This is a genomic window from Xanthomonas sp. 3058 (assembly GCF_014199765.1).
Classification (GTDB): Bacteria; Pseudomonadota; Gammaproteobacteria; order Xanthomonadales; family Xanthomonadaceae; genus Xanthomonas; species Xanthomonas campestris_B.
This window is the reverse complement of the sequence record NZ_JACHOF010000004.1, coordinates 115,343-173,013: the sequence shown is the minus strand read 5'-3', so window position 1 is coordinate 173,013 and position 57,671 is coordinate 115,343. Positions and strand designations below refer to the sequence as shown.

Sequence of the window (57,671 nt, the reverse complement as noted above, 5' to 3'; positions counted from 1 at the left end):
GGCGTGCTGCAGTTCGACGTGGTGGCCTACCGGCTCAAGGACGAATACGGCGTGGATGCGATCTTCGAGCCGGTGAGCGTCACCACCGCGCGCTGGGTGCATTGCGACAACGCCAAGAAGCTGGAAGAGTTCCGCGAGAAAAATGCCGGCAATCTGGGCATCGATGCAGCCGGCCAACTGGTCTATCTGGCACCGACCCGGGTGAATCTGCAGCTGGCGCAGGAACGCGCACCGGACGTGCGCTTCTCGGCCACGCGCGAACATGCGCATGCCAAGGCAATCGATTGACCGCCACTTGAACCACCACGCGAGAACGCAACTGCCGGCGATGCGAATCGCTCGCAGTTGCGGTACCTTTTTGCCATGAACGCAGACGCTCCCCCCTCCACTGACCTGCGCGACGAAATCGCCAGTGCCGTGACGCACGGCCTGGGTGCAATCGCTGCATTGGCCGGCGGCTCGGTGTTGATCACCCTGGCGGCCATCTATGGCGATGGCTGGCAATTGGCCACCTCCATCGTCTTCAGCGCCACCCTGATCCTGCTCTACGTCGCCTCCACGCTATTCCATGCCATCCCGCATCCGGGCGCGAAGGCGCGCCTGCAGGTGCTCGATCACTGCGCGATCTATCTGTTGATCGCCGGCACCTACACGCCGTTTACGCTGATCAATCTGCGCGGTCCCTGGGGCTGGGGATTGTTTGCCGCCATCTGGACGATTGCCGCAGCCGGGGTGGTCTTCAAACTGTTTTTTACCGGCCGCTTTCGATTGCTGTCGACGGTGCTGTATCTGGCGATGGGCTGGCTGATCATCGTGGCGATCCAGCCGTTGCTGCGCTCTGTCGATACCTGGTCTCTTTGTTGGCTGCTGGCCGGCGGGCTCTTCTACACCCTGGGCACGTATTTCTACCAGCGCGACACCCAACGCTATTTTCATGCGATCTGGCATCTGTTCGTGCTCGCCGGCAGTGCCTGTCACTTCGTTGCGGTGACCGAGCAGGTCGTGTGAGCTGAGGTGCGCTGTGCGGTGCGTTCGCACCCTGTGCACGAGGGATCGCCAACCATCGCTCGTGTGAACAACATGATCGACTCAGCTACTGCACCGCCCGCCCGCGCACCGCGTCGTCGACGCTGGCTGATCGGACTTGGCATTCTCGTCGCCATCGTGGTGATTTTCTTGCTGGTGTTCGACTGGAACTGGCTGCGCGGTCCGGTCGAACGCATGGTCAGCGCCAAGACCGGGCGCGAATTCCATCTTGGCCACCTGGATGTGACGTTGGGCCGCACCACCACGGTCCGTGGCAATCGGCTCAGCTTGGCAAACGCGCCGTGGTCCAAGCGCGGCCCGATGGCCGAGTTGAATTCCGCCGAGATCGATGTCGAGTTGTGGCCGTTGCTGCGCGGCAATGTGCGCTTGCCGGAAATTCGTCTGGATCATCCGAAGGTCCTGCTGGAAGCGGGTGACGACACGCACCCTGGCAACTGGGTGTTCGATCAGGACGATGGCGACGGCACGATGCCGCGTCTTGGCCGGCTGCTGGTGAACAACGGGCGCCTGCAGTACATCGATGCCGCCAACCGCTCGGACGTGGACCTGGCCGTCAACAGCCTGGCCCCGCCAAGCAGCGACCAGCGTGCCGCGCCGATCGGTATCGATGGCAAGGGCCGCTGGAAAGGCTATCCCTTCACGCTGAAGGGCAATACCGCCTCACCGCTGGAGTTGAGCCAGAGCGAACATCCCTTCCGCATCGACCTGCGCGCCAGTGCAGGCGCTACCCGCACGCACGTGCGCGGCACCTTGACCAACCCCTTCCAGTTCCAGGTCTTCGATCTGCAGATGGCGCTCAGCGGCCAGGACATGCAGGACCTGTATCCGTTGACCGGCGTGGCCATGCCGTCGACGCCGCCGTACAAGCTCGACGGACATCTGCGCCGCAACGGCAAGATCTGGCGCTACGAAAAGTTCACCGGCACCGCTGGGGACAGCGACCTGGCCGGCACTGCCGAGGTGGACCTGCGCAACAAGCGCCCGTTCCTGCGTGCGGACCTGGCATCAAAGCGCCTGGATTTCGACGACCTGGCAGGGTTCGTCGGCGCGCCACCGAAGACCGGCGCAAACGAATCGGCAAATGCCGAGCAGAAAAAACAGGCTGCAAAACTCGCTGCGAGCGCGCGCGTGCTGCCCACCACACCTTACGACTTGTCCAAGCTGCGCGCGATGGATGCACAGGTACGCTGGCGCGCGCAGCGCATCAATGCACCATCGTGGCCACTGGACGACATGGATGCCTCGCTGACATTGAAAGACGGCCTGTTGCAACTGGATCCGCTCAACTTCGGCGTTGCCGGCGGCGATATCCGTTCCACCATCCGCATGGACGCGCGCAATCAGGTCATCACCACCCAGCTCAAGGCCGGTATTCGTGGCATCCGGCTGGACCAGCTGTTTCCCGACAAAGCGCTCGCACAACAAGCCTCGGGCGCAATCGGCGGCGCATTGGATCTGCGCGGACGCGGCAATTCGATCGCCGCGATGCTCGGCACCGCCGACGGCACGATCGGCGTCGGCATGGGCCGCGGTCATGTCGGCAACCTCATCATGGAGTTGGCCGGTCTGGATATCGCCGAGTCGTTGAAATACCTGTTCGTGGCCGATCGGCAGATTCCGGTGCGCTGCATGTTTGGCGATTTCGGGGTCAAGGATGGGCTGATGCAGTCGCGCGCACTGGCCTTCGACACCACCGACACCATCATCGTCGGCGAGGGCTCCATCAGCCTGAAGAACGAGACCCTGGACCTGTTGCTGCGCCCGCGCCCGAAGGACCACAGCATTCTCAGCTTGCGTTCGCCATTACGCGTTGGCGGAACCTTCAAGGACCCGTCCTTCCACCCCGACTACAAGGCGCTCGGCATCCGTGGCGCGATTGCGATCGGCCTGGGCCTGATCGCTCCGCCCGCCGCCTTGCTGGCGACCTTCGAAATGGGCCCGGGCAAGGATAGCGATTGCGGAGGCAAGTACGCCAAGTGAGGCCGGCGCGGCGGCCTCAGCTGGCGATGTAGCGCTGCAGTTGATCGATATCGCGCTGCTGGTTCTCGATCACCGCCTTGACCAGATCGCCGATGGAAATGACGCCCTGCACCCGGCCATTTTCCATCACCGGCAAATGCCGGAAGCGCCCATCGGTCATCAATTGCATGCAGCGCTCCACGGTATCGGAGGGCGACACTGTCACCACCTCGGCGCTCATGATCTCGGCGACGCTGGTGGTCGAAGAGGCGCGATCGCGCAGCACCACCTTGCGCGCGTAATCGCGCTCGGAGACGATGCCGACCAAACGTGGCCCGTCCATGACCAGCACCGCACCGATGCCCTTTTCGGCCATCAAACGGACGACTTCGATCACCGCGGCGTCGGCCGCAACCGCAAATACCTCAACCTGTTTGGTCCCCAACAGCTGTCGTACGGTCTGCATGGCCCGCTCCGCGCTTGGTCTGGTGATCGCAGACTACTCCCACTGCGCCACGGTGGGTATCGACCAGATACAGCGGGCGCTGCTTGGCTTCGTCATACAACCTGCCCAGATACTCGCCGATCAACCCCAGGGCAATCAGCTGGATACCGCCCAGAAACAGGATCACCGACATCATGGTCGGCCAACCCGCGACCGGGTCGCCGATCAGCGCCGCCTTGATCACCACCCAGGCACCGAACAGCAACGCCACCACTGCGGTGAACAACCCCAGATACGTCGCCACGCGCAGCGGCACCGTGGAAAAACTGGTGATGCCATCCAGCGCCAGGTTCCATAGCCGCCAAGCCGTGAACTTGCTGCCCCCGGACAGGCGCGGCGCACGCCGGTACGGCACGGCGACCTGGCGAAACCCGACCCAACCGAACAGCCCCTTCATAAAGCGGTGGCGCTCACGTAACTGCTGCAGCGCCTGCACCACGCGCGGCGACAACAACCGGAAATCGCCGCTATCGGCTGGAATCGGCGTACGCGACAGCTGTCCGATGACCCGATAGAACACGTGCGCAGAACCGCGCTTCATCCAGCTTTCGCCCTCACGAAACACCCGCGTGCCAAAGATGTTGTCGTAGCCGGCACGCCACAATGCGACGAACTCGGGAATCAGCTCGGGCGGATCCTGCCCGTCGGCATCGAGCAGCATCACCGCACCCGGCAGCACGTGATCCAGGCCTGCAGAAATGGCCACCTCCTTGCCGAAATTGCGCGACAGCCGCACGGCGCTCACCTGCGCATCGTCATCGGCAAGTGCCTGCAACAGCGCCCAGGTGCCATCGATACTGCCATCGTCCACATACAACACGTGCGTCTGCAATCCACTGAGCTGCGCCAATACTGCACACAGACGCGGATGCAGCAGCGGAATGCTGGTTTCTTCGTTATAGGCCGCAATGACCACCGTGAGGCGCTCTGCGGCAGCCAGCGATGGCACCAGGTCGGGCGCGTGCACGCTCACGGCGCCTGCAGATACGCAGCGCCGCCCAACTGGCGGGCCTGGCGCTGAATCCACGCGGCGCGCCGCTGCACGTATGCGCCCGGCCGGCGTGCGTCATAGCGCCGTGGCGAAGGCAACACCGCCGCCAGACGCGCTGATTCGCCCGGCGATAACCCTGCCGCATCCTTGCCCCAGAACTGCCGGGCAGCGGCTTGCGCGCCATACACCCCATCGCCGAATTCGGCCACGTTGAGATACATCTCCAGGATCCGCTGCTTTGGCCACAGCCACTCGATCAGTACCGTGTACCAGGCCTCCAGGCCCTTGCGCACCCAACTGCGGCCCTGCCACAGGAACACATTCTTGGCGACCTGCTGGCTGATCGTGCTGGCTCCACGCACCCGCCCGCCACGGGCGTTGTGATCGCGCGCCTTCTCGATGGCCTGCAGATCGAAGCCGTGATGCAGCGGAAACTGCTGATCTTCCGCAGCCACCACCGAAATCGGCAGGCTGGCGGCGATCTTGTCGTAATCGCGCCATTGCTGGTGCAGCGAAAAGCTCCAGTCGCCTTCGCCCCAGGCTTCCAGGTAGCGTGCCACCATCATGCTGCTGATCGGCGGATCGACCACCCGCAACACCAGCACCTGCAACACGCTCGCAGCCGCGAACAGCAGCGGTGCCGCCAATATCCAGGGCAGCCAACGCCTGCGCCGCGGTGGCGCCACCTGCTTGCCATCCAATGCAACCGTCCCCATTGTTCGCTACGACCTTTCATCCCGATGCCTGCCGCATTATCCGGCAACCGGCGTCCCTTACGTCCGATGTTTCCATGACCGATCACGATCAGCTTTCCCGTTTCCTGTTGCCCGCCGCTGGCGTGCGCGGTGTCCATGTGCGCCTGACCCAGGCCTGGCACGACATCCAGGGGGCCGCCGACTACCCGCCGGCCGCACGCCAGTTGCTCGGCGAGGCGGCGGTGGCTGCGGCCCTGTTCACCGGCCACACCAAGGTCGATGGGCGTCTGTCGGTCCAATTGCGCGGCAACCAGACGCTGCGCACCCTGTTCGCCGAATGCACCGCCGCCGGCACCTTGCGCGGCATCGTGCAGCTGGCCGACGGCACCGACGCCCCGACCGACCTGCGCGAGCTCGGCGACGCCGCCCTGCTGGCGATCACCATCGAGAATCCCGGCCTGGACCCGCGCGAACCGCAGCGCTACCAGAGCCTGGTCGGCATGCAGTCCCCGGATCTGGCCGAAGCCTTCGAGACCTATTTCCACCAGTCCGAACAGTTGCCGACCCGCCTGCTGCTGGCCGCAGGCCCCGACCAGGCAGCCGGCCTACTGCTGCAGAAGCTGCCTGGCGACGAAGGCGACAACGACGGCTGGACCCGCATCGGTGCCCTGTTCGACACCCTGGGAGCACCGGAACTGCTCTCGGTCGCCGGGAACGACCTGCTGCACCGGTTGTTCCACGAAGAAGACCCTCAGCTGCTCGGCGACAGGCCGCTCAGCTTTGGCTGCTCCTGCTCGCGCGAACGGGTCGCCTCGATGTTGCAGTCCCTGGGCGAGGACGAGGCCCGGGCCGCCGCCGAGGCCACCGGCGAGGTCGAGGTGCGCTGCGAGTTCTGTGGGCGTGAGTATCACTTCCCATTGACTGAACTGGAGGTACTTTTCAGCGCCCCCCAGTCGTTGCAAGAAGCGCCGGAAAGGTTGCAATAGATAGGATTTCGGGCATTTTGGGGGAGCGGGGACGCTTGTTAAATAATCATAAACACCCTAGCATCTGCCTTGCCCGCTCTCGGGAACTTAACAACTGCCCCCTGGGTCTGACTCTGGTATGCGACACCTACTGCGCCTCCCGCTTGCTCTGATGGTTGCCCTTGCGGCAACTGCGGGCGTGCGCGCGCAGACGGCATCGCAGCAACTGCGCGAGAGCACGATCCTGCCGGTGTGGAACAAGGGCAGCGGCAAGGTAGAGGCGTTCCTGTATCTGGAGCCCACGGGCGAACAAAAGGCCGGGGCACGCTGGCACTTTGGACGGAACTCGCTGGATGCTGCCTTCGGCCTGACGTCGGGCGACTCGCTCGGCCTGCTCTGCAACAGCAGCCGTGGCACCAACATCAGCGGCCTTGCCAGCCATTGCCTGCTCGCAGGAATCGGCGATGACGAAGAAGACAGCGCCGCTGCCTCGCGCCGTGTCTCGGCCACGGTGGGTTTTAACCGTGGCGGCGCCCGCGCTGGAGTCACCGCCGGCGCTGGCCGCGATACCCTGCCGGCCTGGTTGGTGGGCGGCGGCAAGGCCCCGCTGACCCGCGTCGAGCAGAACGACCTGACCGTGTTCGGCCAGAAGAATATCGGCCGCGAAGGCTTTGTCTCGATCGGCGGCACTTACGCCCGCGCACGCCTGGTGCCGCTGGCCGATGTCTCGCCGGCGATCGCCGACCAGTGGGACAGCAAGACCCTCAGCGTCGGTGGCGGCTACGGCGCTTTCAGCGCAAACGTCATTGGCCGGGTCGTTGACGTTCCCGGCCAACCCGAAAAATGGGAAGGCCTGGGGCTGGGCCTGACCTGGCGGACTCCCTGGAGCGGCCAGTTGACGGTCGGCGCCGAGAACGTGATCTCGCGCGGCAAGAACCCGTTTGCCCCGAACAACGAAAGCAACAGCGATGGAACGGTTCCATACGTCAGGTACGAACAGGACCTGTAACTCGCTGAAATGACGAGGTTCTTTAGACGCCACCGGCTTCCAGCCGGTGGCGTTTTTCGTTGTAGGGCTCGCTTAGCACACCGCTCTTCACAGGTTTCTTCTTTTTCATTAACGGGACTTTAATTTCCTGCGCAACGCATATACCATCGGTTCACCCTGACGTTTTGGATCCGCTTCTTTCGGACCCCCCGACAGGCAAACAACCCTTGGCAGTACCCAAGATCACTTGGAGAGAGAGCTAATGAATTGCAAGTCCAACAAGCTGCGCGATGCAGTTGTCCTCGCGCTTGTCGTGGGCGTGGGCGGTACTGGTACCGCCATCGCTCAGGAAGCCGGCACCACCAACCTCGACAAGATCGAAGTGACCGGTTCGCGCATTAAGCGCGCCGACGTCGAGACATCGCAGCCGGTCTTCAGCATGAGCCGTCAACAGATCGAATCGCAGGGTTTGACCTCGATCGGCGACGTGATCCAGAACATCAGCTCCGGTGGTTCGGCGTTCAATACCAACGTCAACAATGGCGGCAACGGCGAAACGCGTGTCAACCTGCGAAACCTCGGTTCCAACCGCACCCTGGTGCTGGTCAATGGTCGTCGTTGGGTCGGCGGTACGGGCCTGGGCGGCGCTGTCGACCTCAACACGATTCCGACTGCTGCCGTCGAGCGCATCGAAGTCCTGAAGGACGGCGCCTCCACGATCTACGGCTCCGACGCCATCTCCGGCGTGGTCAACATCATCCTGCGCCAGAACTTCGATGGCGCCGAAGCGAATGCGTACTACGGTCAATACGACAAGGGCGACGGCAGCCGCGAGTCCTACGACTTCACCATCGGCTCGACCGGCGATCGTTGGCACGCCACCCTCGGCGTCGGTTACGTGAAGGAAGAGCCCGTAATGGCGGGCAATCGCGAAATTTCGTCGGTCCCGGTCTTCGGCGCAGTTCCACGCACCGGCAATAGCACAACGATTCCGGGTGGACGTTTTGGCATATTCGGGTCGACTGGCCCGGATCCGACTACTGGTGAACCTACCTTCGGTGCGACACGTTTCAATGGCACGCCTGGGTTCTCCATCACCAACAACGGTGGCACCACCTCGCGCAACTACACTGCGGCTGATAGCTACAACTTTGCGCCAGCCAACTATTTGGTGACCCCGCAGGAGCGCAAATCGGTGTTTGCCGACGCCGGGCTATCGATCACCGACAACGTGCGCTTCAAGACCACAGTGACCTACAACGAGCGCGAGTCGAGCCAGCTCTTGGCACCGATGCCGGTCGTGCTGGGTCGCTCCGCGCCTGGCACTAACGGCGCAGATATCGTTATTTCGGCCAATAACATCTATAACAACACCGGCCGCGATATCGACTACATCCAGTATCGTGCAGAAGAGACTGGCGGCCGCATCTTCACCCAGAACGTCAAGACGTTTGGGTTCAGCGGCGCATTCGAAGGTGATTTCGAAGTTGGCCAGCGCTTCTTCAACTGGGAAGCCGGTATGTTTTACGGCGAGAACGACCAGACTGATCGCACCACCGGCCTGTTCAATATTTCCGCACTGCGTAACGCGCTTGGCCCGTCGTTCGTCGACGCTGGCGGTGTAGCACGCTGCGGTACCGCAGCCAGCACGATCGACGGCTGCGTGCCGATGAATATGCTGAGCGGTCCGGGTTCGTTGACCCCGGAAATGCTGAGCTACGCCGGTTTCAATGCGCATGACCTGTACGGATATGAGCAGAAGACCTACTTCGGCAACATCGGCGGCGAATTGTTCGATCTGCAGGGAGGCGCGTTCGCATTCTCCTTCGGCGCTGAACACCGCGAAGAGTCGGGCTTTGACGATCCGGACGCACTGATCAACTCTGGCGACACCACCGGCAACGCGCGTACCGCCACCAACGGCGGCTACAAGCTGGACGAAGCCTACCTCGAACTCGCCGTGCCGCTGCTGGCCGACCTGCCGGGCGCACAGTTGCTCGACTTCAGCCTGGCGACGCGTTATTCGGATTACAGCAACTTCGGCGATACCACCAACAGCAAGTTCGGTTTCCGCTGGAAGCCGATCACTGACCTGATGATCCGCGGTAACTGGTCGCAGGGCTTCCGTGCGCCGTCGATCAGCGAACTGTTCCAGGGTGTGAGCGATACCTTCGAAGACGTGCGCGATCCCTGTGCTGGCTCATTCAGCGATGGCTCCGTCAACGGAACGCGTCCAGGTTCATGCGGTGCGGTCCCGGCCTATGCTCAGGCCAACCCGCAGGTGCGTACCGCCACCGGCGGCAACCCGAACCTGCAGCCGGAAACCTCGATATCCAAGACCTTAGGCTTCGTGTATAGCCCGAGCTGGGTGACTGGTCTGGATATCTCGTTGGACTGGTGGAATATCGAGATCGAAGACGCGATCGACACCCAGACCGTGCAGGAGACTTTGAACAGCTGCTATTTGGCGGGTATCGCCAATGCTTGCTCGCTGATTCAGCGCGAACCCACTGGTGAAGTTTCGAATCTGCTGGCAGTGCCGAACAACATTGCGAAAATCGAGGCTGAAGGCTACGACCTGACCGTAGGCTATCGTTTGCCGGACACCGCGTGGGGCAGCTTCAGTGTGGTGTGGGACTCGACCTACATGAGCAAGTTTGTGGTTGAGAAGCCGCTGCAGGATCCCGAAACCCGCGTTGGTTTGTATCGTGGCGGCTCTGCACAGGACAACAACTGGCGCATCCGCTCCAACATGATGCTCAATTGGGAGTTGGGCGATGTCGGCGGCTCGGCATCCATGCGCTACTACAGCTCGCAGGTCGAAAACTGCACCGGCGCCAATGTCGCCACCCCGGCGAATGTGGCTCTGCTGTGCTCGGATCCGAATCGGGTAACCAGTGCTGGTGCGGCTCCTCGCAACCATGTTCCCAGCGTGACCTACACCGATCTGGCCGCGTACTGGAAGGCCCCGTGGAACGCACGCGTCACCGTCGGCGTGAATAATGCCTTCGACCGCGATCCGCCGCAGGCAGCTACGGCATTTGCCAATAGCTTTGACCCGCAGTACGAAATCCCGGGTCGCTTCTACTACATGCGTTACACCCAGAAGTTCTGATATTCGTCCCCTTAAGTAATACGCAAATAAAAAAACCGCGACTCGAAAGAGTCGCGGTTTTTGTTTGCTAAACGATCAAACCTCAGCCGATGTGGGATACCTGCAAACCTACCCAGGAATCAACGTCTGAATCACATGCTCCACGTAGGCTTCGAAGTCTTCGCGGGCCTGCTTGGGTTGCTGCAGTTGCAGCGAAAGTTGCAGGAAGCCAACGTAGGCGGCGTAGGCCAGGCGGGCGCGGTGTTGGGCGTCGGTGCGGGTCAGGCCGGCCTGGCGAAATGAGGCAATCAAATAATCGAGGCGGCGTTGCGAGACACGGTCGATGACCGGGCGCACGGCTGGGTGATCGAGCGCCTTGAGCAGTTCGCTGTAGATCACGTGCGGCTTGACCTCATGCGCCACCAGTTGGAACAAGGCGCGTAGACGGGCGCTGGGATCGGGCACGTCTTCCAGGCTGCCGAAGACTTCCTTCTGCTCGAAGATCTCCCAACGTTCCAGAGCGGCCTGCAGCAGCGCATCGCGCGAGGGGAAATGCCAGTAGAAACTGCCTTTGGTGACGCCCAGACGGCGCGCCAGCGGTTCGACCGCAACGGCGCCGACGCCTTGTTCGGCGATCAGATCCAGCGCGGCCTGTGCCCAGTCGTCCGCGCTGAGGCGGTTGCCGCGACCGGAACTGGCGCGGGGCGTGGTGACGCTGGAGTCGGTAGTGTCGTTCATGGAACGATTTAACCATACGCTTGAGGCAGTTGCAGTACGCATTACCCAACGTAGGCACAATCGCCGCGATCGCGCGCCTTAACCATCCATACCACTGAGTATTGACAGCGGTCGCCGCACATCCATACCATTAGGTATGGTCACCTCTCGCTCTAGCCTCGCCCAGACTGTATCCGTGACCAGTGTTCGCGCTGGCGACGCTGTACTTGCGGTGTCGGTGCGTGGCGAAGACAACGCGCCGACGGTCGTGTTCGCGCATGGGTTGGGACAGACGCACCTGGCGTGGGAAACCACGGCGGCGATGCTGGCGGAGGCGGGCTATCACGCGTTGTCCTACGACGCACGCGGGCACGGGGATTCAAGCGTCAATGCCCTGGATCTGCCCTACTCGCCCATGCAATTCACCGATGACCTGATCGTCTTGGCGGGCGAGCAAGCCGAGCCGCCAGTGCTGGTCGCCGCGTCGATGGGCGGTTTGTTCGGCCTGCTCGCAGAAGCGCGCTGGCCTGGCCTGTTTCGCGCGATCGTGCTGGTCGATATCACCCCGCGTTGGGATACCGCTGGCGTGGAGCGGATCCTGCGCTTCATGACCGCGCACCCGGATGGATTCGCGTCGCTGGATGTCGCTGCCGACGCCATTGCCGCTTACCTGCCGCATCGGCCGCGCAAGACGCCCAGTCAATTGCAGGGACTGCTGCGGCAACGCACCGACGGCCGTTGGCTCTGGCATTGGGACCCGCGCCTGGTCGACGAACTGGCGGGACAGGATCCCCACACGCAGCAGCAGGCATTGCTGGACGCCGCCGCGCAGGTGCGCTGCCCGATGCTGTTGATCAGCGGCGGGCGCAGCGATCTTGTGACGCCGGCAAACATCACCGAATTCCTGTCGATCGCCCCGCATGCGCAGCACGTGCACCTGCACGAGGCCACGCACATGCTGGCAGGCGACGACAACACCACCTTTACCGCCACCGTGTTGCATTATCTGGACGCACTGCCCTCGGTTGGCACCATCGCAGCGTCCAACATCACCGAGCATGTCACTGGAGCAAGACCATGAGCATCGTTGCACCGTTCCTCCTCGTCATCCTGGCGGCGGGCATCGCTGCCTATCACCGTATGCGCCTTGCCACCTGGGTTGCACTGAGCGCCTGCGTGCTGGTGGCCTGCTGGCTGCTGGGTGCCAACCTCACCGCAACCATCGTCGCCGCCACGCTGGTGGTGCTGGTGTCCGCACCGGTGCTGTTGCCGTTCCTGCGCAAGCCGCTGCTGACCACGCCGTTGATGAGCTTCTTCCGCAAGGTGCTGCCGCCGCTGTCGCAGACCGAGCGCATCGCGCTGGAAACCGGGTCGGTGGGGTTTGAAGGCGAACTGTTCACCGGCGACCCGGACTGGCAGAAGCTGCTCAACTATCCCAAGCCGCAACTGACCGCCGAAGAGCAGGCGTTCCTGGACGGCCCGGTCGAAGAGCTGTGCAAGATGGTCAACGACTGGGAAATCACCCATGTCCACGCCGATCTGCCGCCCGAATTATGGGACTACATCAAGAAGAACAAGTTCTTCGGCATGATCATTCCCAAGCAGTACGGCGGCCTGGGTTTCAGCGCGCTGGCGCATCACAAGGTGATCCAGAAGCTGTCCTCGATCTCCAGCGTGGTCAGCTCCACCGTCGGTGTGCCGAACTCGCTCGGGCCGGGTGAACTGCTGCTGCATTACGGCACGCCGGAACAGAAAGACTATTACCTGCCGCGCCTGGCGGTCGGTGCCGAGGTGCCGTGTTTCGGTCTGACCGGCCCGTTCGCCGGCTCGGATGCGACCTCGATCCCGGACTACGGCATCGTCTGCAAGGGCGAGTGGAATGGCGCCAACGTGCTCGGCGTCAAGCTGACCTTCGACAAGCGCTATATCACCCTGGCACCGGTCGCCTCGCTGATCGGCCTGGCGTTTCGCGCCTACGATCCGGATGGCCTGATCGGCGACAAGAAGGACATCGGCATCACCCTGGCGCTGCTGCCGCGCGAGACCCCCGGCGTGGAAATCGGCCGTCGCCATTTCCCGCTCAATTCGCCGTTCCAGAACGGCCCGATCCATGGCGAGGAAGTGTTCATCCCGCTGAGCCAGTTGATTGGCGGCGTGGAAATGGTCGGCAAGGGCTGGAACATGCTTAACGAGTGCCTGGCGGTGGGCCGTTCGATCACCCTGCCTTCTACCGCCAGCGGCGGCGGCAAGTACGCTGCGGTGGTGACTGGTGCGTATGCACGCATCCGCAAGCAGTTCGGTCTGTCGATCGGCCGTTTCGAAGGCGTGGAAGAAGCGCTCGCGCGCATCGGTGGCAAGGCCTACGCGATCAGCGCGTTGTCGCAGGCCACCGCTGCGGCGGTGGATCGCGGCGATGTGCCGTCGGTGCCATCGGCGATCGCCAAGTATCACTGCACCACCATGGGCCGCGAAGTGGTCAGCGACATGATGGATGTGATCGGCGGCAAGGGCATCATCCTGGGGCCACGCAATTTCGCCGGCCGTGCCTGGCAGGCTGCGCCGATCGGCGTGACCGTGGAAGGCGCCAACATCATGACCCGCAGCCTGCTGATCTTCGGCCAGGGCGCGATCCTGTGCCATCCGTGGGTGATGAAGGAAATGAAGGCGGCGCAGGATCCGGATACGCGTCGTGGCCTGGAAGAGTTCGACCAGAGCCTGTTCGGGCATATCCGCTTCGGCATTTCCAACGCGGTGCGTTCGTTCTGGTTCGGTCTGACCGGTGCGCGCATCGGTGCGGCGCCGGGCGATGCGTACACGCGTCGCTTCTTCCGCAAGCTGGATCGGTATTCGGCCAACCTGGCGCTGATGGCCGACGTGTCGATGCTGATGCTCGGCGGCAAGCTCAAGTTCAAGGAATCGCTGTCCGGCCGTCTGGGCGATGTGCTGAGCCACATCTACCTGACCAGCGCGATGCTCAAGCGCTATCACGACGAGGGCGCGCCAGCGACCGACCAGCCGCTGCTGGCCTGGGCGTTCCACGACAGCGTGCACAAGATCGAAACCGCGCTTTCCGCGGCGCTGCGCAACTTCCCGATCCGGCCGGTGGGCTGGTTGATGTGGGTGCTGATCTTCCCGCTGGGCCGTCGTGCCGAAGCGCCGGGCGACCGCCTGGGGCACCGCGTGGCATCGATCCTGATGACACCGAGCGAAGCGCGCGACCGCCTGGCCCAGGGCGTGTTCCTGACCCCGTGCGCCAACAATCCGGGCGGACGTATCGCCAGCTATCTGGCCAAGGCCGTGCTGGCCGAGCCGGTGGAGCGCAAGTTCCTCAAGGCACTCAAGACCAAGGGCATCGAGGCACTGGATTTCACTGCGCAGCTGGACGAGGCCGTGGCCGAAGGCGTGATCACCATCGACGAGCGCAAGCAACTGGAAGAGTTGCGCGAGATCATGATGGACACCATCACCGTGGACGACTTCGATCCGCACGAGCTGCGTGCGGCGAGCTTCTACGACAAGCCACAGGCCCAGCAGCCGCGCGAAGCGGCCTGAGCAAGCGACACACCTCGCGTCAGGTCATCACGCAAACGGCGAGCTTCGGCTCGCCGTTTGCGTTGGCGTACATGCTGTCGCGGCGCGCATGCTTGCCGAGTGTGTGGGCCGGCGCTCCGACCAGCACGCTTGCAGTCAGCTGCAGAGCCACGCCGGAGATTGCCTGCAGGCATCAAGACGGCTGCAGCAATGGCCACCAGCTGGTATCGATCAACGCGGCAACCACACCAGCGCCAGCGCGATCAACGCCGGCAGCGCCTGCACGAAGAAGATGCGTCGGTTGACGCTGTAGGCGCCATAGCAACCGGCCACCACCACGCAGCCCAGGAAGAAACTCAGCACGTCGCTGCGTGCAGCCAATGCGCCCCAGAACAGGCCAGCAGCCAGGAAGCCGTTGTACAGGCCCTGGTTGGCCGCCAATACGCGCGTGGCTTGCGCCTTCTCCAGGGTATTGCGGAAGGTCTTCAGACCCACTGGGCGCGTCCACAACACCATTTCCAACACCAGGATGTAGACATGCAGCAACGCGACAAACAGGCCGGCGACGATGGCGAACAGGGACATGGCAGATTGATCGAGCGAATGTGGCGGCCAGCATAGCCGCGATTGCGGTCGCCCTGTTCGGAGCGGCGTGCACATCGCCGCACCGCGCTCAGACGCGCGGACACGATGCACATGATCGCGCGCGAATGAACACCGGCAGATGGGCGCACTCGCTCGACGGCGTGCGCGGTGATCGGTCAATTGCGCGGATCGGGCGCCTGCCCGGACGTATCGACACCACGCTCGGCTGGCAGCCTGCGTGCTTGGCGCAGCAAGCCGACTGCGCCCACGGTCATCCCTGCCCCCGCCAGCAGCCCGATGCCGAATACCGCGCCGGAGCCGAATGCGGACACCAGTTTGTATACCCACACAAAGCTCAGGTCGCTACCGCGATAGACCACGGTATCGATCGCCGCACCTGCCTTGTAGCGCCATTGGCGGTCCACACGCGTGTACAGCGTTTCGCGCGCGGGTTTGGCCAGTGCGAACTCGCTGGATCGCGTGATCACCTGCACGATCGCCACCATCATCGGGAGCGGCGACGCAGCCAGCACGGCATAACCCAGCGTGATCGCCACGCCGGGAATCAGCAGCGCCGGCGCGATGCCGAACCGCGACAACAGCGCGCGTGTCACCAACAACTGCAATACCAGGGTCAATGCGTTGACTGCCAGATCGATGCTCGCGTAGTACGCGGTGCTGGCCGCCACATCCGTGTACAACCGCCGCACCAGCGCCGCCTGTTCGTTGTAGAGCAGCGTGCCGACACCCACGCCGAACACCATCGTCACTGCCAGCCAGCGCAGCAGCGGCTCGCGCACGATCAACTTGAGCCCGCCCAGCACATCGCCGCCCATCGGCACTTCGCCGGAATCCTGCTGCCGCTCCTGCTCGCGTGCCACCGCCCACCACCGCAAGCGCAGCAGGCACACCACGCACAACCCCAGGAAGGCGGCCGAGACCAGCATCAGGTGCGCAATGCCGATGCGCTCCACCAGGGTACGGGTGAGCATCGGCCCGAGGAATGCGCCCAGCGTGCCGGCCGCACCGATATAACCGTAATACCTGCGCGCCTCGGCATTGCTGAAGACATCGGCCATGAAGCTCCAGAACACCGCCACGGCGAACAGATTGAACACGGAAATCCACAGGAAGAACGCCATGCCGCGTCCGGGCATGCCACTGTCGAACAGCACATAGAACAGCAGCAGGGTCGCAATGAAGAAACCGTACACCACCGGCAGGAACACGCGCCGCGGATAGCGGCTGACCAGCGCACCGTAGACCGGCTGCAGCAACAACATGATCAGGAAGGTGCAGGTAAACAGCACCTGCAGGGTGAACTCCTTGAGCGGCATGCCGTGCGCGGCGAAGAACGCGATCATGCCGGCAGGAAAGATCGCTTCCACATCGGCCGAAGCGCCCATCGTCTCGCGCACCGGACGCAGCACGTAATAGCCGCTGAGCAGGCAGAAGAAATACAGGAACGACCACGCCAGCGGCGGCGAGCTGCGCAACGCCGCGCTCAAACGGCCAGCCGCCGAGCGCGGCGCAGATGGGCTGTTCATCGGGGAAAGTTCGCTCGCATCGACGGGCGTGACAGCAAGGACATGACGGCGGCGGCACCCGCTAAACAAGCGCGCAAGTTAGCCGATGCCGTGCTGCATCACCAGCCGCCACGGGCAGGACACCGCCGGCCGGCCTAGGTATCGATACGGCACGCTGCTTGCAGCTGCATCCGCACGGGCTCCGGGCTACGTTGGAAAGGCGCTGCGCAGGCCGATTTATGAACCTAAAATCATCAATAGGATCAATACGATGCCCATTCATCTTCCGGCAGTTTGTGCTATTGCGAAGCACGGCGCTAGAATCGCCGATGGCAGTGGAACAGGCGGCACACATATGACACAAATGCGCAGTCGACGGTTCCGTCCGTTGGCCATCGGGCTGCTCGGGGCGTTACTGCCCCTGGCCCTCTCTTCCACCGCGCAGACACCCGCGCCGACTGCCTCTGCGTTGCAGCCGGCCAGCGTCACACAGTCGCCCACTGCTCCGCTGCAATACCGCGCATCGCTGCCGGCCAGCCAGGTGTTGGCGCCAGCCGCTGGCTTCGATGTCGCGGCATTCGAATCGATGGCCAACCAACTGACCTACGGCAATCGCGTGCCCGGCATGGCGATGGCGATCGTGCAGGGCGGCAAGGTGCTCAGCGCACGCGGTTATGGCGTCACCGACGTCAATCATCCGCAGCCGGTCGATGGCCACACCGTGTTCCGGCTGGCCTCGCTGTCCAAGGCCTTCGCCGGCACCATGGCGGGGCTGTTGGTCAACGATGGCGTGCTGCGCTGGGACAGCAAGGTGGTCGACTATGTGCCGGGCTTCCAGCTCAGCGACAACGTCGCCACCCGTCAGCTCACCGTCGCCGAGGTGCTCAGCCACCGCGTCGGGCTGACCCGCAATGCCTACGACCGCGATATCGAATCCAACGTCGATTACTACTCGCTCAGCCACAAGCTGGCCGCCGCGCCGCTGCGCTGCGCACCGGGCGACTGCTATGCGTATCAGAACGTCGCCTTCAGCCTGGTGGGCGATGTGGTGTTTGCCGCGTCGGGCAGCTTCTACGAGCAGTCGGTCGAACGCCGCATCTTCAAGCCGCTGGGCATGAACGATGCGAGCATGGGGCTGGCCGGCATCCAGGCCAGTCCGCATTGGGCGCGTCCGCACGTGCGCAGCCGCAATGGCTGGGTATCGCTGACGCCCAAGCCGACCTACTACCGTCTTGCCCCCGCAGCAGGCGTCAATGCCAGCGCCAGCGACATGGCGCAGTGGTTGCTGGCACACACCGGCCACCGCACCGACGTATTGCCTGCGCCGCTGCTGGCGACGCTGCATGCGCCACTGATCTCCACCCCGGGCGAAATGCGCTCGGGCTGGCGCCACGAGCGCGTGGATGCGGCCAGCTACGCGCTGGGCTGGCGTGTGTTCGATTACGCGGGCCATCAGGTGGTCTTCCATGCCGGCGCCGTCCAGGGTTATCGCGGTCTGGTCGCATTGCTGCCCGAGCGCGATCTGGGCATCGCAATCCTGTGGAACGGCGAAAGCGGCCTGCCCTCCGGCATGATGCCGACCATCCTGGATCGTGCACTTGGTCTGCCGACCAAGCGTTGGCTGGATATCGATGTGGATGGCGACTTCGGTAGCGAGAACATGCTGGCGGAGCGCCCCGATCCCGCCGGCAAGGGCGCCTCGTCCGGCAAGTCGGTGGCATCGCCACGCTGACGTGGCGACAGCAGCGCCTGATATCGGTGCGGACACAACCAAAGGCGGCCTCGGCCGCCTTTGGTGTTTTCGGCATCTGCCAGTTGCCGATGAACTGGCAGGGCCGTGAGGCGACCGTCGCCGCATGCGGGGAGACTCGCACCGTCATGGCATGCCGCTAGCGTCAGCGCATCAGAGCGCCTGTGGAGACGAACGGCCGCTGATTGGCCACCTCATCCCAGACCACGTGCGGCAACATGCATGCTCGCTGCGACGCCGTCGCGATATTCGGGCCGATTCCAGTGAGGTCGGCGACCGTCGGCAACGGGTGCGGCCGCTGCCGTCGCTGCATGGCTGGCTGCTTGAGCAGACGATCGGCCCATTGTTGGGCCGGGAGGACCATGGGCACGCTGCGGGGAATCGGTCGTGTGCACGCGCGAAGCGGGGGCGCTGCAGATATGGCGACGTCGGCACTTGACCGCAGCTGGCGTCGGTCTGTCCGTCACGCGCAGCCTGGCATGCGTGAATCGATCGGGATGGATGGCGACACCGCCAGGCACAACAAGACCGCTGCCGCGCTCACACCATCTGCGGATCGGTCGCGTGGGAGGCCATGGCGAACACCGGCTGATTGCAGCTTGCGCACATACCCGGCACGCGCACGGTTGCGATGCGCTGCCACTTCCCGCCGCGCTCGGCGGCATGGCCAGCCTGAAAACAGCTAGGTGCCAGCCCAATAAAAAAGCTCCCTCCCCGCTGGGCGTCGGGGAGAGAGCTCGATGTTTACGGCGATCGGGTATTACAGATCAGATCAGCGGTGCCGGAGTTGCGGGCAGCGCGACCGGAGCGGCCTTCTTCTTGCGAACGGCCGGCTTCTTCTTGGCGACCTTCTTCGCAGCAGGCTTCTTGGCAGCAGTCTTCTTGGTGGCGGACTTCTTGGTCGCCTTCTTCGCCACTGCCTTCTTGGCAGTCTTCTTCACTGCCTTCTTGGCGGCCGTCTTCTTGGTCGCCTTCTTTGCAGTCTTCTTCACGGCCTTCTTGGCGGCCGTCTTCTTGGTCGCTTTCTTAGCAGTCTTTTTCACTGCTTTCTTGGCGGCTGCCTTCTTCACTGCCTTCTTCGCAGTCTTCTTGACGGCCTTCTTGGCAGCAGCCTTCTTCACTGCCTTCTTGGCGGTCGCCTTCTTTGCGACCTTCTTGACGGCCTTCTTGGCGGCAGTCTTCTTCACTGCCTTCTTGGCGGTGGGTTTCTTTTTCGCAGCTTTTTTAGTGGCCATGTAATTGGCTCCTCGTCAGTGAACTATGGAGTTGAAACGCCCAGTTGAACCAAACCCCGCAACGGCGTGCCGTCGTCGGGAACCGTCCGCAGGGAATGCGCGACGGGACGGATACAGAAACACCCGCATCGAACGGCGACACGGGTGCGTGATCGAAAGGACGACTGCTTTCTTGGAGAGAAGCGAACCCGACTCCACCGCTGATGGCGCTTCGGTGGACATCCGGAACAAGCTTGTCGGCTTGATGTCGATTCTGCTCACTCTCTTTCGCAGCAATGTCTGCTGGGCGAAACCTAATCACGCTTTTTTTTACTGTCAACACTCTTTTGCAATTTTTTTTTGGCCGGGCATCGCGATGTGGTGTATCCAAGCGCGCCAAGCGTGCCGCACGCTGCCTCACCCAAGCGAGCAAAGCGTGCGCGCGCATAACAGCACTTTCAAAAAACCACTTCTTTTGCGCTGTTTTTCTTCTTCGATACAAATACACCCGGCATCGGCGACCACGATGGCGCGTTGAGCTATCGGCGCGACCGGCAGGATCCGCCGCCTGTCCGCCAGCTGAAAATTTTTTATCCAACAACGTTGCTTGAGGCAGCGCACGAGCGGAAATGCGCAAACTTATTGCGTCGTTTGATCGCCATGCGTGCGTCCGCACGCACCATCGCAGGCATGCGTTGCGCCTTGTGCTGGACGATCGGTGCGTACGGCGGCGGCAGAATCTTTCACCGCGCGCACGCTCGAACGTCACCAACGACTCACGTCAGAAATCCGACGCACCCGCATGCGCGCGGCTTCGACAGGACGCAATCGCGGACATGGCGAACAGCCAACCGCCATTCGTCGCCGACCGCATCGATGCGCGCAGACCAACAACACACGCCTCTGGATCGAGCCGTCGGCATGGTGTCCGCCATCACACCGGACCGAGGCCACGGCACTGCCACCGGAACCGCACCCAAAAAAATGGCCGCTCTCAGGAGCGGCCATCGGGACGTGCGAACGGTGCTGCGACGTCAGTGCGACTCGTCTTCCAGCAGCTCGGCGTAGTCGTCCGGCGACAGCAGGTCGTTGAGCTCTTCCTTGTCGTCGAGTTCGACCACGAAGATCCAGCCGTCGCCGTAGGCGTCTTCGTTGATGGTTTCCGGCTTGTCGCTGAGTGCGCTGTTGACCTCGACGACGGTGCCGCTGACCGGGCTGTAGACGTCGGAGGCGGCTTTGACCGACTCCACGACCGCAGCGCCGTTACCGACCTGCACGGTGTCGCCGACGCCCGGCAGTTCGACGTAGACCAGGTCGCCCAGCAGGCCCTGCGCGTGGTCGGAGATACCGACGGTGACGCGGCCGTTGCTTTCGACGCGGGCCCACTCGTGGGATTTGAGAAACTTGAGGTCGCCAGGGATCTCGCTCATGGGTGTGCTCCGGGAAGCTAGGGGTTGAGGACAGGTGGCTAGTTTAGACCGCGCGACAAGGCAGGTACACGTGCGTCGGTCCGTGTTGGTTCGCAGGGTGTTGCGCGCTGCAGGCCGACTAAGGCCGACAGCGCCTGACGCATCAACCGAGCACGCCGGCCTGCGCCTGACCATCGCGCACGAACGGGAACTTCACCGCGCGCAGCGGCACCTGCTTGCCGCGGATGTCCACGCGCAGATCGTCGATGCTGCCAGCCGGCACGCGCGCGAACGCGATCGCCTTGCCGAGCGTGGGCGAGAACGTGCCGGACAGGATCTCGCCCTCGCCGCTGGCGGTGAGCACGGTCTGGCCATGCCGCAGCACGCCCTTCTCATCCATCACCACACCGATCAATTGGCGCGGTGCGCCCTGCGCCTGTTGCGACTCGAGCACGGCGCGACCGATGAAGTCGCGGCCTTCGTCCAGGGCGATCGTCCAGGCCAGCGCTGCTTCGTAAGGACTGACCGTGTCGTCCATGTCCTGACCGTAGAGATTCATGCCGGCCTCCAGCCGCAAGGTATCGCGCGCGCCCAGACCGGCCGGCTTGACGCCTTGCGCGAGCAGCGCGTTCCAGAACGCCACCGCCGCGTCTTGCGGCAGCACGATCTCGAAACCGTCTTCGCCGGTGTAACCGGTGCGCGCGAGAAACAGCTCCACGCCATCGCGCGAGCGCGTCTGCAGGGCGGCGAAACGGCCGAGCTTGCTGGCCGCCGCGGTATCGGCCGAATCCACCAGTTCGATGACCTTGGCGCGTGCATTGGGGCCTTGCACCGCGATCATCGCGAAGTCGCTACGCTCTTCCACGCGCACCTCGAAGCGTGCGGCCTGCTCGCCGATCCACTGCAGATCCTTTTCGCGGGTAGCGGCATTGACGACCAGACGGAAGAAGTCCTCGGCCATGAAGTAGACGATGAGGTCGTCGATCACCCCGCCCTGCGGGTTGAGCATGCAGGTGTACAGCGCCTTGCCGGAGACCTTGAGCTTGTCCACCGAATTGGCCAGCAGGTAGCGCAGGAACTCGCGCACGCGTGGGCCGTGCAGATCGACCACGGTCATGTGGCTGACGTCGAACATGCCGGCGTCGCGACGCACCTGGTGGTGTTCGTCGAGTTGCGAGCCGTAGTGGATCGGCATGTCCCAGCCGCCGAAGTCGACCATCTTGGCGCCGAGCGCGCGATGGGTGTCGTTGAGGATGGTCTTCTGGGTCATGGGCGCCGGTCCGAGGAAAGAGGACCATTATCGCTGCCCGGCCGCGCTTGGGGAAAACGGCGTTGGCGATGCGCTATCGCAGCGACGGCGGCTGGATGTCGCTGCAGCATGCCGCGCCGCGCTGCAACATCGATTCCCGACAGGGCAGCGCACCCTGCCCTGCTCGCTCAATCGACTGCCTGCACCTGCAAGGTCATGCCATCGACACCGACGATGCGTACCGGCGCGCCGGCCGGAAGATCCGGGCCGCTGACCACCCAGAACGCGTCGTCGACCTTGGCGCGACCACGACCAGCGTGGATCGGCTGGTCGAGCACCACACAACGGCCGATCAACTGCTCGGCGCGTCGGTTGAGCAGCGGGCGATCGCTTTGCCGACCCTTGCCGCGAAACCAGCTGCGATACCCCTGCACCGACAAGAAACTGAGCAGCACGAAGGCGACGATCTGCAGCAGCAGCGTCATGCCCGGCAGCGCGAGAACCAGCACGCACACCGCCGCCGCGGCAATGCCCATCCATAGCAGGAACGCGCCGGGCACCAGCGTCTCGGCAGCAATCAATACCAATGCCAGCACCGCCCAGACCACCACGTCCCAGCGCATGGCTCAGTCTCCCACGCGCGGCGGCATCGGCGGCACCCGCACAGTGCTTGCGTCGGGTTTGTTCAATGCTTCCTTGGCCAACTCGGCGATACCGGCGATCGAGCCGATGATGCCGCTGGATTCCATCGGCATCAGCACGAACTTCTGGTTGGGCGCAGTGGCCAGCGCCTTGAACGCCTCCACATATTTCTGTGCGACGAAGTAGTTGATCGCCTGCACGCTGCCGTTGGCGATCGCATCGGAGACCACCTGGGTGGCCTTGGCTTCGGCCTCGGCCAGACGCTCGCGCGCTTCGGCATCGCGGAACGCGGCTTCCTTGCGGCCTTCGGCTTCGAGCACCGCTGCCTGCTTCTCGCCTTCGGCGCGCAAGATTTCCGACTGGCGCGAACCTTCGGCTTCGAGGATCTGCGCGCGCTTTTCGCGCTCGGCCTTCATCTGCCGCGCCATCGAGTCGATCAGGTCGCGCGGCGGCTGGATATCGCGGATCTCGATGCGGGTGACCTTGATGCCCCAGGGATTGGTGGCCTGATCGACCACGCTGAGCAGCTGCGCATTGATGGTTTCGCGCTGACTCAGCGATTCGTCCAGATCCATCGACCCGATCACGGTACGAATGTTGGTCTGCACCAGCGCGATCGAGGCGATCTCCAGGTTGGAGACCTCATACGCGGCCTTGGCGGCATCGAGCACCTGGAAGAACACCACGCCGTCCACGCGCACTACGGCGTTGTCCTTGGTGATGACGTCCTGGCTGGGCACGTCGAGCACCTGCTCCATCATGTTGATCTTGCGCCCCACCCCATAGACCACCGGCACCAGAAAGTGCAGGCCCGGACTCATGGTGTGGGTATAGCGGCCGAAGCGCTCCACCGTCCACTGAAATCCCTGCGGCACCATGCGCACGGTCTTGAACAACACGATGACGCCAGCGACCAGAACGGCGATGGCCAGAAAAGAAGTCGGAAACATATGCAGCCCCTTGCAAGTGACGAGTCGGTCCTTGCCTTGAGTATGCCCTAGCGCCACCTGTACCCATATCGTGAGCTACGCATGCGGCGAGGCGGCTCACCTGTTCGGGCACTTGGTCTTGGTTGGGCATCCCACCGGCACCGATCAGGCAGCTGCGGTTTGCGAAGCACATGCGTTGGTGTGCGAGTGCGCGCTCAGGCGCTACGCGGCGAAAACAGGATGATCGCCATGCCGAGCAGGCAACAGCTGGCACCCAGCAGATCCCAGCGCGTGGGCGTGACCCGGTCCACCCACCACAACCACAGCAAGGCGCTGGCGACATAGACGCCGCCATAGGCCGCATACACCCGCCCGCTGGCATCCGGATGCAGGCTCAACAACCACACGAAGATCGCCAGGCTAAGCGCCGTGGGCAGCAGCAGCCACGCGCTGCCGCCTTTGCGCAGCCATAGATAAGGAAGGTAGCAACCCACCAGCTCGGCGATCGCGGTGGCCGCGAACAACGCCAGCGTGGTCGGCGCGGAATTCATTCGCGGTCTTGCCGGTCAGAGTGCGCGCGGTGCAGACCTGGCCTGTCGCCACCTTGCTCACCGATGCCTGACATCTGCGTGACAGGCTGACCGCTGTCGAGCGCCGCCGGATCACCGTCACGCTCGTCGCGCTTGACCTGCTGCCACAGCGCTTCCTGTTCGTGCAGGGACAGCGCCGTCAACGACGTGCCAGCGGCGTGCGCCTGCGCTTCCATCGCACGGAAGCGGCGTTCGAATTTCAGATTGGCGTGGCGCAGTGCAGCACCGACATCGACCTTGGCATGCCGCGCCAGATTGGCGCAGACGAACAACACATCGCCGAGTTCGTCCTCCAGCCGGGCCTGGTTGTCGGCGACCGGCCCGCGTGCGAATTCCACCCGCAGCTCTTCGATTTCTTCCTGCAGCTTTTCCAGCACCGGTGCCGGGCCCGGCCAGTCGAAGCCGACCCGCGCCGCGCGCGCTTGCAGTTTGGTGGAGCGCTGCCATTCGGGCAGGCCGCGTGCGATGCCGGCAAGCGCGGAGTCGTCCTGATGGCCGGCGGCGCGGCGTTCGTCGCGCTTGATCTGCTCCCAGTTGACGCTCACCGCCTGCGCGTCGTCGGCCCGTTGCGCGGCGAACACATGCGGATGGCGGCGCACCAGCTTGTCGCTGAGCGTGGCCACCACGTCGGCGAACCCGAAGGCTCCCTGCTCGGCCGCCATCTGCGCATGGAACACCACCTGCAACAGCAGGTCGCCCAACTCGTCGCGCAGGCCTGGCAGGTCGTTGCGATCGATCGCGTCGGCAACTTCGTAGGCTTCTTCGATGGTGTACGGCGCGATGCTGGCGAAGGTCTGCGCCACGTCCCACGGGCAGCCGTGTTGGGGATCGCGCAGGCGCGCCATCAGTTGCAGCAGGTGCTGGATATCGCCGGTCGGCGGGGTCTGAACCATGAAGTTTTTCCTGGAACGTGGCGTGTCGTTGCGTGCGTGCCTGGGCGATGCAGGCGTGCCTGGCACGGCCATGCGCATCGGGATCCTGCGGTAGGCGGCGCACGTGCCGGAGTGTACCGTTCACGCCATCGGGATTCGCGCACCGCCAGGTCCGAGCGAGCGGCCCGCACGCGCCTGCCGGTCGCTCACACCAGCCAGGTACGCCACGGCAGGTTCGGGTCGCCCAATGCGATGAAGTCGCCGTTGAGCAAGGTATCCCGACGGTTGTAGCGGAACGGCTTGCCGGAATCGCCTGCCAGCAGCATGCCGCCTGCGGCATGCAACACGCACTGACCGGCTGCGGTGTCCCATTCGGAGGTCGGACCGAAGCGCGGGTACACGTCCAGGTCGCCTTCGGCGATGCGGCAGAACTTTAACGACGACCCCTGCGCGACGACGTCGATCTCGCCCATGCGCTCCAGCGCGGCGGCCGTGCGCGCATCGCGGTGCGAACGGCTGGCCGCGACCCGCAGCGGGCTGGTGGCAGGCGTGCGCGTGTGCAGCATTTCGTCGCGGTCGCCGTCGCGGCGATAGGCGTTTTCGCCACGTGCCGCATACCAGACTCGACCATCGACCGGCGCCTGCACCACGCCCAGTACCGGCGCGCCCATATGGATGAGTGCGATGTTGACGCTGAACTCGCCATTGCGCTTGACGAACTCGCGGGTGCCATCGAGGGGGTCCACCAGCCAGTAGCTGGTCCAGTACTGGCGCTCTTCCCAGGCAATGTGTGCGGATTCTTCCGACAGCACCGGCACGTCGGGCGTGACCCGGCGCAACGCCTCGACGATGACACGATTGGCGGCCAGGTCGGCCTGGGTCAGCGGGCTGGCATCGTCCTTGATCTCCACCGCGAAGTCCTGCGCATACACGTCCATGATCGCCGCGCCTGCGTCGCGGGCGATCGCGATCACGGTTTCGCGCAACTCCATCGGAATGCGGATCATGGATTGCGCTCCAGCCACTCGCGCGCAATGAACAAGGCGGCCAGCGAGCGGCCTTCGGAAAAATCATCGCGCAGCATCAACTCGTCCAGGCGCGCGATCGGCCAGGGCACCACCTCCATCTCTTCCGGCTCGTCGCCCACCAGGCGTTCGGGATAGAGGTCGCGCGCCAGCACCAACCAGGATTGATGACTCATATAAGTAGGAGCGAGCGTCATCGCGCGCAGCACCTGGACCTGGCGCGCGCCGTAGCCGGCTTCTTCCTTGAGTTCGCGGTCGGCCGCCTGTTCGGGCGTCTCGCCCGCATCGATGCGGCCCTTGACCAGACCCAGCTCGTAGCGATGCACGCCGGCGGCGTACTCGCGCACCAGCAACACGGTCTGCGCATCGAGCATCGGCACCACCACCACCGCGCCGTGGCCCTGGCTGAGTTGACGTTCGTACACGCGGCGCTGCCCGTTGGAAAATTCCAGATCCAGCTGCTGGCGACGGAACGGCCCGTCACCCAGATCGGTGATCTTGTGGATGGTCGGCAGGCGCGGACTCATGCGCAGCACGCAGCGGCGGAGCCGGCCGATAGAATAGGCAGATGCATCGACATGTTCATGAGCCCGAAATCCTAGCAGACCCGGCAGCCTCTCAAGCTGACGGACATTGGCGGCAACGCGATCTTGAGGTGCTTTGGCATCCCTGCACGCAGATGCGCGAGCACCCGCACACACTCCCGCTGGTGCCGATCGCGCGTGGCGACGGCGCGTGGCTGATCGGCTACGACGGTCGCCACTATCTGGATGCGGTCAGCAGTTGGTGGACCAACCTGTTCGGCCACACCGAACCGCGCATCGGCGCGGCCATCGCGCGCCAGGCCGGCGAACTGGAGCAGGTGATGCTGGCTGGCTTCACGCATGCGCCGGCCGTGCAACTGGCCGAGCGTCTGTTGGCGATCGCGCCGCGCCAGGCCGGCCGCGCGCCGTTGTCGAAGGTGTTCTATGCCGACAACGGCTCGGCCGGGGTGGAAGTGGCGTTGAAGATGGCCTTCCATTATTTCCACAACCGCGGCGAGCACCGCCGCACGCGTTTCATCGCGCTGGAAAACGGTTACCACGGTGAGACCATCGGCGCGCTGTCGGTTGGCGACATTCCGCTGTACCGCCGCGTGTATGCGCCGCTGTTGCTGGAATCGACCTTTGCGCCGTCGCCCGATGCCTACCTGGCCGAGCCCGGACAGAGCGCCGAAGAATACGCACTGCAGGCAGCCGATGCGCTGCAGGCATTGTTCGAACAATCGCCCGGCGAAATCTGCGCGTTGATCCTGGAGCCACGTGTGCAATGCGCCGGCGGCATGCGCATGTATCACCCGGCCTATCTGCGCCGCGCGCGCGACGTGTGCGATGCGCATGGCGCATTTTTGATCGCCGACGAGATCGCCACCGGTTTCGGCCGCACCGGCACCTTGCTCGCCTGCGAACAGGCTGGCGTCATGCCCGACCTGCTGTGCCTGTCCAAGGGGCTGACCGGCGGTTTCCTGCCGTTGTCGGCGGTGCTGGCCACGCAGCAGCTGTACGATGCGTTTCTGGACGATTCGCGCGAACGTGCGTTTTTGCATTCGCATAGCTATACCGGCAATCCGCTGGCGTGTGCGGCGGCGCTGGCCACCCTGCAGATCTTCGCCGACGACGATGTGATCGCGCGCAACCAGCACACTGCTGCGCGCATGAGCGCGCTCGCTGCGCAGATCGGCGAACACCCGGCCGTGGCGGACGTACGCCAGGCCGGCATGATCGTGGCCTTCGAACTCACCCAGGGTGGCGACAAACGCACGCCGTTCCCGGCGGCGGCGCGGGTCGGTTTGAAGGCCTATCGCGCTGCATTGGACAAGGGCGTGGTGCTGCGCCCGCTCGGCGATGTGCTGTACTGGATGCCGCCGTATTGCGTGGACGAGGCGCAGCTTGCGCTCCTGGCGGCGACCACCCGCCATGCCATCGAGGAGGCCGTTGCATGCGCCTGACCCGTTCCCATGTGGCGCAAGCACTGCAGTGCGATCAGGAAGTGCTGCTGCCCGAAGAGTCGGCCAATCACCTGTTGCGGGTGCTGCGGCTGCGCGAGGGCGATGCCTGCATCCTGTTCAATGGCGATGGCAGCGATTACCACGCACGCATCACCCTGGCCGGCAAACGCGAGGCACGCGCACTGGTGGAACGCGCCGAGCCGCTATGCAACGAATCGCCACTGCGCATCACCCTGATCCAGGGCATCGCACGCGGCGAGAAGATGGATCTGATCCTGCAGAAAGCGACCGAGCTGGGGGTTGCAGCCATCGTGCCTGTCAACGCCGAGCGGACCGAGGTCAAGCTCGACCCTGCGCGCATGGAAAAGCGCGTTGCGCATTGGCGTAGCGTGGTGGTGTCGGCCTGCGAGCAATCCGGACGCGCATGCGTACCCACGGTTGCCGCGCCAGCGGGCCTGCAGGACGCGGCACAGGCAAGCGATCCAAAGGCGCTACGGCTGACCCTGGACCCGCACGGCGAGCATCGCCTGGGCACGTTGCCCGCAGGCACTCAGCAGCATCTGACGGTGGCGATCGGGCCGGAGGGCGGTTGGTCGCCGCGCGATCGCGCGATCCTCGCCGAGGCCGGCTTCAGCGGCCTGCAATTGGGGCCGCGGATCTTGCGAACCGAAACCGCCGGGCTGGCCGCGATCGCAGCGTTACAGGCGCGGTTCGGAGATTTATAAGCGCGGTGCGGTGGACATGCGCAGTGCATGGAACGGCGCGCTCCTGACACGGCGTCATGGGCAATCGCCAATGGATGCGCGCGGCGTCGGGCACCGCCATGGCTGATCTGCCCCGCCTTGCGCTGCATCGCTGCATCCACCATGCACGCCTGGCAGTCGCGCATGTGCGTGCCGCCCAGGCACCGCAGCGCGGCAACTGGCGCGACGGCCGTGATCGCTGACCCGCCGTCGCACGTCGCACCTGTCAGCATCGCGACGGGCTAAGGAGTCGATCGGTTCGACGCAGCGGGCCTGACGGCCCGGCGTGATGCGCAAGCGCTCAGCGGCCGTGCTGCAAAAACCAGCTGGCTGCGCCGATCACGCCGAGCTGGCCGTGCTCGACGATGCTGACCGGCACCTGCTCCAGCGCGGGCCGTAATGCGCCCTTGTCGAGCAGCCGCGCAGCGAAGTCGCTTTGCTCGGCAACGAAGGCGGCAATCTGCGGCAGGAAGCCACCGGCCAGATACACACCGCTGCGCACGCCGTAGAGCAGGATCATGTCGCCGACCACGCTGCCCATGAAACCGCAGAACGCCTGCAACGCATCGCGCGCCAGCACGTCATTGCCAGCCAGTGCCGCAGCGGTGACATCGGCCGGGCCGGCATGCACCGCCGTCTCGCCACGCAGGGCCGCCAGCGCGGTGTACAGATTCAACAAGCCGGGCCCGGACAGCAGATGCTCGGTGGCCACGTGCGTGCGCGTGCGGCGTAGCTCCTGCAGCAGCGCCACTTCCAGATCGTTGCCTGCGGCTAGCGCGGCGTGGCCCGCTTCGGTCGGCAGCACCGCCGGATGGGCGCCATTGGGAATCCACAACGCTGCCCCCAGTCCGGTGCCGGGACCAAGCACCAGCGCCGGGCCCGGCGCACCCTGCGCAGGTCCGGACAACTGCATGACCTGATTGTCGGTCATGTAATTGGCCGCATGCGCCACCGCTTCAAAATCGTTGACCAGATGCAACGCCTGCATGCCGAGCTGGCGGCGGATCTGCTCGGGCGCCAGCACCCAGGGCAAATTGGCGGTGATCACGCTGCCGTCCTCCAGCGCGTAACCAGCGCTGGCGATGACGCCGCGCTTGACCGGTGCGCAACCAAGCTCGGCGAAGAACGCAGCCATGATCTCGGCCAGACCCGGATAATCGGCGCACCGGTACTTGCGGTAATCAAGCACAGTCACCGGTTTGCGTGGATCGACGCTTTCGCACACCAACGCAAGGCGCACATGCGTCCCTCCCACGTCTGCGGCAACGAAGGTTTCGGGGCGCGGAAAGGCCACCGCTTCCATTGGACTGCTTGCGCTCACGCATTCTCCTGATCTGTGGCGGCGGCTGGCGTCGTGTTCCGTTTCCGACGAACGGCAGCGGATAGACAACGTTGTCAGTAATCGCCTTGTAACGCAACCGTGGCGATCCCGCTTTATACAGAACGAAAGCAACCGCGGCATCTGTTGAAATTTGCCACGCATTACGAAGATTTCCGCACAAACCCTGTTCGCGCCACGCCATTTTTGGCAATTCACCATAGAAAATGCCGATCACGCCAGTCAGGCTCGGTTGAGCCGCTGTTTTAACTGCGCAGGCCCAACGCAGCCCACCCAGGGAATGCTGCATTGCAGCGCAATCGCAGGCGGTTCAGAGATCTGTGACCATGTGTTGACAACGCTGTCAGCGCTACGCGAGACTCGATCCCGATCGGGGTTCTGGCAGGAGGGGCCATGGACCGTTCGGCACTCAAAGAACGGGCTTACCCTCACCTGTCGATTCCAGATTCGCGAGTCCTGCGTCGCCAGACGTGCGTCTCGCTGAAGTCGCATTCGCACCACCGCTTCACCATACGGGGGACACCTCCTCTACCACGCGAATCGCCTGGAACCTGCGTCGGACGCAGTGCACCAATGCGGTCCCCGCGATCGGTCAGGGCGTGTTGTTTTGCCGGCCACGCCGAGCGCGTGACGCCTCTTCAAGGCGACGCACTCACAGCACTAACCAATGAGGTTTAGCCATGCACAGCCGCACCACGACGTTAGCACTCTGCATCACCGCCGCTCTGTACTGCTCCGGCTCTGCCATGGCTGCCGGGCAAGAACAGCAGGCCACTCCGAGCGCGCCCTCGGCCACCACCGAGCTGGACACGATCACCGTCACCGGTTATCGCGCATCGCTGGAAAAGAGCCAGGCGGTCAAGCGCTCGGCCAACTCGATCGTCGATGCGATCAGCGCCGAAGACATCGGCAAGTTCCCGGACATCAATGCGGCCGAATCGCTGTCGCACCTGCCGGGCATCAGCGTCGACCGCCAGTTCGGCGAAGGCGAAAAAGTCAGCATCAACGGCACCGACCCGGCGTTGAACCGCGTCCTGCTCAACGGCCAGACCATCGCCTCGGGCGACTGGGGCGGCAACCCGACCGACACCAGCGGCCGTACCTTCAACTACACCCTGCTTTCGCCGGAAATCATCGGCCTGATGGAGGTCTACAAGACCCCTGAAGCGCGCATCGATGAAGGCTCGATCGGCGGCACCGTGATCGTGCACACCCGCAAGCCGCTGGACCTGCCGAAGAACACCGTGCGTGGTTCGGTGGGCTATAACTACAACGACCGTTCGGAAGAAGGCAATCCGCGCGGTTCGGCGCTGTGGAGCTGGAAGAACGACGACGAAACCTTCGGCGCGTTGATCTCCGCCACGCACGACAAGCAGGATCTGGCGCGCGCCGGTATCGAATACTTCGGCTACACCACCGGCGCCGGCATTCCGCCGACGGCGACCATCACCGGCGACGGCAGCGATGTGGCCACCGCACGCGTGCCGGCCGGTATCAGCAGCGCGTTCTTCCAGCAGACCCGCGAGCGCAGCGGCCTGCAGGGTGCGTTGCAGTGGAAGCCCAACGAGCAGAACGAGTTCAACCTGACCGGTCTGTACATCAAGGGCAAGTACAACAACTTCAGCCAGGCGCGTTATGTGTGCCCGGCCTGTAACGACGACCGCCAGAAGATCACCCAGGCCAATGTGCAGAACGGCGTGGTGACCTCGGCCACGGTGAGCGATGGCGCAGCCGGTCAGCCGTATGCGCAGCTGGATGCCAACTACCGCGAGAGCACCGTCACCACCAAGAGCCTGAACCTGCGTCACGACTGGTCGGGCGAGAAGTGGGTGTTCACCACCCAGGCCGGCTACACCGAGGCCACCGGCGGCAAGAACCCCGAATACCTGATGAAGTACCTGATGCAGGACGGCGGCTACAACTACGCGTTCGATGGCCGCAACACGTCGGTCAATTACGACAACGGCGGCGCTTCCAACTGGGCACTGCCGGGCAACCCCGCCGGTCTGGCGCCGGGCCAGGAAGGCAATATCCCAGGCACCACCACCGGCATCATGCAGGCCGGCGGTATCGCCTACCAGAAGAGCAAGGACGACGAAAAGTACTTCCAGTGGGACGCGGCGCGCGACCTGGAGTGGGGCCCGTTCACCAAGCTGCAGTTCGGCTACAAGTACATCAACCACAACAACGGCGTCGATGCACGCGGCAACCGCATCAACACCACCGACCCGGTGTCGCTCACGCAGTTCAACCCAGGCACCACGCCCAGCAGCCTGTACGACGGCCTTGGCGCCAGCGGCGATCTGACCACCTGGCCGACCGCCAACCTGGGCGCCGTGCGCAGCTATCTGCTGTCGCAGCCGCAGGGCCCGTACCGCACCGATTTCGGCGCGTCGTTCGACGTCAAGGAAATCACCCAGAACGTCTATACGCAGTTGAACTTCGAGTCGGGTCAATGGCGCGGTAACGTCGGCGTGCGCTTGATCGACACCACCGACAAGTCGCAGTTCTGGCAGAGCAATGACGGCGGCACCAGCTTCCAGCGCGTGGCCGAAACCAACGACTACCGCAAGGCATTGCCGAGCTTCAACATCGCCTACGACATCACCGATGACACCGTGCTGCGCTTCTCGGCCGCCAAGGTCATCGCACGTCCGCGTTACGCCGACCTTGCAGGTACGTTCACCGTCAACAGCGGTAACGGCAACCTGACCGCCAACGGCGGCAACCCGGACCTGAAGCCGTACGAATCCACCAACTACGATCTGGCGGCCGAGTGGTATTTCGCCCCGTCCAGCATGCTGTCCGGTGAAGTGTTCTACCGCGACATCAGCTCCTACATCGTCAACACCACGGTCACCCAGCAGCTGAATCCGGCACCGCCGGCCATTGCTGGCCTGTACCAGGTGACCACGCCGGTCAACGTGTCCGATGCCAAGGTCAAGGGTGTGTCGGTCAACTATCAGCAATCGTTGGGACTGGGCTTCGGCGTGCAAGCCAACTACACGTTCGCCGAATCCGACTCCAGCTCCGGCCTGAACCTGCCTTACCTGTCGCGTGATACCTACAACGTGATCCCGTACTGGGAACACGGCGACTGGATGGTGCGTGTGAACTACAGCTACCGTTCCAAGTACTTCACCCAGATCGGCCGTCTGGCATCGAAGGATTTCGCAGATGCCTACAAGCAGCTGGATCTGACCGCCTCGTACCAGATCACCGACTACATGGGCATCACCTTCGGCGCGACCAACCTGCTGGATTCCAGCTACCGGGTCTTCAGCAATACGCGCGATACCCCCACGGCGTTCTACAAGAACGGCCGCGGCTATCAAGCCCAGCTCAACTTCAAGTTCTGATGTAGCACCGGCGCGCCACCGACCCTCCACGGTGGCGCGCTTTTTTGAGCGGTGCGTTGCATGCAGCGCACCGCTTGATGTCGTACCAAGGAGTGGTACTGGCCACGCCCCTTCGCGGTTGAGGGAGCATGGCCAGGCCCGCTTTTGCCATCCACGTGCCGGCTGCGCTGCAACCGGCATGTCTCGCTTGTAAGGAGTGCAGTTCCCATGACGACCGATAGCCGCCTTGCGGCTCCATCCCGCCGCCACGCCGGAGCTGCACCCAGAACGCGAATGCTCGCGCTCGGTCTGTTGCTCGCGCTACCTGCTGCCACGCTCAGCGCGCAATCGCCCACCGCGCCGACCGCCACCACGCTCAGCCCCGAACAGATCGACCAGCAGTGGCTCAGTGCCACCGCCAAGTACGCACCCGAGCGCGAGCGCCTGGTGCACGAAGCCGAACAAGGTGCGCGCAAGGGCCCGTTCCGCCCCGACTGGGCCGCGCTGAAGGCCTATCAATCACCGGCGTGGTACGACAACGCCAAGTTCGGCATCTTCATCCATTGGGGCGTGTTCTCGGTGCCGGCGTTCGGCAGCGAGTGGTATTCGCGCAACATGTATCTGCAAGGCTCCAAGGAATTTGCCCATCACGTGGCGACCTATGGCCCGCAGGCGACCAGCGGCTACAAGGATCTGATTCCCAAGTTCACCGCGCCCAAGTTCGACCCGACGGGCTGGGCCAAGTTGTTCCGCGACTCCGGCGCGCGCTATGTGGTGCCGGTGGCCGAGCATCACGACGGGTTTGCACTCTACGACTCCAAGCTGTCGGACTGGACCGCGATGAAGATGGGGCCCAAGCGCGACCTGCTGGGCGAGTTGTCCAAGGCGATCCGCGCGCAGGGCCTGCACTTCGGTTTGTCCTCGCACCGCGCCGAGCACAACTGGTTCTTCGACGGCGGGCGCACCTTCGATTCGGACGTCAACGACCCGCGCTATGCAGCGCTGTACGGCCCGGCCCAGGTGCGCCTGCCCGGCAAGGACGATGCCGACGTCACCAACGACTGGACGCCGGTCTCGCAGGCGTGGCTGGACGACTGGTTGGCACGCACCACCGAGTTGATCGACACCTACCAACCGGACCTGATCTATTTCGATTGGTGGATTGCGCACCCCACCTTTCGCAGCAGCCTGCCGACCATGTTGGCCTACTACTACAACCAGGGCGCAGCGCGGACCGAGGCCGATCGCGGCGTGGTGGTGAACTACAAGCTGGGCGCCTTCCCCGAAGGCGCCGGCACGCTGGACATCGAACGCGGCCAGCTCACCGGCATCCACCCCACCCATTGGCAGACCGATACCTCGGTCAGCAATGCCTCGTGGGGCTACATCGAAAACGACACCTACAAATCGCCCACCTTCATCATCCACATGCTGGCCGATGTGGTGGCCAAGAACGGCAACCTCATGCTCAACATCGGCCCGCGTGCCGATGGCTCGATCCCGGACACCGAACGCGGCATCCTGCTGGCCATCGGCAAGTGGCTCAAGACCAATGGCGGCGCGATCTACGACAGCAAGCCGTGGCGCGTGTATGGCGAAGGCCCCACCGAAGTGGTGGGCGGCACCTTCCAGGACGTTAAGACCAAGCCGTATACGGCCGAAGATTTCCGTTTCACCACCCGCGATGGCGCGCTGTATGCCATCGAGCTTGGCTGGCCGAGCAATGGGGAAGCGGTGATCCGCTCGCTCAATGCCGCCGATGGCGTGCGCGCTGTGACGTTGCTGGCCAATGGCAAAAAGATTCCGTTCGAGCAACGCGCCGACGGCCTGCACCTGCGGCTGCCGATCAAGCCCATTGGCGAGAGCGCCTATGTGTTCCGCATCGACCTTTCTTCCTCCCCCACTCCCTGATGGATGCTGTTTTCATGCATAAGCGATTGACCTGGATCCTGCTCGCATTGGCATCTGTCTGCATGCCGGCCTTTGCCAAAAACCCCACGGCGTTGTTCTATCTGATGAACACGCAGAAATCGACCAACTCGTTCCTGGCCAATGTCGACAAGATCGATCTGGTGGTGCCGACCTGGTATGGCGTGGATCAGAACGGCCTGGTCAACGGCACGCCCAATACGTACCTGTACGACATCGCCAAGCAGAAGAAGCTGCGGGTGATGCCGATCCTGTCGATGACCACCGGCCGCGACGGCTTCCACAAGCTGATGCACGACGAAGCGGCCAAGAAGCGCATGATCGAATCGCTGCTGATCCACGGCAAGCAGCACAAGTATTACGGCTTTCAGTTCGATTTCGAGAACATCGCCTGGACCGATCGCGACGCCTACACGCTGATGGTCAAGCAGACCGCCGATGCGCTGCACAAGGCCGGCTTCAAGATGTCGGTGGCGGTGGTGCCGAATGCACCGGGCCATGCCGAAGGCGGCCAGTTTTCCAAGTGGATGTGGGAATACTGGCGCGGTGCGTACGACCTGAAGGCGTTGGGGCAGGCGGTTGACCTGGTCAGCATCATGACCTACGACCAGCACACCCGCTGGACCACGCCAGGCCCGGTCGATGGCATGGTGTGGATGAAGAAGCACCTGGACTACGCGATCACCCAGGTGCCGAAGGAAAAGCTCTCGCTCGGCATCGCCACCTATGGCTATCGCTGGTACACCGGCAACCCGGTGAAGGAAGACGGTACCGAAGCGTCGAATATCTCGGCCACGTATATCGATGCCGACGAATCGTTCCCGCTGGCGATCGAACAGAACGCCACCGTGCAGTGGGATCCGGTCGAGCAGGAATCGTGGTTCTACTTCTATCGCGATGACATGCGCGAGTGGGTGTTCCGCCCGGACGCACGCAGCTTCAAGGCGCGCTACGACATGGTCAAGCAGTACGGCCTGGAAGGTTTCAGCTGCTGGGTGCTCGGCGCCGAAGACCCGAAGGTATGGGACGAGTTGCCGACTGCGCAGCGCTAAGCGCGTCAACGCATTGCCGGACACCCTGACGGGCGCGATCGGTGTGCGCATCGGACTGCGCGCACTGCGCCCCGATGCGAGCGCTGCCCGCGCCCGTTTTGTCGCGGCCGACGCGCGTGCGTTCGGTGCTGCACAGTGCCCACTGCGTGCATCGGGACGAAGCGTGCGCCAGTCCCTGCGCCATCCGGCATGGCTTTGCTACTGTGCGTGGCCGCCGTATTTTCCCCGCCATCTCCGGATGTGATTGCATGACGTCCAATTCCGCACCTGACCTGCCCCCCTTGCCGTTATCGAAGCCGCCGTCGTCGAAGCTGCCGTTGCGCATGCGGCCGTCGAGCCTGCTGTCGTCGATGGCACGTTCCTCGCGCCTGCTCGCGATGACGCTTGCGGCGATGGTGTTGTCCGGTTGCGGGCAGCGCGATGCAGCGACCGCGCCGGCTGCGGCCGAGTCCGGCAACGCCTCGACATTGCCTGCAACCAACGCACCATTGCCATTGATTCCCGCCCCGGCCGACGCCAAGCGCGGCAGCGGCAGTTTTCACGTCGGAACCGGCACGGTGATCTCCATCGTCGGTGGCGATGCGGATGCGCGCCGCAGTGCCGAGCATCTGGCCGGCTTGCTGCAACGCACGCGCGGGCTGGCGCTGGAAGTCCGCGCAGAGGCCACCGCATCGCCGCGCAGCATCCGCCTGGAGCGCAGCGCGCAGGCAGTAGTGGCGCACAAGGAAGGCTATCGCCTGGATGTGGATGGCAATGGCATCCGCATCGCTGCACGCGATGGTGCGGGCCTGTTCTATGGCGCGATCAGCGCCTGGCAACTGATGACGCCGGATGGGCGCAAGGGCGATGTCGATGTCCCGGCGGTAGCGATCCGCGACTGGCCGCGTTTTGGCTGGCGTGGTCAGCATCTGGACGTGGCCCGCCACTTCCATGACGTGGCCACGGTCAAGCATGTGCTCGATGCGATGGCCGCACACAAGCTCAACGTGCTGCACTGGCATCTCACCGACGACCAGGGCTGGCGCATCGAGATCAAGCGCTATCCCAAGTTGACCGAGATCGGTGCATGGCGGACCCCGCCCGGCGCCGGCCGGCACGGCACGCCGGAGCGGTATGGCGGCTTCTACACGCAGGAACAGATCAGCGAAATCGTTGCCTATGCGGCGCGCTTGCACATCACCGTGCTGCCGGAGCTGGACATGCCTGGCCACGCGCAGGCCGCGGTGGCGGCATACCCGGAAGAAGTGGGCGTGCCTGGCCAGCGCACGCAGGTCGGTGTGGACTGGGGCGTCAATCCGTACCTGTTCAACACCAGCGAGCGCAGCCTGACCTTCATCACCAACGTGCTGGACGAAGTGCTGACGCTGTTTCCGTCCGCGTATATCCACATCGGTGGCGATGAGGCGGTCAAGGATCAGTGGGAGGCCTCGCCGGCGGTGCGCGCGCAGATGCGCAAGCTCGGGGTCAAGGACGCGCACGCGATGCAGGGCTGGTTCAACGCGCAGCTGGCGCACTACCTTACCCAGCACGGCCGGCGCATGATCGGCTGGGATGAAATTCTCGAAGGCGGCGTACCGGCCAGTGCCTCGGTGATGTCGTGGCGTGGCATCGACGGTGCGGTGACGGCGGCCAAGCAAGGCCACGATGTGGTGCTTGCGCCCGGCGACTGGCTGTATATGGACAACCTGCAGACCACGCGCAGCGACGAGCCCAACGGTCGTCTCACCGTGTTGCCGCTATCGAAGGTCTACGCGTTCGATCCGGTACCGAGCGCGCTCACCGCCGAGCAGGCCAAGCACGTGCTGGGCGCGCAAGGCGCGTTGTGGGCCGAATACATCCCTTCCAAGTGGCATGTGGATCATGCGCTGTTCCCGCGCTTGTCCGCCGTGGCCGAAGTGACCTGGTCGCCGGCAGCCGCGCGCAACTGGAAGGATTTCCTGGCGCGCATGCCGGCGCAGTTGCGGCGTTACAAGGCACTGGACATCGACGCCAGCGACGGCGCGTTCGCTGCCGATATCGCATTGGAAGGCGGCCCCAACCCGGTGCTCGCCGGTGGCCCGGCCAAGGTGGCACTCAGCACCCAGACCGGTGCGGGCACGCTGCACTACACCGTTGACGGCAGCGATCCCACTCCGGCATCGCCGCGCTACGGCGCACCCTTCACGATCAAGCTGCCGACCACCATCAAGGCCAACGCCTTCGATGCCGATGGCACACCGCTGGCGGCGACACGCAGCCGCACGTTCGATCGTGCCGGGTTGTTGCGTGTGGATACGCAAGGCTTGCGCGATTGCGTGGCGACCGGTGCGCTCGGCCTGCGCTTGCCGCTGTTGCCGGAGATGACCGGCGCCGATACGCCGGTCTACAACGTCGATCTGTTCCACGCCTGTCGCCTCTATCCACAGGCGCGCCTGGATGGCATTGGCGCGATCCGGATCGAAGCCGCTCGCCTGCCGAACAACTTCGGCCTGGCGCACGAGCAATCCAAGGTGGTGCAGTACCCCGCCAAAACGCGCGGCGGCGAGCTGGAAGTGCGCCAGGGCTGCGAGGGCGAGCTGATCGCCAGCGTGCAATTGCCCGACAGCGCCGCCCTGGGCGAACAATTCACGCTGGAAACCGCACTGCCTGCACGCACCGGCATCCACGATCTCTGCCTGCGCTTCACAGCACCGATCCGCGGCCCGTTGTATGCCATCGGCGCCGTGCAATTGATTGAAACCACTGCGCAGGCGCCCCCCGCTGCCACGCGCTGATCCATCCAAGGAGAATCATCCATGCCCCTGTCCCGTCATCGTTGCGTTCCCGCCCCCGCCTGCCTCGGGCTTGCCCTGGCCTTTGCGATCTCGCAGGCCTGGGCCGCGCCGCCCACGGCAACGTCCCTGGACAGCGGCTGGCAGGTGCGGCTGGTGCCGGGCCAGGAACAGGCCAGGACATATCCCAAAGCGGCCGCCTGGTTGCCCGCGCAGGTGCCGGGCGCGGTGCAGACCGATCTGATCGCCGCCAAGATCGTGCCAGACCCGTTCTATCGCGATAACGAAGGCAAGATCCAGTGGGCGGGCCTGAGCGACTGGCAATACCAGACCCACTTCAACGTGGACGCGGCCACGCTCAAGCGCGCGCATGTCGAACTGGTCTTCGATGGTCTGGATACGTTTGCCGAGGTCACCCTCAACGGCAAGCAGTTGCTCAGCGCCGACAACATGTTCCGGCAGTGGCGCGTGGATGCGAAATCTCTGCTCAAGCGTGGCGACAACGTGCTTGAAGTGAAACTGTTTTCGCCGATCAAGAAGATCCAGCCGTGGCTGGCCAAGCAGCCGTATGCACTGCCGGGCGCCTACGATTCGGCCTTCGGCGACGAGCCCGAGGCGCGGCATAGCTCCACCTATGTGCGCAAGGCGCCGTACAACTTCGGTTGGGACTGGGGTCCGCGCATGGTCAATGCCGGCATCTGGAAGGAGGTGCGCATGGAGGCCTGGGATGCGGTGCGCGTGGACGGGCTGCATATCGCCCAGCAACGTGTGGATGCCGATAGCGCGCAGTTGCAGGCGCAGCTGGAGCTGCAGGCCGGCCGCAGCGGCCCGGTGCAGGTGACGCTGGATGTGCTTGGGCCGGACGGGCAGAGCGTCGGCCAGTTCACCCAGCAGGCGGTGGTCGATCCCGGCCAGAACCGCATCGATCTGCCGGTACGCATCGCCAAGCCCAAGCGCTGGTTCCCGGCCGGCTACGGCGCGCAGGACCGCTACACCTTCGTGGCCAGCGTGCGCGATGCCGATGGCGACAGCCAGCAGATCAAGCGCGTCACGGGGCTACGCTCGGTGGAGCTGCGCCGCGAAAAAGATAAGTTCGGTAAAGGCATGGAAATCGTGATCAATGGCATCCCGATTTTCGCCAAGGGCGCAAACCTCATTCCGCTGGATGCGTTCCCGGCCCGCGTAAGCCACGAACGCATGCGCAGCACCTTGCAGGATGCACGCGATGCCAACATGAACATGCTGCGCATGTGGGGCGGCGGGCATTATCAGGACGACTATTTCTACGACGTGGCCGACGAGCTGGGCATCATGGTCTGGCAGGACTTCATGTTCGGCGGCGCGGTGCCGCCGTACGACGTGGAGTTCCGCGAGAACACCCGGCAGGAGGCGATCGAGCAGGTCAAGCGGCTGCGCGACCACCCCAGCATCGTGCTGTGGTGCGGTAACAACGAAGTGCAGACCGGCTGGGAAAACTGGGGCGACCGGGTCAAGTTCAAGCAGTCGGTGGACCCGGAAGAACGTGCCCGGATCGAACGCGGCATGACCACCTTGTTCGGCACCGTCTTCGGCGAAGTGGTCGCCACCTACGACAGCGACGTGCCGTACTGGTCCACCTCGCCGGGCACCAACTTCGATGGCGCCGCCGACCAGGCCACCGATGGCGACATGCATTACTGGAAGGTATGGGGCGGCCCTGCCCTGCCGGTGACCGAATACCTCAACGTCACTCCGCGTTTCATGTCCGAATACGGCCTGCAGTCGTTCCCGGACATGCGCACCGTGCGCGCGTTCGCCGAACCCGGCGACATGGACCCGGAATCGCCGGTGATGCGCGCGCACCAGAAGTTCGACAAGGGCAATGGCAACAAGCGGCTGATGCTCTACATCCGTCGCGAATTCGGCGAGCCCAAGGATTTCGAGAGCTTCGTCTACCTGAGCCAGCTGATGCAGGCCGAGGGCATCAACCTGGCCGCCTCGCATCTGCGCGCCTCGCGCCCGCAATCGATGGGCTCGCTGTACTGGCAGCTCAACGATGTGTGGCCGGGTGCGTCGTGGTCGAGCGTGGACTACTACGGCCGCTGGAAGGCGCTGCACTATCATGCACGCCGTTTCTACGCGCCGGAATTGATCGCCCCACTGCGTAACGACAAGGGCCAGACGGAGGTGTCGTTGGTCTCGGATCGCACGACACCGCTGGCTGCACGCTGGCGCGTGCGGGTGATGGGCATGGATGGCAAGGTGCTGAGCAAGCGCGAAGAAAAAGCAACGCTCAAGCCGCTCAGCAGCCTGCAGGTGGGCAACTTCAGCGACAAGCAATTGCTGGGCAGCGCCGATCCGAAGCGCACCTATGCGGTGTTCGAGTTGCTGGACGGCGACACGCTGCTGTCGCGCGAGGTGGTGTTCTTCGCACCGGCCAAGCAGCTGGCATTGCCAAGCGCGAAGATCGACAGCCAGTGGCGCGCCGATGGCGACGGCTATGCGCTGACCTTGACCAGCAACACGCTGGCGCGCGAGGTCTGGCTGTCGTTCGGCGATGTGGATGCCACCTTGTCCGACAACGCGTTCGACTTGTTGCCGGGCGAGCCGTTGACGGTGCACGTGAGCAGCAAGGCTGCGCTGACGCAGTTGCAGTCCACGTTGCAGGTACGCGATCTGGCCAGCACGCTGGCCGGTGCGCCGGCGGAGCCGGTAGAGGCGAAATGAGACCGCCCTCATCCGCCCTGCGGGCACCTTCTCCCGCAATGCGGGAGAAGGAACGGCCGGCTGTCGCAGGACGACCGGGTAGAGCTGGCGGTGCGCTTCCGCCAGAGCCCGCACACGTTGAGTTCCCCTTTCCCACCAGCAGCCGCATACCTTTGAGTTCTCCTCATCCAGCTAGCCGCCTCTCCTGATCCAGCCAGCCGCCACACCTGAGCTCCTTGTCCCGTCGGCAACCAACCGCTGAGCTCGCCCTTCTCCCGCGCGCGGGAGAAGGTGCCCCGAAGGGGCGGATGAGGGCAACGCAGCACCGCCCCACCACGCACCAAAACACCATTCCCACCCATCCCTCTCTGCCCCCCTCGAGCCGCCCAATCCGCAGCAGAGTCAAGACAACGCATGGCGGCACGGCCGCTGCGCAGGAGTGAATCGATGTCACCCGTGTTTGTATCGCGCCTGGCCATTGCGCTGGGCTTGAGCCTTGCAGTGCCGTGTGTGGCGCTGTCCGCGACAACCTCCGACCGAACCGCCAGCGCTCCGGAACAACGCGCTGCCGCCCTGGTCGCGCAAATGACCCGCGAGGAAAAAGTCGCGCAGGCGATGAACGATGCTCCGGCGATTCCCCGCCTGGGCATCCCGGCCTACGAATGGTGGAGCGAAGGCCTGCACGGCATCGCACGCAATGGCTACGCCACGGTATTTCCGCAGTCGATCGGCCTGGCTGCCAGCTGGAATACCGAGTTGATGCACCAGGTGGGCACGGCGGTCTCCACCGAGGCGCGTGCCAAGTTCAATCAGGCCGGCGGCCCGGGCAAGGACCATCCGCGTTACGCAGGGCTGACCATCTGGTCGCCCAACATCAACATCTTCCGCGACCCGCGCTGGGGCCGTGGCATGGAGACCTACGGCGAGGATCCGTTCCTCACCGGGCAACTGGCAGTGGGCTTCATTCGTGGGCTGCAAGGCGATGATCTGGATCACCCGCGCACCATCGCCACGCCCAAGCACATCGCCGTGCACAGCGGCCCGGAGCCCGGCCGTCACGGCTTCGATGTGGACGTGTCGCCGCGCGATGTGGAAGCGACCTACACGCCCGCCTTCCGTGCCGCGCTCGTGGAAGGTCAGGCCGGCTCGGTGATGTGCGCGTACAACTCCCTGCATGGCACACCGGCCTGCGCGGCCGACTGGTTGCTCAACGGCCGCGTGCGTGGCGACTGGGGGTTCAAGGGATTTGTGGTCTCCGACTGCGATGCGGTGGACGACATGACCCAGTTCCATTACTTCCGTCCCGACAATGCCGGCTCATCGGCCGCCGCGCTCAAGGCTGGCCACGATCTCAATTGCGGGCATGCCTATCGCGACCTCGGCACGGCGATCGAACGCGGCGAAGTGGACGAAGCCTTGCTCGACCAATCACTGGTGCGCCTGTTCGCCGCACGCTATCGCCTGGGCGAACTGCAAGCGCCGCGCAAGGACCCATATGCCCGCCTCGGCGCCAAGGACATCGACAACCGTGCCAATCGGGCGCTGGCGTTGCAGGCGGCGGCAGAGTCGATCGTGTTGCTCAAGAACCAGGCCAACACCTTGCCGCTGAAAGCCGGCACGCGGCTGGCGGTGATCGGCCCCAATGCCGATGCGTTGGCGGCGCTGGAGGCCAACTATCAAGGCACCTCGTCCGCGCCGGTGACGCCGCTGCTTGGCCTGCGTCAGCGCTTCGGCGCACAGCAGGTCAGCTATGCGCAAGGTGCGCCGCTGGCCGCGGGCGTGCCGGGCATGATTCCAGAAACCGCGCTGCGCAGCGATGGCGGGCCGGGACTGCGTGGCGAATACTTCGACAATGTCGACATGGACGGTTCGCCGCGCGTAGTACGGCAGGATCGCGTGGTGAGTTTCAACTGGGACCAGGTCAGCCCGGCCAAGGGCGTACCGGCCGATCGCTATGCGGTGCGCTGGAGCGGCGAGTTGCTGCCGCCGAGCGCTGGCGACTACACGCTGGCGGTGCGGGTGGCGCGCTGCTTCGATTGCACCGGCCACGATCCGGTGCGGCTGTACATCGACGACAAGCTGGTGGTCGCCGGCAATGCCGAAGACAAGCACGTGCCGGCCGGCATGCACAACGCCGATGGCCGCAGCGTCGAAACCGTGCTGCACTTCGACGACACCCGCCCGCGCAAGATCCGCCTGGAGATGGAACACCGCGGCCAGGATCAGGGCGTGCGCCTGGAGTGGCTGGCGCCGGCCGCGGCGCAACTGGCCGAAGCCGAGCAGGCCGTGGCGCAGGCCGATGCAGTGGTGGCCTTCGTCGGCCTGTCGCCGGACGTGGAAGGCGAGGAATTGCGTATCGACGTACCCGGCTTCGACGGCGGCGACCGCAACGACATCGCCCTGCCCGCCCCGCAGCAAGCGCTGCTCGAACGCGCCAAGGCCTCCGGCAAGCCGCTGGTGGTGGTGCTGATGAGTGGCAGCGCGGTGGCCTTGAACTGGGCCAAGACGCATGCCGATGCGATCGTGGCGGCGTGGTACCCCGGCCAGTCCGGCGGCACCGCCATCGCACGCATGCTGGCCGGTGACGACAATCCCGGCGGGCGCCTGCCGGTGACGTTCTATCGCTCCACCAAGGACCTGCCGCCCTACGTCAGCTACGACATGAAGGGTCGCACCTACCGCTACTTCAAGGGCGAGCCACTGTTTCCGTTCGGCTACGGCTTGAGCTACACCAGCTTCGCCTACACCGCGCCGCAGCTGTCCACCACCACGTTGCAGGCGGGCAACGCGTTGCAGGTAACCACCACGGTGCGCAACACCGGCACGCGTGCCGGCGATGAAGTGGCGCAGGTGTATCTGCAGTACCCGGATCGCCCGCAGTCGCCGTTGCGCAGCCTGATCGGCTTCCAGCGCGTGCACCTGAAACCGGGCGAGCAGCGCACACTCACCTTCGCGCTGGATGCGCGCGCCTTGAGCGATGTGGATCGTGCGGGACAGCGTGCAGTGGAAGCAGGCGACTACACGCTGTTCGTGGGCGGTGGTCAGCCGGGAATCGGCGCCGCCGGTGAGGCTGCGGCGTTTTCGATTCAGGGCCGCTCGCCGCTGCCAAAGTGATCGGTACCGCCGCATGACACCCAACAGGCGTCGCCCGTCATGGCCGGCGCCTGTTGCGTCATGCAGCATGTTGCGCCGCAACGCATAACGCAGCTGCCGCGCTGATGTGGCGTCGAATTGGTGATCTATCGACAGGCAATGCGTCGATCTGAGCACACGCGTCACACCTGCTTGACAGACGCAACCGTGAGGCCTATCACTACGCGCACTCGAAAGCGCACGCCGTCAGCCCGTGCGCTCCGAAGACGGCAATCGCGTTTCCACGCAGCACCGGCATTGGGAGATGGTTGTATGCAGCATCGTCGTATCGACCAGCGCCCATGTGTTGCCGCTCTCGCATTGCATCGCACCCGCGCGATGCGCGCCGCTGCTGTCACGCTGGCGCAGCCGTTATGACCAAGCACTACAAATTGAGCGCGATGCGATCGCGCTCCAAGTGCATCGCCGGGTATTCCCCGCCCCGCCGCTGACGCCTGCATCGCGGTCCCAGCAGGCAGACGCAGCGGCGTCACTCCCGTTCGGCAAGTCGCCCACGCATTGATCGCGTGCCGTGCGATGCCGTGCGCGTGCATCACCCGCAGACCGTCTGCCCATGAGCAAGGCATCGGCAGGACGTTGCCATCGGCAACGTTGCCCAGCATCTGGCGAGGTGGCACGTGGAAAAGCGTGAGCGTTCGAACGGCAAGCAATTGATCGTGGCAATCCTGACCGTCACCGGCATGGCCTCGGCGGCAGCCGCAATGGCCGGCACGGTGGAGGGCGAGCTCAAAGAGAGCAGCAGCGGCAAACCTGCAGCGAATGCAAAGGTACGCATCGCCGGCACGTCCTACAGCGCGGTGGCCGATGCGCGCGGGCACTTCGTCATCCACGACGTACCTGCCGGGCAATACGCGCTGAATCTGGACTACCCGGGCTTCAGCGCGGCAGAAACCAGCGTCCAGGTCGGCGACAGCGGCACTGCATCGGTGGCCATCGCGCTGGAGGAGGTCAAGCAACTGAAGGCGATCAGCGTGGTGAGCAATCGCTACGACGCCAGCGACCTGAAGATCAATGCCGCCAACACCGTGGATGTGCTGTCGGCCAACGATCTGCAACGCACCGCCGTGCACAACGTGGCCGAAGCGCTGGGCCTGATTGCCGGCATCAACATCACCAGCACCGGCTCGGGCTATTTCGGCGGCATCGATGGCGCCGCGCGCGGCGAAGGCATGTTCGCCTCGGTGCGCGGGCTGCCGTCCGAATACAACGTCAACATGATCGACGGAGTCACCGTGGCGCAAGGCATGCCGTATAGCCGCAGCGTGCAACTGAGTTTATTGCCGCCGACCGGACTGCAGACCATCGTCGCCAACAAGACCTCCACCGCCGACATGGACGGCGATGCGATCGGCGGCACGCTGGATTTCCGCACGCCCACCGCCTACGACTTCAAGGACACCACCAGCGGCAGCATCACCGGCAGCGGCCGGGTGGAGAGCCGCGCACGCGATTACGGCGGCGATGGCCTGGGCGGCGGCTTCGGCGGCGAGTTCCAGCACAAGTTCGGTGAGGCGCAGCAGTTCGGCATCTATGCCAGCGCGTACTACGATTACCGCACCACCACCAACAGCGAGGTGGCCGCCGCCACCAGCGCGCTCAACGATGGGTCGTGGGAATACCTGAACACCGACGCCGACGGCGGCAACGCTGCCGGTTTCGACCCGCAGCACAACCTCACCAGCACCGGCATGAACGTGGGCATCGCTGCCGGCTGGGAGCGTCGCTACGGCGGCAATGCCTCGTTCGACTGGCATGTGGACGACAGCCTGTCGCTGTATGCGCGCATGACCTACGCCTATGCCAAGACCGACCAGGGCACCACCTTCGTGCAGTTGCTGCCGCAGGATGTGAGCTACGTACCCACCGGCACGCCGGGCGTGTTTACACCCAATATCGGCCGCATCGCTTCACGCTTCTGGTACGAGACCAATCCGGAAATCGCCGACCTGGCAACCTTCCAGGTCGGTGCGAAAAAGACCGTAGGCGGCTGGACGTTCATGCCCAACGCGTTCTACAGCTTCGGCAATAACGACCGCCCCGACCATGTGGAAATCGACGGACGCGAAGACAAGTTCACCCAGGACAACTACGCCTACTCCGGCAACACCCTGGTGGGCTATGGCGGCGGCGCGTTCCCGTACCCTCGGCTCACACCTGCACTGCAGGCGCAGGTCAACAACATCCCCTCGTTGTATGCCAGCAGCTATGGCGAACAGACCAAGATCTACTCCGGCCAGAAGAAAGGTGGCGCGCGCCTGGACACGCGCTACGACTTCGAAGATGGCGCGCTGCGCTCGCTGCAGTTGGGGGTGAAGTACAGCAAGAGCAGCCGCCGCTACACCAATCGCGACTGGTATACCGGCGGTGTGGACGGCACCACCACGCTGGGCGACCTGGGGATCTTCACCGGCACCTATGCGTCGATCTTCCCGGGCAAATACGACTGGAATACGCCCCGGGTGAGCGAAGCTGCGGTGGCCGGTGTGATCGCCCAGCACGTCACCGACGATGACCTGGACACCTGCGGCAGCGCGTTCTACGTCAACAACTACAACTGCAACACCATGCGCGGCACCGAGGCGGTCAGCGCGGCCTATGCCAGCGCCACCTTCACCATGGGCAACCTGGATATCGTGCCGGGCGTGCGCTTCGAGCACACCGCCATCAACAACACCTTCTGGGTGAGCCCGGTGGATGCCGATGGCAACGCAATCGTCGGCTACTTCGACCACAACCACACCTCCTACAATGAACCGCTGCCCAGCGTGTTCCTGACCTGGCGGCCGGATCTGCGCACCGCCTATCGCGCATCGGTATGGACCAGCTACACGCGGCCGGCCTTCGTGCAACTGGGCGGCGGCAGCCAGATCGATATCTCCAACGGCGTCACCACCATCACCCAGGGAAATCCCGATCTGAAGCCGATCGAATCCACCAACCTGGATCTGTCCGGCGAATGGTCCACCGAGCGCGGCGGGTTCTTCTCGCTGGCCGGCTTCTACAAGCAGCTACGCAACTACATCTACGATGCCGGCTCGGCCCAGGCCAATGGCAACACCAGCGGCAGCGGCACGGTGCTGTACCACATGCCCACCAATGGCGGCGACGGCAAAATCTACGGCGTGGAAATCAGCGCACGGCAGAAATTCCAGGACCTGCCCGCCCCGTTCGACGGCCTGGGCATCAGTGCCAACGCCACCCGCCAGCATGCGCGTGCGGACCTGGGCCTGGATGGCTTCGAGAACGAGCACATGCAGTCTGCGCCATCGGCGATGGCCAATCTGGAACTGTTCTACGAACACAGCGGGTTCTCGTTGAACCTGAGCTATCACTTCAGCAGTTCCTACCTGCTGGGCTACGACTTCCTGCACGCAGGCGCGCCGTGGAACGACCTGTGGGCACGCCCGACCCGGCGCGTGGATCTGCACACCGGTTACCGCTTCGACAACGGCGTGAGCATGGATCTGTCGATCTCCAACCTGACCAAGCAATACAGCTACTGGGCGCATGTGGGCCGCAAGAACCTGGCGATCTCCGACATCGTCGATGCCGGCAGCACCGCATTGTTGACGGTCAAGTACGCGTTCTGACGGCATGTCGCGCTGCGCGTTTGCGCGTGCGTGGCGGCACCGCATGCGCGGCCACAGCCGTGCAGCGCGATGCCGCGCGGCAGTTCCTTCCACCCTGGTTGGAGAGACGATGAAACGCAGGAACCTGTGCACGTTCGGCCTGCTCGCACCGTTCGGTCTGGCGGCCGCGCCGGCGGTGCTGTCGTCGCCCCGTGCGCCGGTACCGGATGGCCGGCCACATGTCTTCGGATTCGAGCGCGGCCAGTTCGTGCTGGATCGGCAGGCGTGGCAGATCCGTAGCGGCGAGATGCATCCGCTGCGCATTGCCCGTGCCGATTGGCTGCACCGCATCCGCATGGCCAAGGCGATGGGCTTGAACACCATCGCGCTGTATCTGATGTGGAATGCGTACGAGCGCGAACCGGGGCAGTTCGATATCGAAACCGGCGAACGCGACTTCGTCGCCTTCATCTGGCTCTGCCAGCAGGAAGGCATGTGGGTGTATCTGCGACCCGGCCCGTACGTCTGCGCGGAATGGACGCTGGGCGGCTTGCCTGCGTATCTGCTCCGCGAGCCGGGCATGCGCCTGCGCGACGCACACGATACCCGTTACATGGCGGCGGTGCAGCGCTACATCGGCGTCGTGGCGCCACGCATCGCACCGTTGATGGCCAGTGCCGGCGGGCCGGTGCTGATGCTGCAGATCGAAAACGAATACAGCATGCAGGGCAGCGACGTGGGCTATCTGCAGGCATTGGCCGCGCTGTGGCGCGCGCACGGCATCGATGGCCCGTTTTCATTGGCCGAAGGCATGAAGGATCTGCGTCGACGCAAGGCCTATCTTCCCGGTGCTGCACTGGGATTGGATGGTGCCGATCTGAATGAACTCCACGAAGGAACACAGCTCGCAGGCGATGCACCGGTCTGGGTGGCCGAAGGCTATCCGGGTTGGCTGACGCATTGGGGCGAGGACGCGTTCGCGCGGCGCGATTACGCACCGATGCTGCAGCGGCTGATGGCCGCCGGGTACTCGTTCAATCTGTACGTGGTGCACGGCGGCAGCAATTTCGGGCTGAGCGCCGGTGCCAATGCCGAAGACGATGGTTCGCAATTCCAGCCTGCGCTGACCAGCTACGACTACAGCGCGCCGATCGACGAAGGCGGCCGCGCCACGCCTGCGTACATGGCGCTGCGTCGGATCATCGCCCAGCACACCGGCACTGCGCTGCCAGCGATCCCGGACGCACCGCCCCGCGCCCGCTTTGCATCGTTCACTGCACACCCGGTCGCCACGCTCTGGGACAACCTGGGTGCCGGCCCGGTGCACACCGCACGGCCCGCCGACAATCAGACCCTGCTCAAGCAGAACCTGGGATTGGTGGTGTACCGGCGCCGTATCGCGGCCGGCACGCAGCTGGATCTTGGGCAGGTGCACGATTACGCGACAGTGCACATCGACGGCGACGAGATCGGCCACGTCTCGCGCATGCAGCACGCGCGCCTCAACAGCACCCCGCAGCTGACGCTGCCGCGCGCTGCGTCCAGCGCGCGCACACTGGACGTGCTGGTGGACAGTTTTGGCCATATCAATTTCGGCCCCGCCCTGGGCGATGCGAAAGGCTTGCTCGGCCCGGTGCAGCTGGACGGCGAGGAGCTGCGCGATTGGCAGGTGCATGGCTTGCCGCTGGATGGCGACAACGCACCCACGCTACGTCCGCTACAAGGACCACCCACGCGCCCCGGCCTGTTCTTCGCGGCCGACATGCACCTGGAAACAGCCGGCGATCTCTACCTCGACATGCGCCAGTGGCGCAAAGGCTATCTGTGGGTCAACGGACGTCTGCTCGGGCGCTATTGGGACATCGGCCCGCAGCACTGCCTGTTCTGCCCTGGGGCGTGGCTGCGCCCGGGCAACAACGCGGTGTTGGTACTGGATCTGCATCAGCTCGCGCCCACCGCGATCCATTGCGCCGACGGGCTGCGCTCGACACGCAGCGCAACGGCCGCAGCGACAGTCGCACCTGCAGCGTCCTGCGCATGCTGACCTCGCCCACCCTGCTGGCGCAACACGCCCAGGCCTCGGCACCGCCGCGCACGCTCGGTTTCTGGAGCGCGCTGTCGGCCAACCTGCTCAACATGATCGGCATCGGCCCGTTCATCACCATTCCGCTGGCGTTGTCGGCGCTGGCCGGGCCGGCAGTGTTGGTCGGCTGGGTCGCCGGCGCGCTGTTGTGCCTGTGCGATGGGCTGGTGTGGGCCGAACTGGGCGCGGCGATTCCCCGCTCCGGCGGGCCGTATCACTATCTGCGCGAAGCCTACGGCCGCGAGCGCTGGGGCCGGCTGTTCGGCTTTCTGTATCTGTGGCAGACGCTGTTGACCGCACCGTTGTCGGTGGGTTCTGCCGCAGTGGGCTGCGTGCAATACCTGGCGTTCCTGATGCCGGCGCTGGGCCACACCCAACTCACCGCCATTGCGATGACGCTATGCGCGTTCAACACGCTGCTGCTGTATCGCAAGGTGCGCTCGGTGCAGTTGCTGTCGCTGCTGGTCAGTGCGGTGGTGATCGGCGCCTGCGTGTGGATCATCGGCAGCGGCGTGCTGCACTTCGATGTCGGCATCGCGTCGGCATTCTTGCACGCGCGTCCCGCGTCGCCGCATGGATTCTGGCTGGGTTTCGGTGCGGTGGCGTTGATCGCGGTCTACGACTATGGCGGCTACAACAACGTGTGCATGCTCGGCGGCGAAATCCGCAAGCCGCGCCGCACGATCCCGCGCGCGGTGCTGATCTCGATCCCGATCGTGGCGCTGCTGTATCTGGGCCTCAACATCACCTTGCTCGGCGTATTGCCGTGGCAACAGGCCGCGCACTCCAAGGCGGTGATCGCCGACTTCATGCAGGCCATCTATGGCCCCATCGGCAGCACCGTGGCGGTGGCGCTGATCGTGCTGGCCAGTTGGGGCTCGGCGCTGGTGGTGCAGTTGGGCTACTCGCGGGTGCCGTATGCGGCCGCGGCGGCCGGGCAGTTCTTCAGCGTGTTTGCGCGGCTGCATCCGCGCGGCGGGTTTCCCACCGTGTCGCTGCTGTTCGTCGGTGCGACCTCGGCGTTGGCCTGCCTGCTGACGCTGGACGATCTGATCGCCACCTTGATGATCATCCAGATCCTGTTCCAGTTTCTGGCGCAATGCCTGGCAGTGGTGCTGTTGCGACGCAAGCGCCGTCGGCGTGCCTTTGCAATGCCGCTGTACCCGTGGCCGCTGTTGATCAGTGTGTTCGGCTGGCTGTATCTGCTGGCGACCAGCCCGGGACGGCGCCTGCTCGCCGCCGTACTGGCGCTGTGCGTGGGCAGCGCGTTGTATCTGATCCAGGCGAGGAGGGAGCGCGCATGGCCATTCCAGCTGCAATGAACACGGCGCAACTCATGGTGGTCGGCGAGGTCTATCTGGACCACATCTTCGCCGGCTTCGAACGCTGGCCGGCGCCGGGCGAAGAAGCGCTTGCGCGCCATTACACGCGTGAACTCGGCGGCGGCACCCTCATCACCGCCTGCGCGCTGGCGCGGCTGGGTTGCAATGTGCGCGTGATCGGCGCGATCGGTGCGCAGGACCGTCCGTTGTTCGAACGACGTTTGGGCGAGTTCGGTGTCTCGGCCGAGGGTTTGATCGACTCGGAAGCCGGTACCGGCGTGACCACCAGCGTGTCGCTGCAGGAAGACCGTTCGTTCTTCACCTATGCCGGCGCCAATGCCGAGCTGGGCACGCTGCTGTTGCGCGAAGACGTCATCGCCACGCTGTGCGCAGCAGCGCATGTGCATTTCGCAATGCCGCTGCCAGCAGAGTTGGCGCGTGTGGTGTTGCCGCAGCTGGCACGCGCCGGCTGCACCACCTCGCTGGACGTCGGCTTCAGCCCGGCATGGCTCACCGACCCGGCCAATCACCCCACCTGCCGCGCGGTGAGCTGGTTTTTGCCCAACCAGAAGGAAGCCGCACTGATGGGCTGCGGCGACGGCGCCGATGCCTGCCTGGCCTGGGCGCACGCGCTCGGCCTGCGCCAGACGGTGATCAAGCTCGGCGCCAGCGGCGCGATGGTGATCGACGCTGCCGGCGCGCGCCTGATCGCCGCGCCCACCGTGCAGGTGCGCGACACCACCGGCGCCGGCGATGCCTTCGATGCCGGATTTCTCGCCGCGCGCCTGCACGGCCAGCCACTGGATGCCTGCGCGCAGCAAGGCTGCCGCAGCGGCGCGGCGTGCTGCAGCGCACTCGGCGCGCTGGACGGTCTGTTTCAACTCTCTCCCCCCACACACGAGGACGTTCCATGAGCAGTTCTGTCGACAATCGCAAGCTGACCCTGATCGGCGGCGGCGGCGTACGCACGCCATTGGTGGTGTACGGCGTCAACGAAGCCGCCGAAGCGCTGGGCGCGCGCGAGATCGTGCTGTACGACCCCGACCAGGAGCGCCTGGCGCTGATGGTGGCGATGGGCCGCGCCATCGTCGCCGAGTCCGGAGGCGCGCTGCAGGTGCACGCCGCGCCATCGCTGGAGGCAGCGATCGAAGGCGCGCATTTCGTGCTCAACAGCATCCGCGTCGGCGGCATCGCCCAGCGCGCCTCCGACGAGCAGACCATCATCGGCCACGGTTATTCCGGCCAGGAAACCACCGGCCCCGGTGGCGTGGCCAAGGCCTTGCGCACGGTGCCGGTGGCGATCGAACAGGCGCGCATGATCGAGCGGCTGAGCCCGGACGCCTGGCTGGTCAGCTTCACCAACCCGGCCGGGCTGATCACCCAGGCCATCAGCGCACACACCCGCGCACGCGTGGTCGGCATCTGCGACACGCCGGTGGAGTTGTTCCACAACATCGCGCGCGCGCTCGGCGAGCCGGCCGCCGATGTGGAATGCGAATACGTCGGCCTCAACCACCTGGGCTGGATCCGCGCGGTGCGCGTGCGCGGCGTGGACGTCATCGACCGCGTGCTCGCCGACGACGCCATCCTGCGTCAGCTGTACCTGGCGCCGTTGTTCGACTTCGACATGCTGCGTGCGCTGCGCTTGATCCCCACCGAGTACCTGTATTTCTTCTACGAACGCCGCCGCGCGCTGGATAACCAGCGCGCCAGCGGGGCCAGCCGCGGTGGCGAGATCGAGCGGCTCAACCGCAGCCTGGTCGGCGACCTGCGCAGCCGCCTGGAGGCCGGCGACACCACCGGCGCGGTGCAGACCTATGCCGCCTACCTGGCGCAGCGCTCCGGCTCGTACATGAAGCTGGAGGCCGAGGCCGGCTCGGCGTTCGCGCCGGACCTGGCGCCGCAGCCGGACCCGTTCCGTGCCAGCACCGGCTATCACCGCATCGCCGTGGACGTGATGAGCGCCCTGACCGGTGCCCGCCCCAGCCGGCACGTGGTCAATGTGCGCAACCAGGGCGCGATGGCCGAGCTGGCCGACGACGACATCGTGGAAATCGCCGCCGACATCGACCGCGACCGCATCGTGCCGATCCCGGCCGCGCCGCTGCCCAGCGCAGTGCAGGGGCTGGTGCGCTCGTTCAAGGCCTACGAGCACGCCGCGATCGAGGCGGCGCTGAGCGGTAGCCACCTGGACGCCTGCAAGGCCATGCTGATCCATCCGGCGATCGGCGAATGGAGCCCGGCGCGGCGCCTGTTGGATGCATTGTTCGGGCATGAGCACGACGATGGCCACTGCGCAGGTCCAGCGCATTGGGGTGCGCAGGCAGCCGGGTGATCGGTGGACCGGGGCGTCGCGTATTGGCGAGACGCCTGTTCGGAGCGCACTCCACCTGCAGCCGCGCTCGGCATGCAGGCCCGACGCCCCCGGCCACCCTCATCCCCGCACCGTCGAGGACGTCGCCAGCAGCGTGTTCAGCGCGGAGCCGCACGCGCGGTGCCCATCAGCAGGCCGGTCTGCGTTGCACCCGCTTGCAGGCGTCGTTACCGCTGTTCATGGCAACGGCATTGCACGGCGAGCAGGCATTGTCCGCGCAACCGCGGTGACCTGGAGAAGCCGCCATAGCCGCAGCCCACGCATACGACGCCGAATTGTGCAGGCGCACTATGCACATTCGGCGTACACGTTGTATGGTCATCGGAAATTGGTCATGCATAGGTCTCATCACCAGCCGGCGTGTCGCGCGGCTGAGGGAGCGGTGCCGGTGATGCAGACCTCATGCCGAATCCAAGGAGCCTTCAGGTCATGCACACCCGCCGCGACATCCTCCAGTTGCTCGGTGCCAGCGCAGGCGCCGGCCTGCTTGCCGGCGCACTGCCCGCCTTCGCGGCCGCGCCCGCCGCCGGCAGCTCCACGGCCACTGGCAGCTTCGTCAGCAAGCGCCCGCCCAAGGCGCAGCGCCGCTTCGTCAGCAAGGCGGTCGAGCAGCAGATCCTGCAGATCAAGGCGCGCATCGCCGACCCCGAACTGGCCTGGCTGTTCGAGAACTGCTACCCCAACACGCTCGACACCACGGTGGAAACCGGCACCCGCAACGGCAAGCCGGACACCTTCGTCATCACCGGCGACATCCATGCGATGTGGCTGCGCGATTCCTCCGCACAGGTACACCCGTACGTGCCGCTGGCCAAGCGCGATCCCGGCTTGCGGCGCATGTTCCATGGGCTGATCCAACGCCAGGCCGCCTGCATCCGGCTCGACCCCTATGCCAACGCTTTCCTGCCCGATGGCCAGACCCAGCGCCTGAAGTGGTCGCTCAACGACATCACCGAAATGAAGCCCGGCGTGGGCGAGCGCAAGTGGGAAATCGATTCGTTGTGCTACCCGATCCGCATCGCGCACGAATACTGGCGCGCTACCGGCGATGCGGCACCGTTCGACGACGACTGGCGCGCGGCCATGCATGTGGTGGTCAAGACCTTCCGCGAGCAGCAGCGCAAGGACAACCGCGGCCCCTACGTGTTCCAGCGCCCCTCGCCGCTGGCGACCGAAACCCTGGTGCTGGAAGGCTACGGCCAGCCGACCCGGCCCAACGGCATGATCCACTCGATGTTCCGCCCCTCCGACGATGCCTGCGTGTTTCCGTTGTTCGTGCCGGCCAATCTGTTCGCAGTGGCCTCGTTGCGCCAACTGGCGACGATGAGCACCGCATTGCATCGCGATGCCGATTTCGCCGCCGACTGCACCGCGCTGGCCGATGAAGTGGAAACCGCAACACGCCAGTTCGGCCAACTGCGCGACAGCGACGGGCAGGCGTATTGGGCCTTCGAAGTGGACGGCTTCGGCAACCAGTTGTTCATCGACGACGCCAACGCGCCCGGCCTGCTCAGCCTGGCCTACCTGGGCTGCTGCGATCGTGCCGACCCGGTGTTCCTGCGCACCCGCCAGCTGGCCTGGAGCGAACGCAACCCGTATTTCTCGCGCGGCCGCGCGGCCGAGGGCGTCGGCAGCCCGCACAGCGGCATGGGCACGATCTGGCCGATGTCGATCATCCAGTACGCGCTGGTCAGCGACGACGATGCACAACTGCGCCAATGCCTGCAATGGCTGAAAACCACCCATGCCGGCACCGGCTTCATGCATGAAGCCTTCGACAAGGACAACCCGAGCACCTTCACCCGCGACTGGTTCGCCTGGGCCAACACCTTGTTCGGCGAACTGATCATCGACCTGCACCAACGCAAACCCCAGCTGCTGCGCAGCGCCTGATCCCGTGCGTCGCGCCTGACCCCTGTCCTTCTCCCGATCCCGTGCGTCGCGCCTGCCCCCTGTCCTTCTCCCGCCTACGGGAGAAGGTGCCCGAAGGGCGGATGAGGGCGCTCCCGCACCGGCCCATGATTTCCGAGAGCAAACACCCATGGCAACACGACGCGGTTTTCTTCAAGGCGCCATCGCAGCGGCACTGTTCGGTAGCGCCGGTCTCTCCGGGCTAGCCCGCGCACGCGCAGGCAACTACGCACTCCCGGCCGATGCGCGCACCCGCGCCGACCTCACCCGCCACGTCGATGTCTTCATCGGCACCGGCGGCCATGGCCACACCTTCCCCGGCGCGACGCTGCCGTTCGGCATGGTGCAGCTGAGCCCGGACACCTACAACGCGGTGTGGGATTCATGCTCCGGCTACCACGAGTCCGACGGCTCGATCATGGGTTTTTCGCATACGCATCTGTCCGGCACCGGCATCGGCGACATGCTGGACTTCCTGCTGGTGCCCGCCACCGGCGAGGTGAAGCTGGTACCGGGCGCACTCGACGCGCCAGACACTGGCTACCGCTCGCGCTACGACCATAGCGATGAAGCCGCCTCGCCCGGTTACTACCGCGTGCGGCTCAAGGAAAGCGGCGTGCATGCCGAACTCACCGCCACCGCGCGCGCAGGCCTGCACCGTTATCACTTTCCCAAGGGCAAGCCGGCGCATGTGCTGCTGGATCTCTGCCATGGCATGCAGGACAAACCCGGCATCCCCACCCGCATCACCGACGCACAGCTGCGCGTGGTCGACGACCGTACGCTCACCGGCGGACGGCGCGTCTATCAATGGGCGCAGGGGCGCTACATCTATTTCGCCATGCGCCTGTCGCGCCCCTTCAAGCGCGTGCAGTTGTACAACGAAGACCAACCGCTAGCCGCAGGCACGCGCAGCATCGACGGCGTGCATCTCAAGGCCGCCCTGCATTACCCGGATGCATCCGACGCACCGCTGCTGATCAAGGTCGGCATCTCCGCCGTCAGCGCCGACAACGCGTTGGCCAACCTGGATGCGGAACTGCCCGACTTCGACTTCGCCCGTGTGCACGCGCAAGCCGTGGCCGCCTGGGAAAAAGAACTCGCACGCGTGCGCATCGACAGCGATGACGACGCGCAACGCCGCATCTTCTAC

At 64.7% G+C, this 57,671-nt stretch carries 42 protein-coding genes (2 of these 42 running past the window's edge); 25 read left to right on the top strand and 17 right to left on the bottom strand.

Going from position 1 to position 57,671, the window contains the following annotated elements:
* From GGR61_RS07835 to GGR61_RS07825, 3 genes are all read left to right on the top strand, one after another.
* Positions 1-288, top strand: partial view of a peptide chain release factor 3 gene (locus tag GGR61_RS07835; protein ID WP_184407100.1) — the 3' end only. The gene continues 1,317 nt to the left of window position 1, outside the view; 288 of the gene's 1,605 nt are visible here — the last part of the coding sequence; the start codon falls outside the window, past its left edge; it ends in the stop codon at positions 286-288.
* 75 nt (positions 289-363) lie between these two features.
* A complete protein-coding gene (locus tag GGR61_RS07830) occupies positions 364-1,008 on the top strand; it encodes a hemolysin III family protein (RefSeq protein ID WP_184407101.1) in 645 nt (214 codons plus the stop codon).
* Between the two features lie 72 nt (positions 1,009-1,080).
* The gene (locus tag GGR61_RS07825) at positions 1,081-3,027 is read left to right on the top strand and encodes an AsmA family protein (protein WP_184621038.1); all 1,947 of its coding nucleotides are present in this window, start codon (positions 1,081-1,083) and stop codon (positions 3,025-3,027) included.
* Positions 3,028-3,043: 16 nt separating this feature from the next.
* Here the strand turns inward: GGR61_RS07825 and GGR61_RS07820 are convergent, their stop codons facing one another.
* Genes GGR61_RS07820 through mtgA form a run of 3 tightly spaced genes read right to left on the bottom strand, consistent with a single transcriptional unit; the run spans position 3,044 to position 5,218 of the window.
* Positions 3,044-3,472 (bottom strand): CBS domain-containing protein, encoded by a 429-nt coding sequence (locus tag GGR61_RS07820; RefSeq protein ID WP_184621037.1) that lies wholly within the window; start codon positions 3,470-3,472, stop codon positions 3,044-3,046.
* Positions 3,432-4,478, bottom strand: a complete 1,047-nt coding sequence (locus tag GGR61_RS07815) for a glycosyltransferase family 2 protein (protein WP_184407220.1) — start codon at positions 4,476-4,478, stop codon at positions 3,432-3,434. Before GGR61_RS07815 ends, GGR61_RS07820 begins: the two co-directional genes overlap by 41 nt.
* A gap of 2 nt (positions 4,479-4,480) precedes the next feature.
* Positions 4,481-5,218, bottom strand: coding sequence for a monofunctional biosynthetic peptidoglycan transglycosylase (gene mtgA / locus GGR61_RS07810; protein WP_184407104.1), 738 nt, complete (start codon positions 5,216-5,218; stop codon positions 4,481-4,483).
* Positions 5,219-5,292: 74 nt separating this feature from the next.
* Here mtgA and GGR61_RS07805 point away from each other — a divergent pair, with 74 nt between their 5' ends.
* From GGR61_RS07805 to GGR61_RS07795, 3 genes are all read left to right on the top strand, one after another.
* Complete coding sequence (locus GGR61_RS07805; RefSeq protein ID WP_184621036.1) at positions 5,293-6,183, top strand: Hsp33 family molecular chaperone HslO; 891 nt, start codon at positions 5,293-5,295, stop codon at positions 6,181-6,183.
* Between the two features lie 151 nt (positions 6,184-6,334).
* Positions 6,335-7,171, top strand: a complete 837-nt coding sequence (locus tag GGR61_RS07800) for a hypothetical protein (RefSeq protein WP_184407106.1) — start codon at positions 6,335-6,337, stop codon at positions 7,169-7,171.
* Positions 7,172-7,412: 241 nt separating this feature from the next.
* A complete protein-coding gene (locus GGR61_RS07795; RefSeq protein WP_184621035.1) occupies positions 7,413-10,265 on the top strand; it encodes a TonB-dependent receptor in 2,853 nt (950 codons plus the stop codon).
* Positions 10,266-10,373: 108 nt separating this feature from the next.
* On the opposite strand, the gene GGR61_RS07790 is transcribed toward GGR61_RS07795, so the two are convergent.
* Positions 10,374-10,982, bottom strand: a complete 609-nt coding sequence (locus tag GGR61_RS07790) for a TetR/AcrR family transcriptional regulator (RefSeq protein WP_184407108.1) — start codon at positions 10,980-10,982, stop codon at positions 10,374-10,376.
* 136 nt (positions 10,983-11,118) lie between these two features.
* On the opposite strand from GGR61_RS07790, the gene GGR61_RS07785 reads away from it, so the two are divergent.
* Entirely contained in the window at positions 11,119-12,042 is a 924-nt protein-coding gene (locus tag GGR61_RS07785) for an alpha/beta hydrolase (protein WP_184621034.1), read from the top strand.
* On the top strand, positions 12,039-14,513 hold the full coding sequence (locus GGR61_RS07780; RefSeq protein ID WP_184621033.1) for an acyl-CoA dehydrogenase: 2,475 nt from the start codon (positions 12,039-12,041) through the stop codon (positions 14,511-14,513). Before GGR61_RS07785 ends, GGR61_RS07780 begins: the two co-directional genes overlap by 4 nt.
* Before the next feature lie 210 nt (positions 14,514-14,723).
* Here the strand turns inward: GGR61_RS07780 and GGR61_RS07775 are convergent, their stop codons facing one another.
* Positions 14,724-15,077, bottom strand: a complete 354-nt coding sequence (locus GGR61_RS07775; protein ID WP_184407111.1) for a DUF1304 domain-containing protein — start codon at positions 15,075-15,077, stop codon at positions 14,724-14,726.
* A 176-nt stretch (positions 15,078-15,253) separates the two neighbouring features.
* A complete protein-coding gene (locus GGR61_RS07770) occupies positions 15,254-16,624 on the bottom strand; it encodes an MFS transporter (RefSeq protein ID WP_184621032.1) in 1,371 nt (456 codons plus the stop codon).
* Positions 16,625-16,991: 367 nt separating this feature from the next.
* Here GGR61_RS07770 and GGR61_RS07765 point away from each other — a divergent pair, with 367 nt between their 5' ends.
* Positions 16,992-18,335, top strand: a complete 1,344-nt coding sequence (locus GGR61_RS07765) for a serine hydrolase domain-containing protein (RefSeq protein WP_184621156.1) — start codon at positions 16,992-16,994, stop codon at positions 18,333-18,335.
* A gap of 785 nt (positions 18,336-19,120) precedes the next feature.
* On the opposite strand, the gene GGR61_RS07760 is transcribed toward GGR61_RS07765, so the two are convergent.
* From GGR61_RS07760 to nudE, 10 genes are all read right to left on the bottom strand, one after another.
* The gene (locus tag GGR61_RS07760; protein ID WP_184407113.1) at positions 19,121-19,588 is read right to left on the bottom strand and encodes a hypothetical protein; all 468 of its coding nucleotides are present in this window, start codon (positions 19,586-19,588) and stop codon (positions 19,121-19,123) included.
* The gene (locus GGR61_RS07755) at positions 19,578-20,204 is read right to left on the bottom strand and encodes a hypothetical protein (protein WP_184621031.1); all 627 of its coding nucleotides are present in this window, start codon (positions 20,202-20,204) and stop codon (positions 19,578-19,580) included. Before GGR61_RS07755 ends, GGR61_RS07760 begins: the two co-directional genes overlap by 11 nt.
* Positions 20,205-20,601: 397 nt before the next feature.
* Positions 20,602-20,997 (bottom strand): glycine cleavage system protein GcvH, encoded by a 396-nt coding sequence (gene gcvH / locus GGR61_RS07750; RefSeq protein ID WP_184407114.1) that lies wholly within the window; start codon positions 20,995-20,997, stop codon positions 20,602-20,604.
* 142 nt (positions 20,998-21,139) lie between these two features.
* A complete protein-coding gene (gene gcvT / locus GGR61_RS07745) occupies positions 21,140-22,246 on the bottom strand; it encodes a glycine cleavage system aminomethyltransferase GcvT (RefSeq protein WP_184407115.1) in 1,107 nt (368 codons plus the stop codon).
* 167 nt (positions 22,247-22,413) lie between these two features.
* Positions 22,414-22,848 carry an NfeD family protein gene (locus GGR61_RS07740; protein ID WP_184407116.1) on the bottom strand — a complete coding sequence of 145 codons (435 nt, stop codon included), beginning with the start codon at positions 22,846-22,848 and terminating at the stop codon, positions 22,414-22,416.
* 3 nt (positions 22,849-22,851) lie between these two features.
* Positions 22,852-23,817 carry an SPFH domain-containing protein gene (locus tag GGR61_RS07735; protein ID WP_184407117.1) on the bottom strand — a complete coding sequence of 322 codons (966 nt, stop codon included), beginning with the start codon at positions 23,815-23,817 and terminating at the stop codon, positions 22,852-22,854.
* Positions 23,818-24,011: 194 nt separating this feature from the next.
* Positions 24,012-24,347 carry a YnfA family protein gene (locus GGR61_RS07730; RefSeq protein ID WP_184407118.1) on the bottom strand — a complete coding sequence of 112 codons (336 nt, stop codon included), beginning with the start codon at positions 24,345-24,347 and terminating at the stop codon, positions 24,012-24,014.
* Positions 24,344-25,279, bottom strand: a complete 936-nt coding sequence (gene mazG, locus GGR61_RS07725) for a nucleoside triphosphate pyrophosphohydrolase (RefSeq protein ID WP_184621030.1) — start codon at positions 25,277-25,279, stop codon at positions 24,344-24,346. Before mazG ends, GGR61_RS07730 begins: the two co-directional genes overlap by 4 nt.
* 185 nt (positions 25,280-25,464) lie before the next feature.
* Positions 25,465-26,265: a 3'(2'),5'-bisphosphate nucleotidase CysQ gene (cysQ, locus tag GGR61_RS07720; protein WP_184621029.1), complete on the bottom strand. Its 801-nt coding sequence runs from the start codon at positions 26,263-26,265 to the stop codon at positions 25,465-25,467.
* Positions 26,262-26,810: an ADP compounds hydrolase NudE gene (gene nudE, locus GGR61_RS07715; RefSeq protein WP_184621028.1), complete on the bottom strand. Its 549-nt coding sequence runs from the start codon at positions 26,808-26,810 to the stop codon at positions 26,262-26,264. The genes cysQ and nudE overlap by 4 nt, the downstream gene beginning before the upstream one ends.
* 41 nt (positions 26,811-26,851) lie before the next feature.
* Here nudE and bioA point away from each other — a divergent pair, with 41 nt between their 5' ends.
* From bioA to GGR61_RS21105, 3 genes are all read left to right on the top strand, one after another.
* Positions 26,852-28,270: an adenosylmethionine--8-amino-7-oxononanoate transaminase gene (gene bioA, locus GGR61_RS07710; RefSeq protein ID WP_184621027.1), complete on the top strand. Its 1,419-nt coding sequence runs from the start codon at positions 26,852-26,854 to the stop codon at positions 28,268-28,270.
* The gene (locus tag GGR61_RS07705) at positions 28,261-28,995 is read left to right on the top strand and encodes a 16S rRNA (uracil(1498)-N(3))-methyltransferase (protein WP_184621026.1); all 735 of its coding nucleotides are present in this window, start codon (positions 28,261-28,263) and stop codon (positions 28,993-28,995) included. The genes bioA and GGR61_RS07705 overlap by 10 nt, the downstream gene beginning before the upstream one ends.
* Positions 28,996-29,093: 98 nt before the next feature.
* A complete protein-coding gene (locus tag GGR61_RS21105; RefSeq protein ID WP_260287186.1) occupies positions 29,094-29,216 on the top strand; it encodes a hypothetical protein in 123 nt (40 codons plus the stop codon).
* A gap of 98 nt (positions 29,217-29,314) precedes the next feature.
* On the opposite strand, the gene GGR61_RS07700 is transcribed toward GGR61_RS21105, so the two are convergent.
* On the bottom strand, positions 29,315-30,334 hold the full coding sequence (locus tag GGR61_RS07700; RefSeq protein WP_326520623.1) for a glucokinase family protein: 1,020 nt from the start codon (positions 30,332-30,334) through the stop codon (positions 29,315-29,317).
* A 698-nt stretch (positions 30,335-31,032) separates the two neighbouring features.
* Here GGR61_RS07700 and GGR61_RS07695 point away from each other — a divergent pair.
* The 13 genes from GGR61_RS07695 to GGR61_RS07635 all read left to right on the top strand — a co-directional run.
* Positions 31,033-33,711 carry a TonB-dependent receptor gene (locus GGR61_RS07695; protein WP_184621025.1) on the top strand — a complete coding sequence of 893 codons (2,679 nt, stop codon included), beginning with the start codon at positions 31,033-31,035 and terminating at the stop codon, positions 33,709-33,711.
* A 207-nt stretch (positions 33,712-33,918) separates the two neighbouring features.
* Positions 33,919-35,601 (top strand): alpha-L-fucosidase, encoded by a 1,683-nt coding sequence (locus tag GGR61_RS07690; protein ID WP_184621024.1) that lies wholly within the window; start codon positions 33,919-33,921, stop codon positions 35,599-35,601.
* 14 nt (positions 35,602-35,615) lie between these two features.
* Complete coding sequence (locus tag GGR61_RS07685) at positions 35,616-36,671, top strand: glycosyl hydrolase family 18 protein (RefSeq protein WP_184407126.1); 1,056 nt, start codon at positions 35,616-35,618, stop codon at positions 36,669-36,671.
* 323 nt (positions 36,672-36,994) lie between these two features.
* Positions 36,995-39,424, top strand: a complete 2,430-nt coding sequence (locus GGR61_RS07680) for a family 20 glycosylhydrolase (RefSeq protein WP_260287281.1) — start codon at positions 36,995-36,997, stop codon at positions 39,422-39,424.
* A 21-nt stretch (positions 39,425-39,445) separates the two neighbouring features.
* Positions 39,446-42,127: a glycoside hydrolase family 2 protein gene (locus tag GGR61_RS07675; protein WP_184621022.1), complete on the top strand. Its 2,682-nt coding sequence runs from the start codon at positions 39,446-39,448 to the stop codon at positions 42,125-42,127.
* Between the two features lie 426 nt (positions 42,128-42,553).
* Entirely contained in the window at positions 42,554-45,220 is a 2,667-nt protein-coding gene (locus GGR61_RS07670; RefSeq protein ID WP_184621021.1) for a glycoside hydrolase family 3 C-terminal domain-containing protein, read from the top strand.
* A 740-nt stretch (positions 45,221-45,960) separates the two neighbouring features.
* Positions 45,961-48,849 (top strand): TonB-dependent receptor, encoded by a 2,889-nt coding sequence (locus GGR61_RS07665; RefSeq protein WP_260287279.1) that lies wholly within the window; start codon positions 45,961-45,963, stop codon positions 48,847-48,849.
* Positions 48,850-48,958: 109 nt separating this feature from the next.
* Positions 48,959-50,872, top strand: coding sequence for a beta-galactosidase (locus GGR61_RS07660; protein WP_184621019.1), 1,914 nt, complete (start codon positions 48,959-48,961; stop codon positions 50,870-50,872).
* Complete coding sequence (locus GGR61_RS07655) at positions 50,866-52,233, top strand: APC family permease (RefSeq protein WP_184621018.1); 1,368 nt, start codon at positions 50,866-50,868, stop codon at positions 52,231-52,233. Before GGR61_RS07660 ends, GGR61_RS07655 begins: the two co-directional genes overlap by 7 nt.
* Positions 52,230-53,147 (top strand): carbohydrate kinase family protein, encoded by a 918-nt coding sequence (locus GGR61_RS07650; protein WP_184621154.1) that lies wholly within the window; start codon positions 52,230-52,232, stop codon positions 53,145-53,147. The genes GGR61_RS07655 and GGR61_RS07650 overlap by 4 nt, the downstream gene beginning before the upstream one ends.
* Entirely contained in the window at positions 53,144-54,568 is a 1,425-nt protein-coding gene (locus GGR61_RS07645; RefSeq protein ID WP_184621017.1) for a 6-phospho-beta-glucosidase, read from the top strand. Before GGR61_RS07650 ends, GGR61_RS07645 begins: the two co-directional genes overlap by 4 nt.
* A 468-nt stretch (positions 54,569-55,036) precedes the next feature.
* Positions 55,037-56,500: a glycoside hydrolase family 125 protein gene (locus GGR61_RS07640; protein WP_184407134.1), complete on the top strand. Its 1,464-nt coding sequence runs from the start codon at positions 55,037-55,039 to the stop codon at positions 56,498-56,500.
* A 148-nt stretch (positions 56,501-56,648) separates the two neighbouring features.
* Positions 56,649-57,671: the start of a GH92 family glycosyl hydrolase gene (locus GGR61_RS07635; RefSeq protein ID WP_184621016.1), read on the top strand. Its footprint extends 1,320 nt past the window's final position; 1,023 of the gene's 2,343 nt are visible here — the first part of the coding sequence; its start codon is at positions 56,649-56,651; the stop codon falls past the right edge of the window.

Coding starts and splice junctions, on each gene's coding strand:
- GGR61_RS07780 (WP_184621033.1), top strand. CDS start 12,039: ATGAGCATCGTTGCACCGTTCCTCCTCGTCATCCTGGCGGCGGGCATC.
- GGR61_RS07665 (WP_260287279.1), top strand. CDS start 45,961: ATGGCCGGCACGGTGGAGGGCGAGCTCAAAGAGAGCAGCAGCGGCAAA.
- GGR61_RS07770 (WP_184621032.1), bottom strand. CDS start 16,624: ATGAACAGCCCATCTGCGCCGCGCTCGGCGGCTGGCCGTTTGAGCGCG.
- GGR61_RS07680 (WP_260287281.1), top strand. CDS start 36,995: ATGCGGCCGTCGAGCCTGCTGTCGTCGATGGCACGTTCCTCGCGCCTG.
- GGR61_RS07825 (WP_184621038.1), top strand. CDS start 1,081: ATGATCGACTCAGCTACTGCACCGCCCGCCCGCGCACCGCGTCGTCGA.
- gcvT (WP_184407115.1), bottom strand. CDS start 22,246: ATGACCCAGAAGACCATCCTCAACGACACCCATCGCGCGCTCGGCGCC.
- gcvH (WP_184407114.1), bottom strand. CDS start 20,997: ATGAGCGAGATCCCTGGCGACCTCAAGTTTCTCAAATCCCACGAGTGG.
- GGR61_RS21105 (WP_260287186.1), top strand. CDS start 29,094: ATGGCTGATCTGCCCCGCCTTGCGCTGCATCGCTGCATCCACCATGCA.
- GGR61_RS07730 (WP_184407118.1), bottom strand. CDS start 24,347: ATGAATTCCGCGCCGACCACGCTGGCGTTGTTCGCGGCCACCGCGATC.
- GGR61_RS07660 (WP_184621019.1), top strand. CDS start 48,959: ATGAAACGCAGGAACCTGTGCACGTTCGGCCTGCTCGCACCGTTCGGT.
- GGR61_RS07785 (WP_184621034.1), top strand. CDS start 11,119: ATGGTCACCTCTCGCTCTAGCCTCGCCCAGACTGTATCCGTGACCAGT.
- GGR61_RS07795 (WP_184621035.1), top strand. CDS start 7,413: ATGAATTGCAAGTCCAACAAGCTGCGCGATGCAGTTGTCCTCGCGCTT.
- GGR61_RS07790 (WP_184407108.1), bottom strand. CDS start 10,982: ATGAACGACACTACCGACTCCAGCGTCACCACGCCCCGCGCCAGTTCC.
- GGR61_RS07685 (WP_184407126.1), top strand. CDS start 35,616: ATGCATAAGCGATTGACCTGGATCCTGCTCGCATTGGCATCTGTCTGC.
- GGR61_RS07640 (WP_184407134.1), top strand. CDS start 55,037: ATGCACACCCGCCGCGACATCCTCCAGTTGCTCGGTGCCAGCGCAGGC.
- nudE (WP_184621028.1), bottom strand. CDS start 26,810: ATGAGTCCGCGCCTGCCGACCATCCACAAGATCACCGATCTGGGTGAC.
- GGR61_RS07645 (WP_184621017.1), top strand. CDS start 53,144: ATGAGCAGTTCTGTCGACAATCGCAAGCTGACCCTGATCGGCGGCGGC.
- GGR61_RS07800 (WP_184407106.1), top strand. CDS start 6,335: ATGGTTGCCCTTGCGGCAACTGCGGGCGTGCGCGCGCAGACGGCATCG.
- GGR61_RS07695 (WP_184621025.1), top strand. CDS start 31,033: ATGCACAGCCGCACCACGACGTTAGCACTCTGCATCACCGCCGCTCTG.
- GGR61_RS07735 (WP_184407117.1), bottom strand. CDS start 23,817: ATGTTTCCGACTTCTTTTCTGGCCATCGCCGTTCTGGTCGCTGGCGTC.
- GGR61_RS07830 (WP_184407101.1), top strand. CDS start 364: ATGAACGCAGACGCTCCCCCCTCCACTGACCTGCGCGACGAAATCGCC.
- cysQ (WP_184621029.1), bottom strand. CDS start 26,265: ATGATCCGCATTCCGATGGAGTTGCGCGAAACCGTGATCGCGATCGCC.
- GGR61_RS07675 (WP_184621022.1), top strand. CDS start 39,446: ATGCCCCTGTCCCGTCATCGTTGCGTTCCCGCCCCCGCCTGCCTCGGG.
- mazG (WP_184621030.1), bottom strand. CDS start 25,279: ATGGTTCAGACCCCGCCGACCGGCGATATCCAGCACCTGCTGCAACTG.
- GGR61_RS07760 (WP_184407113.1), bottom strand. CDS start 19,588: ATGGCCACTAAAAAAGCTGCGAAAAAGAAACCCACCGCCAAGAAGGCA.
- GGR61_RS07650 (WP_184621154.1), top strand. CDS start 52,230: ATGAACACGGCGCAACTCATGGTGGTCGGCGAGGTCTATCTGGACCAC.
- GGR61_RS07740 (WP_184407116.1), bottom strand. CDS start 22,848: ATGCGCTGGGACGTGGTGGTCTGGGCGGTGCTGGCATTGGTATTGATT.
- GGR61_RS07820 (WP_184621037.1), bottom strand. CDS start 3,472: ATGCAGACCGTACGACAGCTGTTGGGGACCAAACAGGTTGAGGTATTT.
- bioA (WP_184621027.1), top strand. CDS start 26,852: ATGCATCGACATGTTCATGAGCCCGAAATCCTAGCAGACCCGGCAGCC.
- GGR61_RS07775 (WP_184407111.1), bottom strand. CDS start 15,077: ATGTCCCTGTTCGCCATCGTCGCCGGCCTGTTTGTCGCGTTGCTGCAT.
- GGR61_RS07690 (WP_184621024.1), top strand. CDS start 33,919: ATGACGACCGATAGCCGCCTTGCGGCTCCATCCCGCCGCCACGCCGGA.
- GGR61_RS07705 (WP_184621026.1), top strand. CDS start 28,261: ATGCGCCTGACCCGTTCCCATGTGGCGCAAGCACTGCAGTGCGATCAG.
- GGR61_RS07670 (WP_184621021.1), top strand. CDS start 42,554: ATGTCACCCGTGTTTGTATCGCGCCTGGCCATTGCGCTGGGCTTGAGC.
- GGR61_RS07655 (WP_184621018.1), top strand. CDS start 50,866: ATGCTGACCTCGCCCACCCTGCTGGCGCAACACGCCCAGGCCTCGGCA.
- GGR61_RS07805 (WP_184621036.1), top strand. CDS start 5,293: ATGACCGATCACGATCAGCTTTCCCGTTTCCTGTTGCCCGCCGCTGGC.
- mtgA (WP_184407104.1), bottom strand. CDS start 5,218: ATGGGGACGGTTGCATTGGATGGCAAGCAGGTGGCGCCACCGCGGCGC.